We start from the raw sequence: 40,645 nt of genomic DNA, 5'->3' as shown, positions 1-40,645 counted from the left end.
AGCCCCGAATAGACGCGTCATCGTCAACGTGCGCCTCGCAGGGCAAAACCCGACATTTCTAATGAGCCCAAACCCGACATTACTAAAAAGCGCTGACATCAAAAAGTTAGATATTTTGTCTTATGTTAAATAGACAATGCGCTTCCAGAACCCGCTTCACCCCAATCCCTGTCACCCCATCTCCCGCGCTCGCTCCAACAAAAACGCCCGCTCCCGTGCGTTCTTCGCCAACGCCGCCGCGCGCTCGAACTCCGCGCGTGCTTCCTCCGTGCGTCCAAGCCGCGCCAGCAAATCCGCCCGCACGCTGGGCAGCCATTGGTAATGCTTCAACGCCGGCGCCTCACGCAACGCATCCACGATCGCCAGCGCTTCGGCGGCGCCATACGCCATGCTGACCGCCACCGCGCGATTGAGTTCGACCACCGGCGTCGGCGCGATCTTCACCAGCACGTCGTAGAGCGCGACGATCATCGTCCAGTCCGTCTCCGCGGCCGTCGGTGCGCGCGCATGACACGCCGCCAGCGCCGCCTGCAACGCATACACCCCACGGGCGCCGCCCAGCGCCTCTGCGTGCTTCAGCGCGGCCAGCCCGCGCCGGATCAACAACGGATCCCAGCGGCTGCGGTCCTGATCCGGCAACAGCACCGGACGGCCCTGGCCGTCGACGCGCGCCCGGGTCCGCGACGCCTGGATCTCCATCAACGCGACCAGTCCGTGAACCTCGCTCTCATCCGGCATCAGCCCGGCGAGTATCCGACCGAGCCGCAACGCGTCCTCGCACAGCGCCGGCCGCATCCAGTCGTCGCCGGCCGTAGCCGAGTAGCCTTCGTTGAAAATCAGATAGAGCACTTCGAGCACCGAACCGAGACGCTTCGCGCGCGCCTCGGCCTGCGGCATCTCGAACGGCACCCGTGCCGCCGACAACGTGCGTTTCGCCCGCACGATGCGCTGCGCGATCGTCGGCTCCGGCACGAGAAACGCCCGCGCGATCTCATCGGTCGTGAGGCCGCCGATCAATCGCAAGGTCAACGCCGCCCGGGCATCGACGGACAACACCGGATGACATGCCGTGAAAATGAGCCGCAGCAGATCGTCGCCAATGTCGTCTTCCTGGGCGGCAGCGAGCGCATCGACGAAATCGGGCGTGACGTACCCCTCGTGCGCCTCGAGATCGTGTCCATATTCCTCGTGCTTGCGTGCGTGCAACGCATGCTGCCGCAACCGGTCGAGCGCCTTGTTCTTTGCTGTCGTCATGAGCCATGCCCCCGGTTTTTCCGGCACGCCCGTCTCGCTCCAGTGCTCCAGCGCCGCGACGAACGCATCCTGCGCCAGTTCCTCGGCGAGCGCGACGTCGCGCACCACGCGCGCCACGCTCGCAATCACCTTCGCCGACTCGATGCGCCACACCGCATCGATGGCGCGCCTGGCCGTATCGTCCGCGACCGCGGGCCGCGTGTCCGGCCCGCTCACGCGGCTTCCGGGTTCATGTGCACCAGCTCCCAGATGTGTCCGTCGAGATCCTCGAAGCCGTGGCCATACATGAAGCCGTGATCCTGCGGCTCGCGCGGCGCCCGACCGCCCGCGGCAAGCGCCTTCGCCACCAGTTCGTCCACCTCTGCCTGGCTCTCGCATGACAGGCACACCAGCACCTCGGTGCTCTGGCTCGCGTCGACGATGGGCTTCTCCGTGAAAGTCTTGAAGAAGCTTTCCACGAGCAACATCGCGTAGATGTTTTCGCCGATCACGAGACACGCGGCGTCGTCGTTGGTGAAGGCCGCGTCGAAGCTCAAGCCGAGCGCCTTGAAGAAACTCATGGAGCGTCTGAGATCGCGGACCGGCAGGTTCACGAAAATCTGTTTGTGCATCGTGTGTGTCTCCAGGTTGAAATCGCGCGGCCGTTCAATCACCACGACGAACGGCGCGGGTCCGAATCGACATGAGGGCTATCGAGAAAATCTACCGGATGCGGGAAAACACCCGGTCAAAAGTAGCAAGGCCCGGTTTGGCGAACTTCGACGGTGCACCACGCCGCGGCAGGACATTCGGCAGCAATGGCGACGGCCTCCGCGCGTGTCTCGCAGTCGAGCAGAAAGAAACCGCCGATCATCTCCTTCGCTTCTGCAAACGGCCCGTCGACGACCCGGGTGTCGCCGTGCGCCGCCGACACCCGCGCCGCCTCCTTCTGCGAAGTCAGCGATTCGACGGCCCGCAATACGCCGCGCGCCTTGAGGCCGTCGGCGAACTGGACCATTTGCCGATAGGCTTCACGCCCCTCTTCCTGAGTCCGCTGACCACGTTGTTCGACCGGTTCGACGATGAGTAACAGATACGCCACGACGTCCTCCTGAAAATTTTTTAGCGGGATCCAAGTTAAACCGTCCAACGCGCATCGGCAAGACTGACGGGCCTGAGCGTTTCTTATGACGATTCATTGATTCATCATACGTTACAAGTCATTACGCGCTCTTACTCACTGTAACGAGGCTTTCCTAGTAGGATTCGATCCGAAGCACGTCTTACTAATGTTCGTGCGCGCACTGTGCCCGATGGGCTTTTCTGCTAGCGAACCTGCTGTACGCCTGGCAGCGCCTGGCGCAATTCCGGTGGTTCCGTCTGAATTCTTTGCTCGTGGTTCGACGAGCGAAGCGAACCTTTGCGTCCGTGTCTCCGGACGTCGACGTTCGAACCGATTAACGCCGCGCTAACGCCGCGCGAGACACCGCTTTGGCCGGATGGCTTCGTGCCTGTCCCTGCCTTTCCGTCAATAACTCCCGATGCCGCTGGCGTCGCCGGAAGCGCCCTGCTGCGCGTCCGGTTCCTGTGCTATGACACGATGATCAAGAATCCTTTCCTGCTTTCGACGCTCGCGCTGGCGCTCGCTGCCTGCGGCGGCGGTGGTGACGGCAATTCGCCTGCCTCGACCAGCGCAGCCGGCACGTCCGGCGCCGCCAGCGCCAGTGCTTCCGGCACGCAAGCGGCAAACGTCGCGCTCGCAAGCGATGCTGCCACGACCGCGCAAGCCGTCGCCAACGCGGCTGCCAATCTGCGTCTCACGTGTGCAACGCCGGCGGTGTCGTCGGCCTCGGGCGGCGGTGGCCAGATTACCGTCGATACACCGGGCTCGGACGGCTCGCGCATGTTCGCGATCAATTCGAAGTTCAAGGTGGCGATCACCACGCGCCCCGGCTCGGCCGATACGCTCAAGTGGACCATCGCCGACGCGCTCGGCAAGACGGTCGCCAGCGGCAGCTTCGCAGCGCCCGCCGCGGCCACGACGACCACCCTCACCTGCAGCTCGAACCTCGCCGGTTACTTCGCCGTGTCGGCAACGCTCGCCAACAGCGGCGGCCAGGTGCAGACCTCGGGCACGCGGCCGAACGGCATCGCGACCTTCGGCGTGATTTCGGACGTCTCCGGCGTGATTCCCGCCGTCACGTATGCGAAGCAGGAGCAGCATCGTTTCGGCATGCAGGGCTTCAACGACAACGGCACGATGCTGTCGGCGCTCGGCATCACTTCGACCATCGACGACCGTCAAATGAACGTGATGGAGCCGAACGGCCGCTACACGTTCAAGCCGACCGCCAACAACCTCGACCCGTTCTACACGTCGGGCAAGGTCATGCGCCTCGTGCGTCTCGATGGCCTGCCGGGCTGGGCCAGCATGCATGGCCTCAATCCGGACTACGGCTATATCCCGAACGACCTGGGCTATTACCGTGACTACATGACGCGCGTCGGCCAGGAAACCGAAGCGATCCGCGCGAAGTACTACCCGACGATGTCGGCGAACTACTACCAGGTCACGTGGGAACCGTATATCCAGTGGAAGGACACGGACAAGAACTTCGTCGCGCTGTATCAGCGCACGTACGAAGGGCTGCATGCCGGCGATCCGCACGCGGTCGTGATGGGCCCGGCCGAGCCGTTCCCTTCGCTGACGACCGATCGCCTGAAGCGTCTTGCGCCGCTGGGTCTCGCGCAGTATCTCGACGGCATCGCCACGCACGGTTACTACGACGCGGGCACGTCGCCTTCGCATCCGCCGGAGCGCCGTCACACGGAGCCGAATCCGGCCGACGCCGCCAACTCGCTGCTCAACGAGATGCGCAACCTGCGCGCGGAAATGGCGAAGGACTACAAGCCGAACATGAAGCTGTTCGTCACGGAAACCGGCATCAGCTATGACGTGGGTTCGAGCTACGGTCCGAACTATCCGACGCCGAACATCCTGTTCGCGCATGGCGCGGTGGTCGCGCGCACGCACCTCATCCTGCTGGGCGAAGGCGCGGATCAGACCTACGTGTTCTTCGGTCCGGATTTCCCGGGCGAGGCAGGTTACGGCACGTTCTTCGACCTCGATCATCCGCAGGCCGAGTTCGGCACGACCAACATCAGCCCGAAGCCGGCCGCGATGGAAGTCGCCACGATGACTCGCGTGCTCGACGGCACCACGACCCTCGGTCCGGTGAACAGCCTGCCGTCCGGCGTGTATGCGTACTCGTTCCAGCAGCTGAACAACGGCCGGGTCATTACCGCGCTTTGGACGCATAACAACTCGGTATGGCCGGCGTCCAACGGCAGCTTCAGCACCACGTACAGCACGAGCTACAAGCTCAACGTCGATGCCGCCGGCTCCAGCGGCACGGTGCAGCTGATCGACGCGATGGGCAACGTATCGAGCGTGCCGTATTCGAACGGCGCGGTCACGCTGACGCTCACCGAGTCGCCGCAATACGTCGTCTCGACCAATGCGACCGTCGCGAAGAGCAACTCGACCCGACCGCAAGGTTATACGGGCATGTAAGTCAGCCCTTGCGTGAACCCGGCGCAGGCCTGCCCTGCTCCGGGTTTTTTTCATGCGGCCGTCATCGCGACGGTTGACAAGTCCGCGCACGCCACACGATACTGCGACACATGCACGCCGCCCTCTCGCTCTCCATCGCTGCGATTAAAAACCGTATGAACGCCATTCGTGGCGGGTCTACGGAACAGCGTGTGCGCTAGCGAAAGAGCAAACACAAGGCAGCAATGAGTTCCGAAGGCCCCGCCGCAAGACGGGGCCTTCTTGTTTTTGCGTGCAAGGCTTCCGTCTCCGGCTCACTCACTGGAGAGCAGCATGGAAGAGTTGTCGCAAGGTTCTGCATGTCAGGGCGTCGGCCACGGTGTCGCGTCGGGCCGCATCGGCGCGGCTGGATCGTCCGGGACGCGCATCGTGGTCTTTGTCGAGGTTCATCCGCACCGGACCGCGTCATGGCGTCTGTCGCGCGACGCCGAATTGCGCGTCGTCGATGCATCCGTGTGGCTCACACGTCATCAGGATCCCTACGATTACTGGTTGAAGGCCGGCGACGTCGTGCGCCTGTCGCGCGGCGAGCGGGTCTGGCTATCGACGGAAAGCGCGCATGCGGTCGAGGTGTCGCTGACCTCGTATCGCGGCGTCATGCACGGACGCGCCGTGCGCTGGCTCGCGAAAGTCTGGCCGCGCATCGGGACGCGCCCGATGAACGCTTGATAAGGCGCGTGTTCGCCCAAACCGTTCAGGGTTCGACGCAACGGAAGTTCGCCGCGCTGTTGATGCTGCCCTTCCCCATATAGCGCGGATAGTTCGGATAACGGCATATCGGGCGCGTGCGGCCATTGGTGGCCGGCGCGATGTCGCTGCCGACGAGCGTTTCCGGGGCGACGCCGTTGCTCACCCATTCGTCCAGCGCGCCGAGTTCGTCCCACGCCGGAATGAACACGCCGTTGCCGTGCTGAAAGCCCGGGACCATGTAGAGCCGCATGAAGGATTCGACCGTATCGCGGCCGTAATGATCGATCAGGTCGCGGTAGAACGCGATCGTCTGGTTCGGGCTGATGACTTCGTCGGAGAGGCCGTGCATCGCAATCAGCTTGCCGCCGTGCGCGATAAATGCGGAGAAGTCCGGGTTCATCGCGCCGACCGTGTAAGCGAGCGTCGTCAGACGCTGTTTGAAGCGGCCCGGATTGTCGAGGTCGAATGCGAGCCCGCTGAAGGACAGATCGCGCGTAACAAAGTAGCGGATGTAGGCGTCGCCTTGCGCGAAGAGATAGCCGTTCGCGGCGAAGGTCGGCGGACTGAGCAGCGTCGGCGAATCGCCGAGGCCGAGCGCGCTCGTGAAATCGACGCCCTGGAACACGTTGTAGCCGGGATAGCGGACCACGCCATAGGCCAGCGCGTAAGGCAGCGTGAGTCCGTCGCGCAGCGTTTCGAGCGTGTCGATCTGCGCGTCGGACAGACAGCTGTCGCGCAAGGACGGACGCTGCCCATTCGTGCAGCGCAATGACGCGATGATCTGCGGCTCCAGTTTCCTGCACGCCTCGACATTGCTGACGATGCCATCCGCGGCGCCGTCGAGCTTGTCGCATTCGTGCACGACGGTTTCGAACACGCGCCGCTGCTGCGCCAGTCCGACAAAACCGTTCGGCGTCGCATATGACGACTGGCCGACTTTCACGCCCATCAGCCGCACGCCCGAGAAGTTGATCGCGGGCGCGTTGGCGATGACGCCGTCATAGTCGTTCGGAAAGCGCTCGATCACCGCGAAGCCTTCGCGGCCGCCGGTCGAGCCGCCCGCGAAATAGGTTTTTTCCGGCGTGCGGCCGTAGCCCATCTGGATCAGCGCGAGCGCCACGTCGCGGGTTTTCTTCAGATGCCCGAAGCCGAAGTTGACGATCGCCTCGTCGTTCATGGCGAAGTCCGCGCGCCCCGAGTTGCCCACGTGGCCCGAGTCCGAGCCGAAGGTCGCATAGCCGCGCGCGAGCGGCGTCGAATCGGGCGCGAACGGCATCGGCTCGGTGCCGGACACGATGGTCCCGTTGTAGCCGCCGCCGCCCATCTGCAACGCGCGGCCGTTCCAGCGGCTCGGCAGGTTCACTTCGAAGCGGATGTCCGGCGTCGTATCCTGCAGGGCCTTGATGAAGCCGGTGATGCGGCAGTATTCGCCGTTGCGGTTGCCCGGCGCCGCCGCCTTCACGACCCACGCCGAGACGATGGTCGCGCCGCGCGTCGGCAGACCGATGATCGATGCGGGCACGTGCTGGCCTTCGAGATCGTCGCAATGCTTGGTCACATAGGCCGCGGCATGCGCGTGGCCGAAGGCCGCGAGCATGATCGTCGCGAGGCAGGCGCGCAGGCGCCACGGAGCGGAACAGAGAGAGCGCAAAAGGCGGAACACGTCGTGGAGGGGTTGCGTCAAACGCCGCACACTATAAGAGAACAAATTGTCGCCGGCCATCGGGGACGGCGGGTCGTGACGGTGGCATCACCCGCGTGCCGATGCGTTGTGCCGGTCATGTGTTCATTCGCCATCCCATTTCCCCCGCAGGTCGCTGTCCTGCAGAAGCTGTAGCAAGGTTTCGGCCGGACGGCCCGGGTGTTTCGAGCCGAACACGATGAACTCCACTTCCGGCAGAACGGGAAGCTCGGTGCGGTTCATCGGCGGCGCCAGGCCGCGCGCCACGAGAAAGTGCGACCGCACGGTCAGTCCCAGTCCGCCGCGCGCGGCCGCAATGCATCCCGCGTGACTGCTGCTGGTGCAGACCATCTGCCAGCTCGCGCCGGTCATGGCGAGCGTATCGAGCACGAGGCCGCGCGTGACGCTCGGCTCCGCCACGAGGATCAGCGGCAGCGGCTGGCTCGTGTCCACTACGGTGCCGGTCTTCGCGAGCCATTCCAGCCGCCCGGAAAACAGCCGCGTGCCGCGCGGATCGCCGAGCCGACGTTTGCCGACGGCGAGATCCAGTTCACCGGCATCGACCATCTGATAGAGCCTGCCCGTCATGCCGATGGTGATTTCGAGTTCGACGTCCGGATGCGTGTCCCGGAACGCCGCGAGCACGCTGGGCAGCGGCCCGAGCGCCAGATCGTCCGACGAACCCAGCCGCACCCGCCCGCGCAGACGCGGCGAGCTGAACTGCGACTGCGCGTGCGCCATCGCCTCGAGAATGACGCGGGCGTGGATCAGCATGGCTTCGCCGTCGGCGGTGAGCGCCAGCGAATGCGTGTCCCGCACGAACAGACGCCGCCCCACACTCTCCTCCAGGCGCCGGATATGCTCCGAGACGCTCGACTGCCGCAGACCCAGTTGACGCCCGGCGTCGGTGAAGCTGTGCGACGCGGCCACGGTCGCGAAAGTTGTCAGCCAAACCGGATTGAGCATGCGCCATTGTGATCGCCAAATCCGATTGCAGTCAATGCGGCCAGCGGGCTTCCCGATGACGCCCCGATTCACTAACATGTCACAGTGCGCGCAGGAAGCGGCCTTTCGCCGCCCTTTCGATGCCGCGCCGTATCGGCCTCATCTCCCCACATGAACGAAGAGTCTTCGCACACGGCGCTTTTATGGATCGTCGCCGTGGGCTTTTTCATGCAGACGCTCGACACGACCATCGTGAACACGGCGCTGCCGTCGATCGCCCGCAGTCTTCATGCCGCGCCGCTCGCGATGCAGTCGATCGTGGTCGCCTACACGCTCACGATGGCGCTCCTGACGCCCGCATCCGGCTGGCTCGCGGACCGCTTTGGCACCCGTCTGGTCTATTCGGTATCGATTGCGCTGTTCGTGATCGGCTCGCTCACCTGCGCGAGCGCGCACACGCTCAATCAGCTCGTGCTGGCGCGCGTGCTGCAAGGAATCGGCGGCTCGATGCTGCTGCCTATCGGCCGCCTCGCCGTGCTGCGCGCGGTGTCGGGGGAAGCCTACGTGTCGGCGCTCGCGATGATTTCCGTCGCCGGCCAGATCGGCCCGATCCTCGGCCCGACGCTCGGCGGCTGGTTCGTCGAATCCTTCTCGTGGCACTGGATCTTCCTGATCAACGTGCCGATCGGCGCGCTCGGCATCTACGCCGTGCAGCGCTTTCTGCCTAACGACGCGGTCCACGACGTGCCGCCGTTCGATTTCGTCGGCTGTGGCTTGCTGTCGCTATGCATGGTGTCGTTCTCGCTGGCGCTGGATTCTCCTGTCGATACGCATCGCGGCGCCGTCTCGGCGGCCCTGTTCGCGCTCTCGGTCGTGTCGGCGCTGGCGTACATCCCGTATGCGCGCCGCAAGCGCAACCCGCTGTTTCATCTCGGGCTGTTCAGCGAGCGCAACTTCAGCGTCGGACTGGTCGGCAACCTGGTCTGCCGGATCGGCTCGGCCGCCGTGCCGTTCCTGCTGCCGCTGCTGATGCAACTCGAACTCGGCTACAGTCCGCTGCATTCGGGCCTGATGATGCTGCCCATCGCGATCGCCGGCACGATCAGCAAGCGCTGGATTCCCGGGCTCGTGAAGCGCTACGGCTACGACACCTTCCTGCTCGTCAACACGGCGCTGGTCGGCGCGTCCATCATGGCGTGCGCGCTGTTCTCGCCGTCCTTGCCGCTCGCCGTCGAAATCGCGATTCTCGCGCTGTTCGGCGCATGCAACTCGATGCAGTTCGCCGCGATGAACAGCGTCACGCTCAAAGGTTTGTCGAGCAAGGACGCGGGCAGTGGCAACAGCCTGTTCTCGATGGTGCAGATGCTGGCGATCGGCCTGGGCGTGTCGATCGGCGGCTCGCTCGTGCAGGTGTTCCAGGGACCATTTTCGACCTCGACCGGCTTCCGCCTGAGTTTCGCGTGCATGGGGATGGTCACGCTGCTGTCGTGCCTCGTGTTCCGCCGGCTTGAAGCGGCGCCGCGCGGCACGCCGCCCGCGCCGGTGCGGGCAGCGCCTGAGCGCCAGACAGGCTAAGCTGTCTGGCGCAGCGGATTATCCATTTTCGGGAGCACAACCTTGCAATACGGCAAATTCGGCAACACCGGCCTCACCGTCTCGCGTCTCACGCTCGGCACGATGACCTTCGGCCTGCAAACCGGCGAGGACGCGTCGCGCAGCATCATGGACCGCGCCGCCGAGGCCGGCGTCAATTTCATCGATACGGCGAATGTCTACCCGCTTGGCAGCGGCCACGATCTCGCGGGCCGCACCGAGGAGATCGTCGGACGCTGGCTGAAAGGACGGCGCGACGACTTCGTTCTCGCCACCAAGGCGGTCCATGAGATGGGCCCGCACGCATGGCAAAAAGGCGCGTCGCGCAAGCATCTGCTCGATGCCATCGACGCGTCGCTCAAGCGCCTGAACACCGATTACGTCGATCTCTACCAGTTGCACAACGACGACCGCGACACCCCGCTCGACGAGATGCTCGAAGCACTCGACACCATCGTGCGGCAAGGCAAGGCGCGCTATGTCGGGGTATCGAATTTCCTGGCCTACCGGCTCGCACGCGCGCTCGGCCGCGCGGATGTCAGGCAGTGCGCGCGGTTCGTGTCGGTGCAGCCGCGCTACAACCTGCTGTTCCGCCAGATCGAGCGGGAACTGCTGCCGCTCGCGACGGAGGAAGGTCTCGCCGTGATTCCGTACAACCCGCTCGCGGGCGGTCTCCTGACCGGCAAGCACAGTTACGGCGCGGGACCGGGTGAAGGCCGTTTCAGCGAGGCCGTCGGCAAGGCGGGCGCGATGTACACGCAGCGTTACTGGCACGAGCACGAATTCCACACCATCGAGACGATCAACGGGATCGTTGCGCCGACGGGACGCTCGCTCGCAAGCACGGCGCTCGCGTGGGTGCTGGCGAATCCTGCGGTGACGTCGGCGATCATCGGCGCGAGCCGGCCGGAGCAACTGACCGAAACGCTTGCCGCCGTCGATCAACCGCTCGATCCGGACATCAAGGCGAAACTCGATGAAGCGACGGCCGAGTATCGCTTTGGCGACGCGTTGCGCTGAAACGCGCGCGGCACGCGTTCACAGGCGCGCGGCGCGCGCCCGGTAGAAGCCTTCCAGCGAATACAGTGCGAGCGCGGCCCAGATCGCGCCGTAGCCGATCAACTGGTCGTGGCCAAAGAACTCCTGATAGATGACGACGCCGATCAGCAATTGCAGCGTCGGCGTGATGTACTGGATTAGGCCGAGCATCGACAGCGGAATGCGCCGCGCGCCGGCCGCGAACAGCAGCAAGGGCACGGCGGTGACGGGCCCCGCCGCAGCGAGCAACAGCTTCACGCCGGTCGATGCATGCCCGAAGCCGCTGCCGCCATGCGTGTTCAGAAAGAACAAATACACCAGCGCGACGGGACACAGCAGCATGGTTTCGAGCGTCAGTCCCTCCAGCGCGCCAAGCGAAGCGGTCTTGCGCAGCAGCCCATAGCCACCGAAGGTCAGCGCCAGCGCGAGGCTGATCCATGGCGGCGCGCCGTTCACCCAGGTAAGCCACACGACGCCGAGCGCGGCGACCGTCACGGCGATCCACTGCACGGGCCGCAGCCGCTCATGCAGGAACGCCATCCCGAACAGCACGTTGACGAGCGGATTGATGAAGTAGCCGAGGCTCGCCTGCACGATGCGCCCGTCGTTGACCGCCCAGATATAGATGCCCCAGTTCGCGGAGAGCAGGACGGCGCTGGCGGCGAAGCGCGCCAGCAGCCGCTTGTTGCGCAGCACCGGGCCGAGCCATCGCCACTGGCGACGCAGGGTCATCACGATCAGCAGGAAGAGCATCGACCACGCCATCCGGTGCGCCAGCATCTCGACCGCGCCGATGGAATGCAGCGCCTTGAAGTAAATCGGAAACAGCCCCCAGATGGCAAAGGCCGAGAATGCGTAGACGACGCCTGGATTCATGATTCGATGCTCTGCGCGGAAGCAGTGCGGACGGACGGTCGGTTTTTCGTTCGTGGGCCTGGCCGGCTTGCCGTCGGACGGAAAGCGATCCGCAAGGAAGTGAAGCCGGATTTTAGTCGACAAGTAAGCTTGCGCTCCAGCAGCAATTCGCGGGTTTGGTAAATCTTTCCGAACCCTTGGCGGTTTTGGCGCTCGAATCAACGCATTGGGGACGCACGCAGGCGCGCGACAGCATGGCTCGCTTCTTGCTCTCCGCTTGCCTTTCCATGCAACTCGGCGCCATCGCCCTGCCCTTTTGGTCACACGCTCGCGAATGAACAATCAAACGACTCACCAGAACTTCTTTCATATCCTGCTGTTCGTCGTCACGGTAGCGCTCGCCTGGGTATTGCTGCCGTTCTTCGGTGCCATCTTTTGGGGAGCGATTCTCGCGATTCTGTTCCAGCCGATGCAGCGTTATCTCGCTGCGCGCTTCGGCAAGCGTCGTAACCTCGCCGCGCTGACGACGCTCGCCGCAGCCATTTTGATCGTGATCATTCCGCTGGCCGTGGTGATGGTGACGCTGGTGCAGGAAATCGCGCTGGTCTATGCGCGCATCAAGAGCGGCGATCTCAACTTCGGGCTGTATTTCCAGCACGTGCTGCATGCGCTGCCGATGTCCGTGCAGCAGTTGCTCGGGCGCTACGGGCTCGACGATATCGTCGGCGTGCAGCACAAGCTCATGGACGGCGCGACCCAGATCAGCCAGTTCGCGGCTACCCAGGCGCTCTCGATTGGACAGAACACGTTCCAGTTCGTCGTGAGCTTCGGCGTGATGCTGTATCTGGTGTTCTTCCTGCTGCGCGACGGCGGTGAGATTGGCCGGCGCATTCGCCGTGCCATTCCACTCGATGCCGAGCCGAAACAGCATCTGATCGCCAAGTTTACGACCGTCGTGCGCGCGACCGTGAAGGGCAATATCGCGGTGGCGGCCGTGCAGGGCTTGCTGGGCGGGTCGATCTTCTGGATCCTGGGCATCAACGGCTCGCTACTGTGGGGCGTGCTGATGGCGTTTCTCTCGCTGTTGCCGGCGGTCGGCGCGGCAATGGTGTGGGCGCCGGCGGCGATCTATTTCTTCATGACCGGGCAAGTCGTCAAGGGATTGATTCTCGTGGTGTTCTGCGTCGTGGTGATCGGGCTCGTGGACAACGTGCTGCGGCCGATCCTGGTCGGCAAGGACACGAAGATGCCCGACTGGGTCGTGCTCATCTCCACGCTGGGCGGGATGGCGTTGTTCGGGATCAATGGCTTTGTCATCGGGCCGCTGGTAGCGGCGCTGTTCATGGCCAGCTGGGATCTGTTCTCGCAGGATGAGGCGGGGGCGTAGTTACCTGGGTGGCAGGCTGGAGGTCGCGTTGCGAAGGTCATCGGCGCGTGCGGTGTTGAGGGAAGCCGCGCACGCCAGTTGCCCGATGTCGTGAGCGTTGCCGGCTGCGCCGCCGGTGAGGGACGCGATCAGCCCGCATTGCGTCGCGCGGTAATGCCTGAAGGCGCGGTTTGCTTGCACGAGATTGTTTTGGGCTGACCGAACGTATCGATCGTCTTCATCCCATCGGGAAAGAGTTACGGCGGCATCACGCTCGGCGTGTTCCAGCTTCGACTCGCTTTCAGAGGCCTTCGCGGCGAGACAGTCACGCAGCCCTGCTTGCGAGAATTCACTGCACGCCAGGCGCGACTCGTGTTCGCTTTCGACCGCGGCGAGCGGCGCGCTTGAGATGAACGTCGACAAGATTGCCAAGGTCAGGGTCAGGGTCAGGGTCAGGGTGGAGACAGATATTTTTCTTTGCATTTTGTCGGGATATCGGCTGCATGAATCAAGGCCAGTTTCCGCTCGCAGAACTGGATCGCCGCGTCGGATTCATCCTGACGAAGAACGCGTGCGCCGTTCACCGGATTTTTCTGAATTCCACGCAAAAGGTCTCTGGCAAACCGCAAATAAAAAACCGGCTTTACTTGCGTAAAGCCGGCTCTCATCGAACAGTCACCCCGCCTGTCAGCGCCCCTCCGGCGCCACATACCTGCACTCGAACCGCTTCCTCACCGTCCCGTTCTCATCGACGCTTTCCAGATACACGTCGAACTGCCACAAGCGCGCCATGTGCTTGAGCACTTCGTCGCTGTCATTGGCCAGATGGCGGTTGTCCGTCATGAAGTGCCGCAGCGTCAGACTGCGGTCGCCCCGCGTGTTCACCGAATACACCTGGATATTCGGCTCGCGGTGATGAATGTCGTATTGCCTTGACAGCGCCTGCCGCACATACCGGTATCCACTGCCGTCGTGAATGGCCGAGACTTCGAGCGCATCGCGCATGTCGTCGTCGAGAATCGCGAACAGACGCATCTCGCGAATCAGATGCGGCGACAGATACTGCGCAATGAAGCTCTCGTCCTTGAAATTGCGCATCGCGTAGTGCAGCGATTCCAGCCAGTCGCTGCCGGCCAGTTCCGGGAACCACTCGCGGTCCTCGTCCGTCGGGTTTTCGCAGATGCGGCGAATGTCGCTCATCATCGAAAAACCCAGCGCGTATGGATTGATGCCGCTGTAGTAAGGCTTCGTCACCGGCGGCTGATACACGACGTTCGAATGCGAATGCAGGAACTCCATCATGAAGCCGTCCTCGAGACGGCCTTCGTTATAGAGGGTGTTGAGCAGCGTGTAGTGCCAGAACGTCGCCCAGCCTTCGTTCATGACCTGCGTCTGCCGCTGCGGATAAAAATACTGCCCCACCTTGCGAACGATGCGGATGACCTCCCGCTCCCACGGTTCCAGCAAGGGCGCGTTTTTCTCCGCGAAGTACAGCAGATTCTCCTGCGGCTCGGGCGGATAACGGCTTTCGTTTTCCTCGGCGGTTTGTGCTTTGCCCTTCGGCAGCGTGCGCCAGAGTTCGTTGACCTGCGACTGCGCATAAGCTTCGCGCTCACGCCGCATCGCGGCTTCCTTCGCCAGCGAAAGCTTCTGCGGACGCTTGTAGCGGTCCACGCCGTAGTTCATCAGCGCATGGCATGAATCCAGCAGTTCTTCCACCCGGTCCAGCCCGAAGCGCTCCTCGCATTCCGCGATGTAATTCTTCGCGTACACGAGATAGTCGATGATCGCGTGCGCATCCGTCCACAGACGGAACAGGTAATTGCCCTTGAAGAAGGAGTTGTGCCCGTACGCGGCATGCGCGATCACGAGCGCCTGCATCGTCATGGTGTTTTCTTCCATGAGATACGCGATGCAGGGATTCGAATTGATGACGATCTCGTACGCGAGGCCCATCTGCCCGCGCCGATAGCCTTTCTCGGTCGAGAGGAAGTGCTTGCCGAACGACCAGTGCCGATAGTTCACCGGCATGCCGACAGACGCATAGGCGTCCATCATCTGCTCGGAGCTGATGATTTCCAGCTGGATGGGATAGGTGTCGAGCCCGTAGCGATTGGCGACACGGGAGATTTCGGCGTCGTACTCTTCGATCAGCTCGACGCTCCAATCTGACGGGCACGGCAGCGGCCGCCGTTTCTCTGCAACATTCATCCTGCTTTCCTCGTGCGTCGCCGCGGACGCGTTGCGTTGCCAGGTGCCGGGACCGGCCGGGAATCCACACGATCGCAACACGATCGTCCGTGCCTTCCCGCCGAACCGCGCGACTCGATTCGCGTGATGCCGCAGACTACGCCGCGGCCTGCTGCTTCTCGAACAGCTCGCGGAATACCGGGTAGATGTCCGCGGCCGAATCCACCTTCTTCATGGCCAGCTCGGGCGCTCCGAGCGCGAGCTGGGCATATTCCAGCCAGAGATTCTGCTCCTCTGGCGCAACTTGAATATAGGCAAAATACCGGACCTTCGGCAGGATGTCATCGGCCAGCAGCTTGCGGCACTTGGGCGAGTCGTCGGTCCAGTTGTCGCCGTCGGAGGCTTGCGCCCCGTAGATGTTCCATTCGGATGGCGAATAGCGTTCGTCCATGATCTTCTTCATCAGTTCGAGCGCACTCGACACTACGGTGCCGCCGCTTTCGGTGGAGTGGAAGAAGGTGTCCTCATCCACTTCCTCGGCGCGCGTATGGTGCCGGATGAACACGACCTCGATCTTCTCGTAGTTCCGCTGGAGGAACAGATACAGCAGGATGAAGAAGCGCTTGGACAGGTCCTTGCGCTGCTCGTCCATCGAGCCGGACACGTCCATCAGGCAGAACATGACGGCCTTGCTCGACGGCGTCGGCTGCTTGACGCGGTTGATGTAGCGCAGATCGAAGGGATCGATGAACGGAATGCGCGTGATCCGGCCCTGCAGGATCACGATTTCCGCTTCGAGCCGCGCGATCTCTTCCGCGTCGCCCTTGTCTTCCTTCAATTGTTCGAGTTGGCGCTCCATCTCGCGCAACTGCGCCGAGAGCGGGAAGCCGAGCGCGATGCGACGGCCTAGCGCGCTGCGCAGCGAACGCACCACGTCGATGTTGTTCGGCGTGCCTTCCGCTGCCCAGCCCGCGCGCACGTTCTTCCACGTGGGCACGGCGAGCAACTGGGTCTTGACGAGGCGCGGCAGTTCGAGATCGTCGAAGAAGTACTGCATGAACTCTTCGCGCGACAACTCAAAGACGAAATCATCCTGCCCTTCGCCCTCGTTGCTGGCGCTCTTGCCGCCGCCGCCCGCGCCGCCCGGCGGACGGGGAATCTTGTCGCCGCGAATGTAGTCGGCGTTGCCCGGATGGACGTACTCGCGCTTGCCGCCCGGTCCATGACGGAACGACGGCTCGGAGATGTCCTTCTTGGGAATGGTGATGCTCTGGGTGCTTTGAATGTCCTTGATGCTGCGATCGCGCACCGCGTCGGACACCGCGCGGCGAATGTAACTCTTGACGCGTCGCAGAAAGCGCTCGCGATTGGCGATGCTCTTGTTCTTGCCGGCTAACCTGCGGTCGATGATTTGGTGCAGCACATCCAGTCTCCCGCGTAATGGGCGAGATGGCGAGGCGCTGCGGGAGCCTTCCAACGGTCGCAGCGTCTCTGACTCGCAAACTGTCCACTGAGCCGGCCAGCGCAAACTTCACGCCCGTACGGCCAGTGACATCATAACTCCCGCGCTGCGCGGGACCGGAACGGACGCAGGCGTCCGTTCCGGTCGATCGGTGCGTGCCCGCAAAACGCGCTGGCGCGCACCTTCCCACCTTACATCATGACGACTTGCGCACGCGCAGATACCAGTCGCACAAGAGGCGCACCTGCTTCGGCGTGTAACCCTTGGCGACCATGCGATTGACGAAGTCCTCATGCTTGCGCTGCTCTTCGGCCGAGCCTTTCGCATTGAACGAAATGACCGGCAGCAGTTCTTCCGTGTTGGAGAACATCTTCTTCTCGATCACGACGCGCAGCTTCTCGTAGCTGATCCACGCGGGATTCTTGCCGCCATTGGCCGCGCGCGCGCGCAAGACGAAGTTCACGATCTCGTTGCGGAAGTCCTTCGGGTTGCTGATGCCCGCCGGCTTTTCGATCTTCTCCAGTTCGGCATTGAGCGATGCGCGGTCGAAGCTCTCACCGGTGTCGTGGTCGCGGAACTCCTGGTCCTGAATCCAGAAGTCGGCATAGGTCACGTAACGATCGAAGATGTTCTGTCCATACTCCGAATAGGATTCGAGATACGCGGTCTGAATCTCCTTGCCGATGAACTCGGCGTAGCGCGAAGCCAGCACGTCCTTGATGAACGACAGGTACTTCTGCTCCGTTTCCGGCGGGAACTGCTCGCGCTCGATCTGCTGTTCGAGTACGTACATCAGGTGCACCGGATTGGCCGCGACCTCGGACGAATCGAAGTTGAAGACGCGTGACAGGATCTTGAACGCGAACCGGGTGGAGACGCCTGTCATGCCTTCGTCCACGCCCGCGTAATCGCGGTACTCCTGATACGACTTCGCCTTCGGATCCGTGTCCTTCAGGTTCTCGCCGTCATAGACCTGCATCTTCGAGAACAGGCTCGAATTCTCTGGCTCGTGCAGGCGCGTGAGCACGGCCATCTGCGACATCATCTTGAGCGTGCCCGGTGCGCAGACCGCCTCGGCGAGGGACGAATTGCGCAGGAGCTTCTCGTAGATCTTGATCTCTTCACCGTAGCGCAGGCAGTACGGCACCTTCACCACGAAGATACGATCGAGCAGTGCTTCGTTGTTCTTGTTGTTGCGGAACGCCTTCCATTCCGACTCGTTCGAGTGAGCGAGGATGACGCCGTCGAAAGGAATCGCGCCGAAGCCTTCCGTGCCCTTGAAGTTGCCTTCCTGGGTCGCGGTCAGCAACGGATGCAGCACTTTGATCGGCGCCTTGAACATTTCAACGAATTCGAGCAGGCCCTGATTGGCGAGACACAGGCCACCCGAGTAGCTGTACGCGTCGGCGTCGTCCTGCGAATAGGTTTCGAGCTTGCGGATGTCCACCTTGCCGACGAGCGACGAGATGTCCTGATTGTTCTCATCGCCCGGTTCGGTTTTGGCAATGCCGATCTGGCGAAGGATGGACGGATAGCGGCGCACGACGCGGAACTTGCGGATGTCGCCGTTGTACTCATGCAGGCGCTTGACGGCCCACGGCGACAGGATGCTCTTCAAGTAGCGGCGCGGGATGCCGTACTGCTCTTCGAGCACCGGGCCGTCCTCGTCGTAGTCGAACAGGCCCAGCGGCGATTCATTGACGGGCGAGCCCTTGATGGAATAGAACGGGACCCGTTCCATGAGCTGCTTCAGTCGTTCGGCGATTGACGACTTGCCGCCGCCCACCGGCCCCAGCAAATACAGGATCTGCTTCTTCTCTTCCAGACCCTGTGCCGCGTGCCGGAAGTACGACACGACGTTCTCGATCACTTCCTCCATGCCGTAGAACTCGCGGAACGCCGGGTACACCTTGATGACCTTGTTTGCAAACACACGCGATAAACGCGGATCGAGGCGAGTGTCGACCATTTCCGGTTCCCCGATGGCCGTCAACATGCGTTCGCCCGCTGTTGCATATGTGGCAGGATCATCTTTGCAGAGCGCGAGATATTCTTCGAGCGAGAACTCCTCCTCGCGTGTTTTTTCGAAGCGGGTCGCGAAACTGCTGTAGATATCCATGCTACCTCCTCGCCGAAGTCAGAAAGCTATGCCGTGCGCAACGCGCGTAATCGAAACGACATCGCCTGAAATCATCCTAAACCCTTTCGAATTTTTTTTCACGCACTTGCGTCGTTCATTTGCTTCGCAGAATTACTAGCTTGGTGAGTCATTTTCGTTCACCTACAATCATCATCCCAATGTCGCGCATGTGCCTATCCTCTTGCTCGACACGCACCCTGCCTGTTCGCTTCCCCGCGCTCTTTTGCACATCGTCACCGCGCCTCTCCGCCATCTTTTTTCAGCGGCGTCCTACTCGCGTTTCTTCACTTACGCGAACGCGGTGTGCACGGATGCAAAACCTGCAATGCCGGCGATAACCGTTCCGCATGCAGGGTGATTTCACGATGATGAAGCGCTTCATGCGAGCACCAGTTCGAGCTCGCCGATGCGGTCGATCGAACCATGCAGCATCGCCGGTCCATCCACGCGATACGCGCCCGTGTACGAGCCCGTCGTGATGGTCCAGAACGGTTCGACAGTCAAACCCATGCGCGAGCAATGGTTGACGAGCCAGAGCAGCAACTCGCGAGGATCGCCCGCCGGATTGCCGAGCGCCGCCGGCGCGATGGACATGCCGTCGAGCGTGAGTTCGATGCGCGGTGCAAGAAAGTCGAAGCCGGGTGCGACGACGTCGTAAGGCTCCATCGCCGAGACCACGAGCGCGCCGTTGTTCTGCGAATCGGCGAGCTGCGCGAGCGGGTCGAGATTGGGCCACTGGGTGAAGCGGCTGTCGACGACTTCGAGCGCCACCGCCACGCCGCCAATGGCGCCCATCACCTCCTCGCGCGCATAGGGTTCGCTGCGTGCTGGCAGCGAATAGGCGAAGCGGAAGGCGATCTCGAGTTCGACCAGCACGCGGAAGAACGATTCGAACGGCAGCCGCGCCGGTGATGCGTGCACCAGCGCGGCGTCGATGGGCGCACCGTTGGCCAGCGCGTCCGGCGCACGCGCGCCGATCTTCCAGGCACCGATGCGGGCCTCCGTCTCGCGCAGCATCTCGTGCTGGATGGCGTAGGCGGTGGGCGCGTCGGCGGGAATGTCGGCGGGCTCCAGAACCTCGATCAGCCGATGCTGGCGGCGGGCTTCCGCAAGCTTCGCAGCGAGTGTCGATCCGGTCATGTCGGTATCCTCGTTATGGGCGGTCAAGCATGCTCACCAGTGTACGGGTTACCGGTTCGACATGGCTGGCGCATGACACGATGCCCGAGGCGCCGGATCAGGCGAGCCTCAGAACGTCTCCCAGTCGCCGCCCGTATCGGCTGTGACCTTTGCCCGGGGCGCCGAGGCCGGCTTCGGTACCGCCTTCGTTGCAAGTTTTGGCGCGGGCGAAGTCACCATCCTGGTGCGCGGCGCGGCAGGCGTCGACTGAGCAGCAAGCGGCGCGCCCTCCGCCACTTGAAACACCGCGACGGCCTGTCGCAAGCGCCCGGCCTGATCTTCCAGCGATTGCGCCGCGGCCGCCGCCTCCTCGACGAGCGCCGCATTCTGCTGCGTCACCTCGTCCATCTGGGTGACCGCGCGCGACACCTGCTCGATGCCGCTCGATTGTTCCTGCGACGCCGCCGCGATCTCGCCCATGATGTCGGTCACGCGCTGCACCGCGCCGCTGATCTCGGCCATCGTGCGGCCGGCTTCGTCGACGAGCGCGGAGCCGGTCTGGACGCGCGCCACGGAGGTATCGATCAGTTCCTTGATTTCCTTCGCCGCCGCCGACGAGCGTTGCGCCAGACTGCGCACCTCGCCTGCCACGACCGCGAAGCCGCGTCCCTCCTCGCCGGCGCGCGCGGCTTCGACCGCCGCGTTCAGGGCCAGGATGTTGGTCTGGAACGCAATCCCTTCGATGATCGTGATGATGTCCGCGATCTTCGATGAGCTGCCGTTGATCTCGCGCATCGTGTCCACCACCTGGGTCACGACGGCGCTGCCCTTGCCCGCGATCGCCGACGCGTTCGCCGCGAGCGTGCTCGCCTGACGCGCGTTGTCGGCGTTCTGGCGGACGGTGCCGGTCAGCTCTTCCATGCTGGACGCGGTTTCCTGCAGCGCGGACGCCTGTTCCTCGGTGCGCGAGGACAGATCCGTATTGCCCGCCGCGATTTCCTGCGTGGCGGAGGCGATCGACTCGCTGCCCGAACGCACGCTGCGCACCGTGTCGAGCAGGCTGGCGCGCATTCTCGCGAGCCCTGCGAGCAGTTGCCCCATTTCATCGCGCGAGGTCACGACGACTTCACGTCGCAGATCGCCGGCGGCGATGGCGTCGAAGTGGCCGAGCGCGGCTTCCAGCGGCCGCGCGATCGCACGCCGCAGCGACACCCACGCGAACGCGGCCGCCGCGACGCCGAGCGCCAGCGCGCCCAGGCTCCACGCGCGGAACCACAGGAAGCGGTTTTGCGCGGCTTCGTAACTCTGCTTCGAGGACTCGGTGAGAAACGCGCGCAGGGCTTCATTGGCCGTCGCGAGTTCGTTGTAGGTGACCTGCATCGCCTTGGCGCTGGCGATGATGACGTCGTGATCGTTCGCCATGACGGCCGCCACGCCGCGGTCGACAATGCCTTGCAGCGCCAGACGCTTGTCCTGCGCGGCGTCGGCGAGCCGTTTTTCTCCCGGCGAGAGCGGCAGCGAGGTGTATTGCTTCCAATAGGCGTCGGCGCGGTCGCGCATCAGGCGCGATCGCTCGACCGTGGAGGCGACTTCCGGCGTGCCTGCCAGCAACGCGGCGCGATCGAAGACGAGGCGTTCACGCGCCGCGTACATTTCCGCGTTGCCGACGGCGATGGCGGCGGGCATCTGCACCGAATAAGTCGCGAGAAACGCGCCGTTCGAGTGGCTCATGCCGACGAGCCCCAGCGCGCCGATCGCGATGAGCAATGCGCCCAGAAACGCCATCGCGATGCCCAGGCGCGCCTTGATCGTCAAACCCTGTTTCATTGAGTGGTCCCCGTGCCGCCCGAAAGCGGGTTGCCCGGCCGCCTGACGGCGGGCGCGTGCGGGTGGCCGCTGCGCCCCGGGGAAAGCGCGTGCGGCCGATGCGCGCCCTCTTGACCGTTGATTGCCGGCTGCGCCGCCGGGGCGCAACCGTTCCAGACGTAAACGGCGTCAGGGCGCGGTCACTTGAGAGGATTGTGTCGTATGAAACAAAAATGGCGCGTAAAACGCGCCATTTTTCAGCAGATACTGAATAATTATGCGGAAATTTCACTGCGGTGTGGAATCGACGGCTGAGCACCTTCGCGCGTCACTGCAATTGCCGCGGCGCGTTGACCGAAGGCGATCGCGTCGCGCACCGCCGTGCCGCGCGCCAGCTCGGCCGCAAAACCGCCGATGAAGGTATCCCCCGCGGCAGTGGTGTCGATGGCCTCCACGCGGGGGGAAGCGAGATGGACGCCCGCTTCGTCCTCGCCATCCAGCAGCGCGAGCACGCCGTCGGAACCGAGCGTCACGATCACATTGCGCGCGCCCTTGGCTTTCAGCGTCTGCGCGGCGCGGCGCGCGTCTTCCGCGGAGTTGATCGCGACGCCCGACAGCGTCGCGGCCTCGTGTTCGTTCGGAATCAGATAGTCGATCAGCGGAAACCAGTCGGGCGGCAGCTTGCGGGCCGCGGGCGCCGGATTGAGGATGGTCGTGCGGCCGAGACGGCGACCGGCGGCAAGCGCGGCGCGCACGGTGTCGAGCGGCGTTTCGAGCTGGCACACGATGAGGTCCGCCGCGGCGATCAACTGCTCTTGCGCCTCGATGCTCGCCGGCGTCACGAGCGCATTGCTTCCGGCCACGATGACGATGGCGTTCTGGCTGGCGTCGTCGACGACGATCAGCGCCACGCCCGTCGATGCGCCGGCGCTCGTCGCGAGCGCGCTGCAATCGATGCCTTCCGCCTCGAGACTCTGCTTGAGGATCGCGCCGTTCGGATCGTCGCCGACGCAGCCGATCATCGCAACCTGCGCGCCCAGACGCGCGGCGGCAACCGCCTGGTTGCCGCCCTTGCCGCCTGCCACCTGCGCAAACGCGTGGCCGGCGAGCGTCTCGCCCGGCTTCGGCAGACGCGGCGCGCGCGCCACGAGGTCCATGTTGAGACTGCCGACCACGGTCACGCGCCCGGTCTTGTTCGTATCGCCTGCTTTGGCGCTTTCGCCCATCATGCTTCCCTGGTTGACCGGCGTGGCCGGCTGGATCAGGCCCGGACGCTGCGCGATTTCGGCACCACGGCCGTGGATTCGCGGCGCACCAGGCGCGGTGGCACCACGCGGCGGCGCGTCGTACCGGTGAGCTTGCCCGTGATGCGTTCGATCAGCGTCTGCGCGGCCATCTCGCCGAGCGCGCGAACCGATTGCCCGACCGTCGACAGCGCCGGGTAGGTGTAGCGCGACAGTTCGACATCATCGAAACCGATGATCGAGCAGTCCGTCGGCACGTTGATGTGACGCTCGGCCGCCGCCCGCAGCGCGCCGATGCCCATCATGTCGTTGCACGCGAAGATCGCGGTCGGCTTCATGCGGTCGAACAGCTGCGATGCGGCAGCATAACCGCCGGTCGCGGAAAAGTCGCTTTGCTGGATCGCGTGCGGCTCGATTTCGATGCCGCGCTCGGCCATCGCGCGGATGAAGCCGTGCAGACGCATGGCGGACACGGCGGTCTGCACGGGCCCGGTAATGCAGCCGATCTCCGAATGCCCGAGTTGCAGCAAGTGCCGGGTCGCGATATACGCGCCCTTTTCGTGATCGATCTGGACGAGGTCCGCTTGCACCCCCTCGATGTTGCGATCGACGATCACGAGCGGCTCGCGCGCGCCCGCGAGGCACTGCGCCAGCACCGAATCCTCGCCCGCCGAGGCGATCACCAGGCCGTCGATGCGCTTTTCCTGCAAGACGCGCAGATAGCTGCGCTGCTTCGCGGGGTCGTCGTCGGAGTTGCAGAAGAACACGCAATAGCCGTTCTTCGCGCAGCCGTCCTCCACGCCGCGTGCGAGTTCCGCGAAATACGGATTCGTCGCGTTCGGCACGAGCAGGCCGATGGTCGCCGTCGAACGCGCCTTCAGCGAGCGCGCCACCGCCGACGGCACGTAATCCAGCTCACGAATCGCCCGCTCCACCTTCGCCCGCACGTCGGCCGAAACCGGCCGTGAATTGTTCACTACGTGGGATACCGTCGTGAACGACACCCCGGCAATGGCTGCCACGTCTTTGATCGTCGCCATACATCGTCCTTCGCTTTGCTTTGGTCCAACTGCTCTCTTATTGGTCGTAAGGCGGGCGGCGCCGGCAGCTTCCGCTGCTCGCGCCGCACTGTTTCCCCGCGCCCTGCCTGCTTTCCGTCACTTCTCCGGCGCCCTTTCGCAGGTACGCGAACGTTTGTTCGCCGGAGTTTCAAGTCCCGACTCGAGCCGCTTCTCCACCCCGTGCGGAGCGCGAGCCGTCGCCGTCCTGCCCTTGCTGCCTGCCCTTGCTGTCTGCCTTTACCTGCCTCAAACGCGCTTGCGACGGCTGCGGTAAGTGTCGAGCACCACCGCCACCACGATCACCGCGCCCGTAATGATGCGCTTGGTCGGCTCGTTCGCGCCGATTTGCGCCAGTCCCGCCGCGAGCACCGAGATGATCAACACGCCGAAAAACGTGCTGATCACCGAGCCGCGCCCGCCCATCAGGCTCGTGCCGCCGATCACCACCGCCGCGATCACCTGCAGCTCCACGCCGGCGCCCGCGTTCGGATCGGCGGCTTCCAGACGCGAGATCTGGAACAGCGCCGCCAAGCCCGACAAGGCGCCCATCAGCGCGAACACGATCACCTTGTACGGCCGCGGATTGACGCCGGCGAGCCGCACGGCCTCTTCATTCGTGCCGATCCCTACGAGATATCGGCCAAAAACCGTCCGGGTCAAGACCAGATGCGCAATTATCATCACGACGACGGCAATCAGGAACGCCGGCGAGATGCCGAAGGCGATCGGATTCGACAGGAAATCGAACGCTTCGCCAATGTACGCCGTGCGCGAGTTCGTCATCTGATAGGCGAGTCCGCGCGCGCCTTCGAGCACGCCAAGCGACACGATGAACGACGGAATCCGCCATGCCACAGTCACGAGCCCGGTCACCGCGCCCGTCAGCGCGGCGGCCGCGAGCCCGATCAGCGCGGCCGGAAGCGCGGGCCAGTGCCACCTGAGCGCGGCCACGCTGACGACCGATGCGCCCAGCGCCAGCACCGAACCCACCGAGAGGTCGATGCTCGCGATGATCAGCACGAAGGTCATGCCGATCGACATCACGACCAGATCCGGAATCTGGTTGGCGATCGTGCTGAACGTGTCGTAGGTCAGGAAATGCGAGCTCAGCACGGAAAACAGCGCGATCATCGCGGCGAGCGCGCCCGCCAGACCCAGGTAATTCGACAGCCCGAGCCGCGTGCCGACGCCTTTCGCGCTCTTCGGTGCATCGGCTGGAAGGTTCGCTTCGCTCATTCAATGCTCCACGTTGTCTTCGGGCGCCTTCGCGTCGGGCGCGATCGGCTCCTGCAGCAGGGCCTCGCGCCGCGCGTAGCCGGAGAACGCCGCCGCCAGCAGCGCGTCCTGCGACCAGGTCGCGCGCTCGAACACGCCCGTCATGCGTCCCGCCGACATCACGCCGATCCGGTCGCAGATCAGCATCAGTTCGCGCAGATCGCTCGACACCACGACCAGCGTGCGGCCTTCGCGGGTCAGCGCGCCCATCAGGCCGTAGATATCGAACTTTGCGCCGACGTCGATGCCGCGCGTCGGTTCGTCGAACAGCAGCACCGGGCAGTCGCGCGCGAGCCAACGGCCGATCACGACCTTCTGCTGGTTGCCGCCCGACAACTCCGACACCGCCTGCGCCGGTCCCGAGGTGCGGATGCGCATCGCCTCGATCTGGCGTTGCGCGAGCGCGGCTTCCCGGCGCGTGTCGACCACGCCGTGACGCGCCACCGCACCGAGATTGCCCAGTGAAACGTTGGCGGCGATGGGCAGGCTCAACAGCAGCCCTTCGCCCTTGCGGTCCTCCGTGATCAGCGCGATGCCCGCCTTCACTGCATCCGACGGCGACTGCACGTTCACGCGCTGCAACGGCTGTCCGGCGCGCGCCACCGACACCTGGCCCGCGTCCGCGCGATCCGCGCCGTAGATGAGGCGCATCAGTTCCGTGCGGCCCGCGCCGATCAGACCGCTCACGCCAAAAATCTCGCCGGCGCGCACCTCGAAGGACACGTCGCGCACCACCGTGCCGCGTGTCATGCCCTCCACTTTCAGCGCGACATCGCCGATGCGGCGTTCGCCCAGATCGATGCGCTCGCCGATCTCGCGTCCGACCATCAGCGTGACGAGCCGGTCGCTGGTCAGGTCCGCCATCGGTCCGAGGTGCACGAGACGGCCGTCGCGCAGCACGGCGGCCCGCTCGGCGATGCGCCGCAATTCCTCCAGCCGGTGCGAGATATACACGAGCGCAACGCCGCGCGCCTTGAGCCGCTCGACCTGCTCGAACAGCAGATCGACTTCGCGCGCGGTGAGCATCGCGGTGGGTTCGTCGAGGATCAGCACGCGGCAATCGCCGATCAGATTGCGCGCGATCTCCACCATCTGCTGATGACCGATGCCCAGGCTGCCGACCAGCGTATCGGGATCGATGGCATCGAGCCCGACTTGCGCCATCGCGTGACGCGCGTCCTGCGCGAGCGTGCGCCGGTCGATCCAGCCGAAGCCGCCCTTGCGCGGCAAGCGGTTCAAGAACAGATTCTCGGCGACCGACAAAGTGGGCAGCAGGTTCAGCTCCTGCATCACCATGCGCACGCCGAGCGCTTCGGCGTCGGAACGGCTGCGCGGGGCGTAGGCCTGGCCCGCGAGGGTCATGGTGCCGGTGGTCGGGTCCGTCAGTCCGCCGATGATCTTCGACAGCGTGCTCTTGCCCGCACCGTTCTCGCCGGTCAGCGCGAGCACCTCGCCCGCGTTGAGCGACAGCGACACGTCCGCCAGCACCGGCTCGACATAAGTCTTGCCGATGCCCGTCACCGTCAGCACGTGCGCGTGGGTTGCGTCGCTTGCGTCGTTGGATGGGCTCATGACTGCTTCCAGGCTTCGCTGTGCATCTTCGCTTGAGGTCCCGCGCGGTTCGCGTGTCGCTCCTCAGGCACGCCGCGCGCAGTCTGACGGCAGGTTCGCCCGTAGCTTATCGGCACGGCGGCGGCAAACTTGAGGCCGGATGAACGCGAAACGGCGCTTTCAGCACCGTTTCGCCGCAGACGAAACCGCTTCACTTCGTCACGAGATCGACGGGCGTCTCCACCACCTGCGACAGTTCCGACTGCTTCTTGTGCTCGGCGATCGCCTTCAACGCAACGTCGATGCCGAACACCGCCTGCTTCGCGGCGTATTGGTCGGCGGTGGCGAGCACGCGGCCGTCCTTGAGCATCGGCTTGATCGCGCCGATATTGTCGAAGCCCACCACCTGCACCTTGCCGGCCTTGCCCGCCGCGCGGATCGCGGAGACCGCGCCGATCGCCATGTTGTCGTTGTCGGCGAGCAGCGCCTTGACGTTGGGGTTCGCATTCAGGATCTGCCCCGCGACGGCATTGCCCTTGTCGATCTCCCATTCGCCCGATTGCAGCGCGACGATCTTCATGCCGCCCGCATCCATCGCGTCCTTGAAGCCGGCGCTGCGCATCTGCGAGTTGGTCGTGGTCGTCACGCCTTCGATGATCGCGACTTCATCGCCCTTCTTGAGGCGTTGCGCCAGGTAGTCGCCGACCTTGCGCGCGCCCTTGCGGTTGTCCGGTCCGACGAAGGGCACGTTCAGGTCCTTCGACTTGAGCACGTCGGGGTCGAGCCGGTTGTCGATGTTGACCACGATGATGCCCGCATCCGTCGCCTTCTTGATGACCGGCACGAGCGCCTTCGAATCCGCCGGCGCGACGACGATCGCATTCACCTTGGAGACGATCATCTGCTCGATGATGCGGATTTGCGCGGCGGTGTCGGTCTCGTCCTTGATGCCGTTGGTAATGAGATCGAACTTGGCGGGATTGTGAGCCTGATAGTCCTTCGCGCCGTTTTCCATGGTCAGGAAGAACTCGTTGGCGAGCGACTTCATGACGAGCGCGACCTTCGGCTTGCTGGCCGCCTGCGCGAACGCTGAAGTGGAAGCAAACGGCAGGATGGAAAAGGCAGCGAGCGCGACGGCAGCCGACAAGACACGCCGGCGAAGGGTTCGGTTCATGCGGATCTCCAGTGCTTTTTTGTGGTTTGTCTGGTTTGTGCGTGAAGCAGCGAACGCGGCAGCGAACGCGAGCATGACGTCATGAACCGCGCACGGGACGTGAAAGGAGAATGTACGCGCCAGGCCCGATTCAACGCTCTCAGCGCCGGTTTCAACGTTTGCTCGCCGTCGATTCTCGTTGCAGAGGCGCGCGAGGTCAATCGGGCTTACGTGTAGAACATGCGTTCGTGCGCCGTGGTGCCGGCGTTGACCCGTAGTCAGACCAGCGGCCAGCCTTCAGAGGTCCTTGACCGACTGTCCCTCGACCTTTTCATCGATGATGTCGCGCGCGTAATCGATGCCCGCGCGCGTGGCATCGATCGGGCTCTCGAACGGCTCCTGGTCCGGCACGCCGAACATGACCGTGCGCCCGCTGTCGCCATGCGCGCTGCGCGCGATCGTCACGACGATGTCGAAGTGGCGCGGGCCGTCGTCCGGTTCATCACGGTCCTTCGCGCGGCGCAGGGCCTGCACCTTGATCTCGAAGCCCTTGTAATGGTCGGAAAGCGGCGTGGACATGATGCGTCTCCTTGGAGGGTGCGGTCGGCACGATCATACGTCGGCGGTTTTTCAGGCGCCTCACGGCTAAACACTTTGCGACGAAAGCCTTTATCGCGCTTGATGAAAGTCATCTGCAAGGTGGCAAGGCGCATGCCCGTCGGCTCGTCTGGCGCGTCTCCTGATTTCACCTTACGCCATACACCGTTCAAATTCGGTTTGCCATAATGCGCGGGCTGGAGCGTGTTTCAAAGAACGAGTCGTCGAAGAATAACCGTCAATCAGATCAGGGAGCATCTCATGACTATTCGAACCACCGCCGTCGCCGCCGTCCTCGCCGTGCTGAGCCTCACCTTCGGCGCCAATGCGGCCTTTGCTGCGAACAGCCAGCAGACCAAGATGGGCGACTGCAACAAGCAGGCGGGCGACAAGAAAGGCGACGACCGCAAGGCGTTCATGAAGAGCTGTCTGTCCGCCGCGCCCGCTGCGGCCTCCGCGCCGATGACGCAGCAGCAGAAGATGACCGCGTGCAACCAGCAGGCGTCCGGCAAGAAAGGCGACGACCGCAAGACGTTCATGAAGACCTGTCTCAGCAACAAGGGCTGAGCGAGCCGCCCCTGTTCCTCGCGCCGCGCTGCATGCGCGGCGATTCTCTCTTGCCAGCGTCTCACTTATTTACGCTCGATACGCGCTGTTATTGCACTGCACCCAAGTTGATGATTCGCACCGTCGTCTTTTTCTCATAAGATGGCGCGAGGCGGCCCCCTCACCCATACAAGCAGAAGCCATCGGCCGCCGCCGTTTCGAGCGGAGCGCAAGCCCCGCATGGAGGCTTTGGATGGCATGGAGACACAAGAACCGCTGGTTCCGGCGCTGGCTCGTGGCAATCACGTTCTGGTTCGTGCCGGTGCTGATCGTCGCGGTCAATGAAGTGCACGAAGAGATGGCCTACAACAGCGTCGATCTTCAAAAGGCCCTCTCCACCTGGGAACTGACCGACGCGCAACGCGCGGCCGGCGCCGCGGCCCGCTGCCACGGCGCCCCCGACGAGGCGCGCGCCGCCGGCTGCCCCGCCGACATCCTTGCCGCGAACGCCGGCAAGCATCAGGAAGCGCTCGATGAATACGCGCATCGCAAGGCCACACTGGCCGACTATCTATGGCATGCGTTTGTCGGCTACTGGATTGTTCCGGCCGCCTTTCTGCTCGTCCTTGGCGTGCTGATCGGCGGCATCAGGCGCGCGTTGCGCCGGCCTTCGAGCACGTCGGCAAAAGCTTCGGACACCGCTACGGCCGCGCCCGCAAGTGTTGCTCCCACGAAAGTAAAAACGACAACCCCGTCCTGAATACGGGTCGGGTACGGTCGTTGCTACTGCTTGATGCGGTCTTGTCGCAACATTGCGCGGCAACATCGCGAAATTAATGCTCGCTTGCGAGGCGTCATTCGGGCGAAAGCTCCGCCTTGCATTCCACTGGTCGAAACATCGTCCAGCCAGAGCTTACAGTCGCGATACGGCGAGCAATGTGCGTCATTTATGACGCTGGAACGGGGCAGGAAAGCGGATTCGTAGCGCGCGTCGCCGTCAGGCGACGCGCGAACCGAATGCTGCAAAGCCTGAAAACCCGCGTCCGGCAAGGTTTCGAGCCTGTGCACGGAGAACCGTGCCGGTTTGCGGCCGTGCTATAACTTGTGTGTTTCACCCTCCCGCTCTATGGGGTTTCCACATTTCACGATGGAGAACAATGATGCAAAGACGAAACTTCATGCTCAAGTCCACCGCTGTTCTGGCGCTGGGAGGCCTTGCGCTTGCCGGTTGCACGACCAACACCAACTCGGGCGCTGAACAGTCCGCAGGCGCAGCGGACCAGCGCCGCTCCATCGACGCCGATGTCGACAGCACCATCCAGCGTCTGTATGCGACCGTCGGCGGCTCGCGCGAGCTGGTCGCGAAGTCGCGCGGCGTGCTCGTGTTCCCGCAGGTCCTGCAGGCGGGCTTCATCGTTGGCGCCCAGTACGGCAAGGGTTCGCTGCGCGTGGGCGGCAGCAGCGTCGGCTACTACAGCACCACGTCCGGCTCGTTCGGCCTGCAAGCCGGCGCGCAATCGAAGGCGCTGATCTTCCTGTTCATGACGCAGGACGCGCTCGACAAATTCCGCAACTCGGACGGCTGGTCGGCAGGCGCGGATGCGTCCGTCGCACTCGTGAAGATGGGCGCGAACGGCGTGATCGACACCACCACGGCCACCGCGCCGGTCGAAGCCATCGTGCTGACCAACGCCGGCCTGATGGCCGATGTCTCGCTCCAGGGCACGAAGGTCTCGCGCCTGAAGTTCTAATCCCCTTCCATTGCGGACCGCAGCGGGGTCCGCATGGCAAAACCGCCGTGCCGCGCGACTTTCGGGTCGCGCCGCACGGCGGTTTTCTTATCTACGGACGAAACGGATCAGGTCGTGGTCGCGCGGTCGATGACCCTGAAGCGCGCCCGTTTCTGCGCGCGTACAACGGCCTTGTAGGCGTCGAGATACTGGCGCGCCATGCGATGCGACGTGAAGCGGTCCTCGAAGCGCTTGCGCACGCCTTCGCGCGACAGCGTATGCAGCCGGTTCACGGCGGCCACCGCGCCAATCTCATCCTCGACGATGAACCCCGACACTCCTTCATCGACCACTTCCGGCACCGCGCCGCGATTGAAGGCGATCACGGGCGTGCCGCAGGCCATCGCCTCGATCATCACGAGGCCGAACGGCTCCGGCCAATCGATGGGAAACAGCAACGCATGCGCGCCCGAGAGGAACTCGGCCTTCTGGCTATCGTTGATCTCGCCGACGAATTCCACGTAAGGCAATTTGAGCAGCGGCGCGATCTCACGTTCGAAGTATTCGTGATCGGCAAAGTCCACTTTCGCGGCGATCTTGATGGGCACGCCGCAGCGGCCCGCGATGCGAATCGCCGTATCGACCCGTTTCTCCGGCGAAATGCGACCCAGGAAAGCGAGATATTTCTGCTCGACGGGTTGCGGCGTGTACAGGTTTTCCGGCAGCCCGTGATAAACCGTCGACACCCATTTGGCTTGCGGCAGCGGGTGGCGCTGGGCATCGGAAATCGAGACGACCGGTGCGGTGTCGAAGGTATCGAAGACGGGCTGCTGTTCGGGCAGATCCAGACGGCCGTGCATCGTGGTGACGAACGGCGTCTCCTGCCGCTTGAACAGCGAAAACGAGTAGTAATCCATGTGAAAGTGCAGCACGTCGAACTCTTCAGCCCGGCGGCGCACCAGTTCCAGCAGGAGCATGTGCGGCGCGATGCGGTCGCGGATCGCCGGGTCGAGCCGCAGCGCGCGCGGCCAGACCGCTTCCAGGCGGGCGCTGGTCTGGGAATCGCCGGTGGCGAATAGCGTGACCTCGTGACCGAGTTCCACGAGCGCCTCGGTGAGATACGACACGACACGTTCCGTGCCCCCATAGAGCTTCGGCGGCACCGATTCGGTCAGCGGGGCGATCTGGGCAATTCTCATCGTTCTCGTCTCCATGAGCATATCAACGGCAGCACACGCGTGGCGCGAACCGTCGCCTGCGGCATCGAGTATGACAGCCGGCTGACAGCCCGGCCACGAGGTTTGCCCTTACATCAGTTCAATGCCCTGTCATCGAGATGCCGCGTGCGGGAAGGTCCACGCGTTATCCGCATTATCGAAGGAGAAAGGCGGCCGCCCGGCGCATGCTTGCACTTTCATCGCTCTGTTACAGGGCCGAAACAATCGTTTCGGCCCGCCGTTACGACTTGGAGACGCCGCGCAGGTGGGTCAGGAAATTGTCGCGCCAGACGCCGAGATCGTGTTTGCGCAATGCGTTCATGTTGGCTTCGTAACGCTGCTGGCGTTCCGCGAGAGGCATGGTCAGCGCCCGCGCGATCGCCTCGCTCGTGCCGACGATATCGTGTGGATTCACCAGCACCGCGCCGGTCATCTCGTCCGCTGCGCCGGCGAATTGCGACAGCACGAGCACGCCGGGATCGTCCGGGTTCTGCGCGGCGACATACTCCTTCGCGACCAGGTTCATGCCGTCGCGCAAGGGCGTCACCAGCCCGACCTGCGATTCCCGGAACAGCGACATCAGCTTCCACCGGTCATAGCGCTGGTTCAGGTAGCGGATCGGCGTGTAATCGAGGCCCGAATAACGCCCGTTGATGCGCCCTGCTTCGTATTCGAGGTTCTGGCGGATCTGCTGATAGCTCTCGACGTCGGAGCGCGTGGGCGGCGCGATCTGCACGAGCGTCACGTTGCCGCGCCACTCCGGCGACTTCTCCAGGAAATGCTCGAAGGCGCGGAAGCGCTCGACCAGTCCCTTCGAGTAATCGAGCCGGTCCACGCTCATGATGAGCTTGCGGCCTTCGAGGCTCTGCTTCAGGTCCATGACGTCCTGGCGCGCCTCGCCGCGCTCGGCCTGCTCGGCGATCTCATCGGGGAACACGCCGATGCGGTACACGTTCGTCTTCAGCTTGCGGCCAAAGGCTTCGACGTGGCCGTCGGCGGTGGCCGTGCCATGGGCATGGCGCACGATGTAATCGTGGAACGCCACGCGGTCGCCTTCGGTCTGGAAGCCCACGACGTCATAGCAGCACAGCGACTTGACGAGTTCCTCGTGCGGCGGAATGTTCAACAGGATCTGCGGCGACGGAAACGGAATATGCAGGAAGAAACCCATGCGATTCTTGACGCCCTCCGAACGCAGGGCCTCCGCGAACGGGATCATGTGATAGTCGTGGACCCAGATGACGTCGTCGGGTTCGAGCAGCTTGATCAGCTTGTGCCCGAGCCAGGCGTTGACGCGCCGGTAGCCGGCGTATTCGTCTCGGTCGTAGACGGCAAGATCGTTGCGATAGTGGAAGACCGGCCACAGCATCGCATTCGAAAAACCGCGGTAGTACTGGTCGTAGTCCTTCTTCGTCAGGCCCACGGTGGCGAAGGTCACGGCGCCGTCCTGTTCGAGCTTGGGACCCTGATTCGCCACGGTCTCGCTCACGACGTCCCCGCTCCAGCCAAACCAGACGCCGCCGCTGTCCTTCAGCGCGCCGAAGACGCCGACAGCGAGCCCGCCCGCGGAGCCCTTGGTTTCGGTCGGCGTGGCGACCCGGTTGGATACGACGACGAGACGACTCATAGCTTTGCCTTTTCCTCTTTGAACATGTTGGTTTGTTTTTCGACTGTGAATCGCCTGCGGGGTTTCCACGCGCGGCGAGTGATCCGTCAGGCGCCTTCATTCTTCACGTCTTTTCGCCCCGCGTCGGTGCGGTAGACGCCGCCGAACGCGCATGCGGGTCCGGTCCGCTCGCCTCGCCGCGGCTTGCGACCGGATCGGCGGCGGTATTGGCCGTATTGGCCGCGCCGGCAGCGTTGTCCGGCACCGTGCCCGGACGCTGGAGCGGCGGCGCGAAATCGACGTGGCTTTCCTTGTCCGTCGAAAGGTCCGCCCGCGCGCGTGGCAGGTAGTTCGGATACGCCGCCTGCACAAAATTCACCAATCCCTCGCGCACGCGGCAGCGCAAATCCCAGTTCAGCGCGGAATCGAACGAACTGACGAGCACGCGCAGTTGCAGCGCGCGATCCGTCGCGTCGGTGACCTGCAAGACCTGTACGCGACCGTCCCATTCCGGCGCATGCGCGAGAATGCGCTCCAGCTCCTCGCGCAGCGGTGCGAGCGGCATGCGGTAGTCCACGTAGAGAAACACCGTGCCGATGATCTGCGAGCTGTTGCGGGTCCAGTTCGTGAACGGATTTTCGATGAACCACTGCAACGGCACGATCAGCCGGCGCTGATCCCAGATGCGGATCGACACATAGGTGCCGGTGATTTCCTCGACCCGCCCCCATTCGCCCTGGATGACGACGACGTCGTCGAGGCGGATCGGCTGCGACAGCGCGATCTGCAAGCCCGCGATCAGATTACCGAGCACCGGCCGCGCGGCGATACCGGCGACCAGTCCCGCGACGCCCGCCGACGCCAGCAGGCTCGCGCCGATCTGGCGCACGCTCGGGAACGCCATCAGCGCCCCGCCGAAGCCGATGATGACGATCACCACCATCACCGAGCGCGCGAGCACGCGCGCCTGGGTGTGAATGCGGCGGGCATCGAGATTGTCGTGGGTGTCGAGCGGGTGCGCCTGCACGATCGCCTCGCCGACCGCCCCCGCGGTGCGCGCTGCAAGGAACGTGAGCGCGACGATCAGCGCGACGGTTTCGACATCGCGCAGGACGCCGATGAACGGCAGCGTGTCGGGCGCCTCGAAGATCATGAAGCCGATCCCGAGGATGATGAGCAGGACTCGCGCGGGTTTGTCGATGTAGCGCAGCACGACGCTCATCAGCGGATAGGGCCGCGCGATGCGGGTCAGGATGCGCGCGCCGGCCCGATGCACGCCCAGCGCGAACAGCACGGCAATGACGGCGACGATCAGCGCGCCCGGCCAAGTGCCGAGCGGCCGTTCGGCCAGGTCGAGGAAATGATCGAAAGAAAGCATGAAGGTCGCGGGATCAGCCTCGGGTTGAATACAGGGCGAGGTGGATACGGCGGCGCGCATCGCGCGGACGCGATGCCACAAACCATGGGTGCGGAAGCCGCACCGTGTTCAGCGAAACTTGCCGGCCGGCGGTCAATTACGGGACAGCAAGCGGGACGCCAGCCCCCTTCCTGCCCGTCCGGGCTTGACCGCTCAGCCCGCCATCAGCGTTCGGCCTTGCAGGGAAACGCCTTGCCGAGACCGAGCGACACCATGGTCGTGGCGTTGAAATCGGCCTTGTCCGGATTGCCGGCGATGTACTTGCGCACCGCATCCGTCAGTTGCTGGGGTTTCACGTCCGCCGGCAGGCAGAAGTACTGGCCGACCTGCGGCCCGGAGGTTCCGCCGATGGCCTCGATCGTGTTGTAGACACCGTCCGCCGCGCCTTCGATATAGGCCGCGCAGGCGGTGCGCGAGTTGGGGTCCGTCTTGGTGCACAGCTTGTTCAGGTCGTTGCCGGTGAACGCGAACGCGCACAGAGGGGTCGCGAGTGCACAGGCGATGACGATTTCCCGCAGCATGATCTTCCTTTTATGTTGAGCGGCGGCTTGGGTCCGGACAACGGCGGAGCACCGGGGCGGCCGCGCCTGACCGCCGGGTGCGCCCGTGTCCATGCAGCGCTGCGCTATTTTGCACCGTTTGCGCCGCCTGGAGCAGCACCGCTGCCTTGCTGCATCGAATCGAGGCGCGCCTGCAAACCCTCGGCGACGTCCTTCGCCTCGTACTTGCGGGCAAAGTCGACGGCCGTCATGCCGATCTGGTTCTTGACGCGCAGGTCCGCGCCTTCGTCGAGCAGCAGCTTGCAGGTCGAAAGATGCCCGCCCCGCGCGGCCATCATCAGCGGCGTCGTGCCGTTCGGCGAGCCCGCGTCGATATAGGCCGAATGGTCCAGCAGAATCTTCACGATGTCGTCATGGCCGTTGGTCGCGGCATAGTGCAGCGGCGTCCAGCCTTTCTTGTTCACTTCGGCATCCTTGGCGATCAACGCATTCACGAAGGTCGCGTCGCCGTTGAGGGCTGCGAGCATCATCGCGTTTTCGCCGGCGGGATCCGTCTTTTCCAGATCGGTCTTCGGATTCTCCGCAAGCAGTCGGCCGACCTTGTCGGACTTCTCACGCGCCGCGATCACGAGCAGCGGCGTGCCGGTGTTGTCCACCGTGTTCGGATCCGCGCCCTGCGCGAGCTGCTTCTTGACCGCCGAAATGTCGTCGAACTTGACGGCCTTGATGAGCGAATCCACCGACGCCGCCCAGACCGGCTGGGCGACGGCACAGCCGGCGACGAGCGCCGCGGCGACCAGCCGGCGCAGCGCCGAGCCCTTCGTTTGCTTCGTGCCCGTGGCGAAAACGTTTGACGTGCCTGTCGTGGAAAAAGCGGAAATCATCGACGAATTGTTCATGGTTGCCTTCGGATTGCCTTGAAACGGGTTGCAGTGCACGCGGTGCGGCCGGCCTCAGCCTGCCCGCGCGATCTTGAAAAGACGGAAGAAGTTGTCCGTGGTGGCCTGCGCCAGCGCTTCTTCCGGCTGCTCGCGTAGTTGCGCGACAAATCGTCCGACATGGCTTACGTACGCAGGTTCATTCGGCTTGCCGCGATACGGCACCGGCGCGAGATAAGGCGAATCGGTTTCGATCAGCAGGCGTTCCAGCGGCACGCGGCGCGCCACGTCCTGCACGTCCTTCGCGCTCTTGAATGTGACGATGCCGGACAGCGAAATATGAAAGTTCTGCGCAAGCGCCTTTTCGGCCACGTCCCACGGCTCGGTGAAACAATGCATTACGCCGCCCGGCACGCCGGCGCGCTCCTCTTCCATGATGCGCAGCGTGTCGTCGGAGGATGCGCGCGTGTGGATGATGAGCGGCTTGCCCGTCTTGTGCGCCGCGCGGATGTGGGTGCGGAAGCGTTCGCGCTGCCACTCCATGTCGGCCAGGCTGCGGCCTTCGAGACGGTAGTAGTCGAGCCCGGTTTCGCCGATCGCGCAGACCTTGGGATGCCGCGCCAGCTCGACGAGTTCGTCCACGCTCGGCTCGCGCATGTCCTCGTGATCCGGATGCACGCCGACCGACGCATACACGTTCTCGTAGCGTTCGGCGATGGCGAGCACCGAAGGCAGCGTTTCCAGATCGACTGACACGCACAACGCATGCGTGACCGAATGCGCGCGCATGTTGTCGAGCACGTCGGGCAGGCGGTCGGCGAGTCCTTCGAAGTTGATGTGACAGTGTGAATCGACAAACATGCGCGGCTCCTCAGTGCGTGTGCGGTGCGGCGGCGCGTGGCGCGTCGAGGCGCAGGCCGAGGATCACGAGATCGCGCTCGACGCCGTCCAGCACCGCGACGCGCGGCAGCGCGCCCCAGGTCTCGAAGCCGAAGCCGGCAAACAGTTTGACGCTGGCTTCGTTATGCCCGAAGACGAAACCGAGGACGGTATCGACCTTCATCGACGGCGCGCGTTCGAGCGCCTCGCGCAGCAGCGCACGGCCGAGACCCTTGCCGCGGGCGCGCTCGTGCAGATAAATGCTCACCTCGACGGTGCGCGCATACGCCGGGCGGCCATAGAAGTCCGAGAAGCTCAGCCATGCGATGACCTCGCCGCCCTCCTCGACGACCCACAGCGGGCGCGCTTGCGGCGAATGCGCGTAAAACCACGCGTGACGGCTTTCGAGCGTGACCGGCTCGAGATCGGCGGTGACCTGGCGCGAGGCGATCGTCGAATTGTAGATGGCGACGATGGCGGGCAGATCGTCGAAGGTGGCGTCGCGGTACTGGAGCGTCATGGTGAATTCAAAAAGGCCTTGGGCACTGCATCAGCCGACGTAGATGCCGCGATAGCCGAGGAACAGTTCCTCGAACACGAGGCGCGCGTTGAGCGGGTGATTTTCCACGGCGCGCTGCCGCGTGACGGTTTTCATGTAGCGGGCGAGCGCGGCGGCATCCGCGCCCTGTGCACAACGCGCGAGCGACTTGGCCGCGCCCGGGAAATAGCGTGGCCGGCCCGCCGTCCGTTGCGCGAGCAAGTCGTAGAGCCAGCGCTGCAACCAGCCGAGCACGAGCGGCACCGGCAGCTTCTGCAGGTTCTCGCCGCAGGCGAAGGCGTCGCAGTTCGGTCCGGCGGCGAGCTGGGCGAGCGTGAAGTCGCGCAACGCGCGGTTCTCGTCGTTCGCCAGCGCCAGCGCCGCCAGCGGCGCGCCGCCGGCCTGCGCGAGCAGGCCCGCTGCGTCGTCGATACCTTGCGCCGCGAGCCACTCTTTCGCCTGCGCCGGCTCGGGCACGCTCATCGGCCATTGACGGCAGCGGCTCACGATGGTCGGCAGCAGCCGGTCCATGCGCGCGGACACCAGCAGGAACACGACGCCCGACGGCGGTTCTTCGAGCGTCTTCAACAGCGCATTGGCAGCGGCGACATTCAATGCCTCGGCGGGATACAGCACCACGACACGCATGCCGCCCCGATGCGAGCCGAGGGCGCAGAAGTTCAGCAGCGCCCGCACCTGCTCGATCTTGATCTCCTTGCTGGGCGCGCGCGTTTTCTTGCCTTCGTCGCCGTCGGCTTTGTCGGCGGGGGTGTCGGCGGCGTCGGCGGAGGCGGCAGCTGCAAGTCCCGCGAGCGCTTCCGGCAGCACCACGCGATAGTCCGGATGGTTGCCCTGCGAAAACCACAGGCACGCCGGGCAGTGGCCGCAGGGTTCGCCGTTTGCCGCGGCGGCCTCGCACAACAGCCCTTGCGCCAGATGCTGCGCGAACTGCAATTTGCCGATGCCTGCCTCGCCATGCAGCAGCAACGCGTGCGGCCAGTGCGCGCGCAGTTGCTGGAGGCGTTGCCAGTCATCGGTCTGCCAGGGGTAGATCATTGTTTTTATCGTAGTAAATCAGAAGCTTGCGATCGTTTGTTCAAGTTCTTTGCGAATATCTTCAATCGTCCGGGTGGCATCGACGACGGCAAAGCGCTGCGGCGACTCCGCGGCCCGGCGCAGATACTCACCCCGGGTGCGTGCAAAGAAGGTCTCCGACTCGCGCTCGAACTTGTCCGGCGCGCGCGCCGCCGAGCGGCGCTCGTTTGCGGTTTCGGTCGGCACGTCGAACAGCACGGTCAGGTCTGGCTGAAAACCGCCCTGCACCCAGCGTTCCAGCGCTTCGAGCTTGTCGCGCGGCAGGCCGCGGCCACCGCCCTGATACGCAAAAGTGGCATCCGTAAAGCGGTCCGACAGCACCCAGTCGCCGCGCGACAGCGCCGGTTCGATCACCTGCGCCAGGTGTTCCCGGCGCGCCGCGAACATCAGCAGCGCTTCGGTTTCGAGATCCATAGGCTGGTCCAGCAGGATGCCGCGAAGCGTCTCGCCGAGCGGCGTGCCGCCCGGCTCGCGCGTCATCACGACTGCATGGCCCGACGGCGCGAGCTTCGCCGCGAGTTGCTGACGGAACCAGTCGAGATGCGTGGTCTTGCCCGCGCCGTCGATGCCTTCGAACGTAATGAACTTGCCGCGCACCATTCATTGACCCCGGATGTATTTGTCGACGGCCTTGTTGTGGTCGCCGAGCGTGTCGGAAAAGATGCTGCTGCCGTCGCCGCGCGAGACGAAATACAGCGCGGTGCTGGCGGCGGGGTTCAGCGTGGCGGTCAACGCGGCCACGCCGGGCAGCGCGATCGGCGTCGGCGGCAGGCCCATGCGCGTGTAGGTATTGTACGGAGTGTCCGTCTGCAGGTCTTTCTTCCTGAGCTTGCCGCCATAGGCCGGGCCCAGACCGTAGATCACGGTGGGGTCGGTCTGCAGCGGCATGCCGATGCGCAGCCGGTTCGCGAACACCGCCGCGACCAGCGGCCGGTCCGGTGCGCGACCCGTCTCCTTTTCGACAATCGACGCCATGATGAGCGCGTCATAAGGCGTCTTGTAAGGCAGATTCGGCGCGCGCGCGTTCCACGCTTCGGTGAGACGCGCCTGCATCAGCCGGTAGGCGCGCTGGTAGACGGCGAGGTCGCTCGTGTTCTTGTCGAAGAGATAGGTGTCGGGAAAGAACAGCCCTTCAGCCGACGCCCGGTCCACCTCCGCGGCGCCGATCGCGCGCAGCAGGTCCGTGTCGCTCATGCCGGCCGTGTCGTGCTTGAGCGCGGGATTGCCGTCCAGTTCGGCGCGCATCTTCTGCAGCGTCCAGCCTTCGATGACCGTGGCCACGTACTCGTTGACGTCGCCGCGCGCGATCTTCTGCAGCACCTCATAAGGCGTGACGCCGCTCTTGAATGCGTAATTGCCGGACTTGAGCTGCGCGGACAGGCCCAGCACGCGCGTCATCAGCACGAACAATTCCGGCTCGACCGGCACGCCGCCGCGGTTCAACTGATTGCTCACGCTGCGCAGACTGCTGTGCGGCTTGATGGTGACGTCGAGGTCGGGTGTCGCTAGCGTCATGGGGCGTTGCGCCCACCAGACCACGCCACCCGCGACGGCCGCCGCGACCAGCGCGGCGAGCACGATGGCCACGACGCATTTCTTCAAGAGGGACATGCGGAACACGCTTGGG

General features: G+C 64.3%; 38 protein-coding genes. 9 read left to right on the top strand and 29 right to left on the bottom strand.

Annotation, left to right across the window (positions count from 1 at the left end; all coding sequences use genetic code 11):
- Positions 1-171 precede the first annotated feature (171 nt).
- The 3 genes from QCE63_RS08375 to QCE63_RS08365 all read right to left on the bottom strand — a co-directional run bounded on the left by QCE63_RS08375 (position 172) and on the right by QCE63_RS08365 (position 2,335).
- Entirely contained in the window at positions 172-1,470 is a 1,299-nt protein-coding gene (locus tag QCE63_RS08375; RefSeq protein ID WP_309832280.1) for an RNA polymerase sigma factor, read from the bottom strand.
- On the bottom strand, positions 1,467-1,865 hold the full coding sequence (locus tag QCE63_RS08370) for a VOC family protein (RefSeq protein WP_309832279.1): 399 nt from the start codon (positions 1,863-1,865) through the stop codon (positions 1,467-1,469). Before QCE63_RS08370 ends, QCE63_RS08375 begins: the two co-directional genes overlap by 4 nt.
- Before the next feature lie 116 nt (positions 1,866-1,981).
- A complete protein-coding gene (locus QCE63_RS08365) occupies positions 1,982-2,335 on the bottom strand; it encodes a YciI family protein (protein ID WP_309832278.1) in 354 nt (117 codons plus the stop codon).
- Positions 2,336-2,833: 498 nt separating this feature from the next.
- Between QCE63_RS08365 and QCE63_RS08360 the strand changes: the two genes are divergently transcribed.
- Positions 2,834-4,807: a hypothetical protein gene (locus QCE63_RS08360; protein ID WP_309832277.1), complete on the top strand. Its 1,974-nt coding sequence runs from the start codon at positions 2,834-2,836 to the stop codon at positions 4,805-4,807.
- A gap of 312 nt (positions 4,808-5,119) precedes the next feature.
- Positions 5,120-5,515 (top strand): DUF2917 domain-containing protein, encoded by a 396-nt coding sequence (locus QCE63_RS08355; protein WP_309832276.1) that lies wholly within the window; start codon positions 5,120-5,122, stop codon positions 5,513-5,515.
- A 25-nt stretch (positions 5,516-5,540) separates the two neighbouring features.
- On the opposite strand, the gene QCE63_RS08350 is transcribed toward QCE63_RS08355, so the two are convergent.
- Positions 5,541-7,199 carry a tannase/feruloyl esterase family alpha/beta hydrolase gene (locus tag QCE63_RS08350; RefSeq protein ID WP_309833736.1) on the bottom strand — a complete coding sequence of 553 codons (1,659 nt, stop codon included), beginning with the start codon at positions 7,197-7,199 and terminating at the stop codon, positions 5,541-5,543.
- Positions 7,200-7,322: 123 nt separating this feature from the next.
- Entirely contained in the window at positions 7,323-8,183 is an 861-nt protein-coding gene (locus tag QCE63_RS08345) for a LysR family transcriptional regulator (protein WP_309832275.1), read from the bottom strand.
- Between the two features lie 150 nt (positions 8,184-8,333).
- Here QCE63_RS08345 and QCE63_RS08340 point away from each other — a divergent pair, with 150 nt between their 5' ends.
- Positions 8,334-9,737 carry a DHA2 family efflux MFS transporter permease subunit gene (locus tag QCE63_RS08340; protein WP_404990092.1) on the top strand — a complete coding sequence of 468 codons (1,404 nt, stop codon included), beginning with the start codon at positions 8,334-8,336 and terminating at the stop codon, positions 9,735-9,737.
- 42 nt (positions 9,738-9,779) lie between these two features.
- A complete protein-coding gene (locus tag QCE63_RS08335; RefSeq protein ID WP_309832273.1) occupies positions 9,780-10,775 on the top strand; it encodes an aldo/keto reductase in 996 nt (331 codons plus the stop codon).
- 18 nt (positions 10,776-10,793) lie between these two features.
- Here the strand turns inward: QCE63_RS08335 and rarD are convergent, their stop codons facing one another.
- On the bottom strand, positions 10,794-11,669 hold the full coding sequence (rarD, locus tag QCE63_RS08330) for an EamA family transporter RarD (RefSeq protein WP_309832272.1): 876 nt from the start codon (positions 11,667-11,669) through the stop codon (positions 10,794-10,796).
- Between the two features lie 313 nt (positions 11,670-11,982).
- On the opposite strand from rarD, the gene QCE63_RS08325 reads away from it, so the two are divergent.
- Positions 11,983-13,035, top strand: a complete 1,053-nt coding sequence (locus QCE63_RS08325) for an AI-2E family transporter (RefSeq protein WP_309832271.1) — start codon at positions 11,983-11,985, stop codon at positions 13,033-13,035.
- On the opposite strand, the gene QCE63_RS08320 is transcribed toward QCE63_RS08325, so the two are convergent.
- The 13 genes from QCE63_RS08320 to QCE63_RS08260 all read right to left on the bottom strand — a co-directional run bounded on the left by QCE63_RS08320 (position 13,036) and on the right by QCE63_RS08260 (position 28,594).
- On the bottom strand, positions 13,036-13,497 hold the full coding sequence (locus QCE63_RS08320; protein ID WP_309832270.1) for a lysozyme inhibitor LprI family protein: 462 nt from the start codon (positions 13,495-13,497) through the stop codon (positions 13,036-13,038).
- Positions 13,467-13,682, bottom strand: coding sequence for a hypothetical protein (locus QCE63_RS08315; RefSeq protein WP_309832269.1), 216 nt, complete (start codon positions 13,680-13,682; stop codon positions 13,467-13,469). Before QCE63_RS08315 ends, QCE63_RS08320 begins: the two co-directional genes overlap by 31 nt.
- Positions 13,683-13,701: 19 nt before the next feature.
- On the bottom strand, positions 13,702-15,225 hold the full coding sequence (locus tag QCE63_RS08310) for a SpoVR family protein (RefSeq protein ID WP_404990091.1): 1,524 nt from the start codon (positions 15,223-15,225) through the stop codon (positions 13,702-13,704).
- 136 nt (positions 15,226-15,361) lie between these two features.
- Positions 15,362-16,627, bottom strand: coding sequence for a YeaH/YhbH family protein (locus QCE63_RS08305; protein ID WP_309832268.1), 1,266 nt, complete (start codon positions 16,625-16,627; stop codon positions 15,362-15,364).
- 235 nt (positions 16,628-16,862) lie between these two features.
- On the bottom strand, positions 16,863-18,785 hold the full coding sequence (locus QCE63_RS08300; protein ID WP_309832267.1) for a PrkA family serine protein kinase: 1,923 nt from the start codon (positions 18,783-18,785) through the stop codon (positions 16,863-16,865).
- A gap of 399 nt (positions 18,786-19,184) precedes the next feature.
- A complete protein-coding gene (locus tag QCE63_RS08295) occupies positions 19,185-19,946 on the bottom strand; it encodes a hydratase (RefSeq protein ID WP_309832266.1) in 762 nt (253 codons plus the stop codon).
- A 108-nt stretch (positions 19,947-20,054) separates the two neighbouring features.
- The gene (locus QCE63_RS08290) at positions 20,055-21,752 is read right to left on the bottom strand and encodes a methyl-accepting chemotaxis protein (RefSeq protein WP_309832265.1); all 1,698 of its coding nucleotides are present in this window, start codon (positions 21,750-21,752) and stop codon (positions 20,055-20,057) included.
- 254 nt (positions 21,753-22,006) lie between these two features.
- Positions 22,007-22,957, bottom strand: coding sequence for a ribokinase (gene rbsK / locus QCE63_RS08285; RefSeq protein ID WP_309833734.1), 951 nt, complete (start codon positions 22,955-22,957; stop codon positions 22,007-22,009).
- Positions 22,958-22,992: 35 nt separating this feature from the next.
- Positions 22,993-24,015 (bottom strand): LacI family DNA-binding transcriptional regulator, encoded by a 1,023-nt coding sequence (locus tag QCE63_RS08280; protein WP_309832264.1) that lies wholly within the window; start codon positions 24,013-24,015, stop codon positions 22,993-22,995.
- A gap of 267 nt (positions 24,016-24,282) precedes the next feature.
- Positions 24,283-25,272: an ABC transporter permease gene (locus QCE63_RS08275; protein ID WP_309832263.1), complete on the bottom strand. Its 990-nt coding sequence runs from the start codon at positions 25,270-25,272 to the stop codon at positions 24,283-24,285.
- Positions 25,273-26,883 (bottom strand): sugar ABC transporter ATP-binding protein, encoded by a 1,611-nt coding sequence (locus QCE63_RS08270; RefSeq protein WP_309832262.1) that lies wholly within the window; start codon positions 26,881-26,883, stop codon positions 25,273-25,275.
- A gap of 190 nt (positions 26,884-27,073) precedes the next feature.
- Complete coding sequence (locus tag QCE63_RS08265; protein WP_309832261.1) at positions 27,074-28,036, bottom strand: sugar ABC transporter substrate-binding protein; 963 nt, start codon at positions 28,034-28,036, stop codon at positions 27,074-27,076.
- A gap of 276 nt (positions 28,037-28,312) precedes the next feature.
- Entirely contained in the window at positions 28,313-28,594 is a 282-nt protein-coding gene (locus QCE63_RS08260; protein WP_309832260.1) for a hypothetical protein, read from the bottom strand.
- 279 nt (positions 28,595-28,873) lie between these two features.
- On the opposite strand from QCE63_RS08260, the gene QCE63_RS08255 reads away from it, so the two are divergent.
- From QCE63_RS08255 to QCE63_RS08245, 3 genes are all read left to right on the top strand, one after another.
- A complete protein-coding gene (locus tag QCE63_RS08255) occupies positions 28,874-29,179 on the top strand; it encodes a PsiF family protein (protein WP_309832259.1) in 306 nt (101 codons plus the stop codon).
- A gap of 232 nt (positions 29,180-29,411) precedes the next feature.
- Entirely contained in the window at positions 29,412-29,918 is a 507-nt protein-coding gene (locus tag QCE63_RS08250; protein WP_309832258.1) for a hypothetical protein, read from the top strand.
- 400 nt (positions 29,919-30,318) lie between these two features.
- Positions 30,319-30,909 carry a YSC84-related protein gene (locus tag QCE63_RS08245; RefSeq protein ID WP_309833733.1) on the top strand — a complete coding sequence of 197 codons (591 nt, stop codon included), beginning with the start codon at positions 30,319-30,321 and terminating at the stop codon, positions 30,907-30,909.
- Between the two features lie 107 nt (positions 30,910-31,016).
- Here QCE63_RS08245 and QCE63_RS08240 read toward each other — a convergent pair whose 3' ends face one another.
- The 5 genes from QCE63_RS08240 to QCE63_RS08220 form a co-directional block, all read right to left on the bottom strand.
- The gene (locus QCE63_RS08240; RefSeq protein ID WP_309832257.1) at positions 31,017-32,087 is read right to left on the bottom strand and encodes a glycosyltransferase family 4 protein; all 1,071 of its coding nucleotides are present in this window, start codon (positions 32,085-32,087) and stop codon (positions 31,017-31,019) included.
- A gap of 259 nt (positions 32,088-32,346) precedes the next feature.
- Positions 32,347-33,732 (bottom strand): alpha,alpha-trehalose-phosphate synthase (UDP-forming), encoded by a 1,386-nt coding sequence (otsA, locus tag QCE63_RS08235; protein ID WP_309832256.1) that lies wholly within the window; start codon positions 33,730-33,732, stop codon positions 32,347-32,349.
- Between the two features lie 103 nt (positions 33,733-33,835).
- Positions 33,836-35,089 carry a mechanosensitive ion channel domain-containing protein gene (locus tag QCE63_RS08230; RefSeq protein WP_309832255.1) on the bottom strand — a complete coding sequence of 418 codons (1,254 nt, stop codon included), beginning with the start codon at positions 35,087-35,089 and terminating at the stop codon, positions 33,836-33,838.
- A 203-nt stretch (positions 35,090-35,292) separates the two neighbouring features.
- Positions 35,293-35,649, bottom strand: a complete 357-nt coding sequence (locus QCE63_RS08225; RefSeq protein ID WP_309808262.1) for a Rap1a/Tai family immunity protein — start codon at positions 35,647-35,649, stop codon at positions 35,293-35,295.
- A gap of 104 nt (positions 35,650-35,753) precedes the next feature.
- Positions 35,754-36,428 (bottom strand): ankyrin repeat domain-containing protein, encoded by a 675-nt coding sequence (locus QCE63_RS08220; protein ID WP_309833732.1) that lies wholly within the window; start codon positions 36,426-36,428, stop codon positions 35,754-35,756.
- On the opposite strand from QCE63_RS08220, the gene QCE63_RS08215 reads away from it, so the two are divergent.
- Positions 36,355-36,549, top strand: coding sequence for a hypothetical protein (locus QCE63_RS08215; protein WP_309833825.1), 195 nt, complete (start codon positions 36,355-36,357; stop codon positions 36,547-36,549). The genes QCE63_RS08220 and QCE63_RS08215 overlap by 74 nt on opposite strands.
- Positions 36,550-36,581: 32 nt before the next feature.
- Here the strand turns inward: QCE63_RS08215 and QCE63_RS08210 are convergent, their stop codons facing one another.
- From QCE63_RS08210 to mltG, 5 genes are read right to left on the bottom strand one after another with little or no spacing between them, the layout of a single operon-like run.
- The gene (locus tag QCE63_RS08210) at positions 36,582-37,367 is read right to left on the bottom strand and encodes a TatD family hydrolase (protein ID WP_309832254.1); all 786 of its coding nucleotides are present in this window, start codon (positions 37,365-37,367) and stop codon (positions 36,582-36,584) included.
- A gap of 10 nt (positions 37,368-37,377) precedes the next feature.
- Positions 37,378-37,905, bottom strand: coding sequence for an N-acetyltransferase family protein (locus tag QCE63_RS08205; protein WP_309832253.1), 528 nt, complete (start codon positions 37,903-37,905; stop codon positions 37,378-37,380).
- Between the two features lie 30 nt (positions 37,906-37,935).
- Positions 37,936-38,979, bottom strand: a complete 1,044-nt coding sequence (locus QCE63_RS08200) for a DNA polymerase III subunit delta' (protein WP_309832252.1) — start codon at positions 38,977-38,979, stop codon at positions 37,936-37,938.
- 18 nt (positions 38,980-38,997) lie between these two features.
- Positions 38,998-39,618, bottom strand: coding sequence for a dTMP kinase (gene tmk / locus QCE63_RS08195; RefSeq protein WP_309832251.1), 621 nt, complete (start codon positions 39,616-39,618; stop codon positions 38,998-39,000).
- Positions 39,619-40,629: an endolytic transglycosylase MltG gene (gene mltG / locus QCE63_RS08190; RefSeq protein WP_309832250.1), complete on the bottom strand. Its 1,011-nt coding sequence runs from the start codon at positions 40,627-40,629 to the stop codon at positions 39,619-39,621.
- Positions 40,630-40,645: the final 16 nt, after the last annotated feature.

The sequence above is a fragment of the Caballeronia sp. LZ065 genome, assembly GCF_031450975.1.
Classification (GTDB): Bacteria; Pseudomonadota; Gammaproteobacteria; order Burkholderiales; family Burkholderiaceae; genus Caballeronia.
Note: the sequence above shows the minus strand (reverse complement) of the source record. Positions and strands in the feature narration are given on the sequence as shown.

What these genes read in the sequence shown, in the direction of transcription:
- QCE63_RS08370 (WP_309832279.1), bottom strand. Translation starts at nt 1,865, where the DNA reads ATGCACAAACAGATTTTCGTGAACCTGCCGGTCCGCGATCTCAGACGC.
- QCE63_RS08360 (WP_309832277.1), top strand. Translation starts at nt 2,834, where the DNA reads ATGATCAAGAATCCTTTCCTGCTTTCGACGCTCGCGCTGGCGCTCGCT.
- QCE63_RS08355 (WP_309832276.1), top strand. Translation starts at nt 5,120, where the DNA reads ATGGAAGAGTTGTCGCAAGGTTCTGCATGTCAGGGCGTCGGCCACGGT.
- QCE63_RS08345 (WP_309832275.1), bottom strand. Translation starts at nt 8,183, where the DNA reads ATGCTCAATCCGGTTTGGCTGACAACTTTCGCGACCGTGGCCGCGTCG.
- QCE63_RS08340 (WP_404990092.1), top strand. Translation starts at nt 8,334, where the DNA reads ATGAACGAAGAGTCTTCGCACACGGCGCTTTTATGGATCGTCGCCGTG.
- rarD (WP_309832272.1), bottom strand. Translation starts at nt 11,669, where the DNA reads ATGAATCCAGGCGTCGTCTACGCATTCTCGGCCTTTGCCATCTGGGGG.
- QCE63_RS08325 (WP_309832271.1), top strand. Translation starts at nt 11,983, where the DNA reads ATGAACAATCAAACGACTCACCAGAACTTCTTTCATATCCTGCTGTTC.
- QCE63_RS08320 (WP_309832270.1), bottom strand. Translation starts at nt 13,497, where the DNA reads ATGCAAAGAAAAATATCTGTCTCCACCCTGACCCTGACCCTGACCCTG.
- QCE63_RS08315 (WP_309832269.1), bottom strand. Translation starts at nt 13,682, where the DNA reads ATGAGAGCCGGCTTTACGCAAGTAAAGCCGGTTTTTTATTTGCGGTTT.
- QCE63_RS08310 (WP_404990091.1), bottom strand. Translation starts at nt 15,225, where the DNA reads ATGAATGTTGCAGAGAAACGGCGGCCGCTGCCGTGCCCGTCAGATTGG.
- QCE63_RS08300 (WP_309832267.1), bottom strand. Translation starts at nt 18,785, where the DNA reads ATGGATATCTACAGCAGTTTCGCGACCCGCTTCGAAAAAACACGCGAG.
- QCE63_RS08295 (WP_309832266.1), bottom strand. Translation starts at nt 19,946, where the DNA reads ATGACCGGATCGACACTCGCTGCGAAGCTTGCGGAAGCCCGCCGCCAG.
- QCE63_RS08290 (WP_309832265.1), bottom strand. Translation starts at nt 21,752, where the DNA reads ATGAAACAGGGTTTGACGATCAAGGCGCGCCTGGGCATCGCGATGGCG.
- rbsK (WP_309833734.1), bottom strand. Translation starts at nt 22,957, where the DNA reads ATGGGCGAAAGCGCCAAAGCAGGCGATACGAACAAGACCGGGCGCGTG.
- QCE63_RS08280 (WP_309832264.1), bottom strand. Translation starts at nt 24,015, where the DNA reads ATGGCGACGATCAAAGACGTGGCAGCCATTGCCGGGGTGTCGTTCACG.
- QCE63_RS08275 (WP_309832263.1), bottom strand. Translation starts at nt 25,272, where the DNA reads ATGAGCGAAGCGAACCTTCCAGCCGATGCACCGAAGAGCGCGAAAGGC.
- QCE63_RS08270 (WP_309832262.1), bottom strand. Translation starts at nt 26,883, where the DNA reads ATGAGCCCATCCAACGACGCAAGCGACGCAACCCACGCGCACGTGCTG.
- QCE63_RS08265 (WP_309832261.1), bottom strand. Translation starts at nt 28,036, where the DNA reads ATGAACCGAACCCTTCGCCGGCGTGTCTTGTCGGCTGCCGTCGCGCTC.
- QCE63_RS08260 (WP_309832260.1), bottom strand. Translation starts at nt 28,594, where the DNA reads ATGTCCACGCCGCTTTCCGACCATTACAAGGGCTTCGAGATCAAGGTG.
- QCE63_RS08255 (WP_309832259.1), top strand. Translation starts at nt 28,874, where the DNA reads ATGACTATTCGAACCACCGCCGTCGCCGCCGTCCTCGCCGTGCTGAGC.
- QCE63_RS08250 (WP_309832258.1), top strand. Translation starts at nt 29,412, where the DNA reads ATGGCATGGAGACACAAGAACCGCTGGTTCCGGCGCTGGCTCGTGGCA.
- QCE63_RS08245 (WP_309833733.1), top strand. Translation starts at nt 30,319, where the DNA reads ATGCAAAGACGAAACTTCATGCTCAAGTCCACCGCTGTTCTGGCGCTG.
- QCE63_RS08240 (WP_309832257.1), bottom strand. Translation starts at nt 32,087, where the DNA reads ATGAGAATTGCCCAGATCGCCCCGCTGACCGAATCGGTGCCGCCGAAG.
- otsA (WP_309832256.1), bottom strand. Translation starts at nt 33,732, where the DNA reads ATGAGTCGTCTCGTCGTCGTATCCAACCGGGTCGCCACGCCGACCGAA.
- QCE63_RS08230 (WP_309832255.1), bottom strand. Translation starts at nt 35,089, where the DNA reads ATGCTTTCTTTCGATCATTTCCTCGACCTGGCCGAACGGCCGCTCGGC.
- QCE63_RS08225 (WP_309808262.1), bottom strand. Translation starts at nt 35,649, where the DNA reads ATGCTGCGGGAAATCGTCATCGCCTGTGCACTCGCGACCCCTCTGTGC.
- QCE63_RS08215 (WP_309833825.1), top strand. Translation starts at nt 36,355, where the DNA reads ATGAGCGAATCCACCGACGCCGCCCAGACCGGCTGGGCGACGGCACAG.
- QCE63_RS08210 (WP_309832254.1), bottom strand. Translation starts at nt 37,367, where the DNA reads ATGTTTGTCGATTCACACTGTCACATCAACTTCGAAGGACTCGCCGAC.
- QCE63_RS08205 (WP_309832253.1), bottom strand. Translation starts at nt 37,905, where the DNA reads ATGACGCTCCAGTACCGCGACGCCACCTTCGACGATCTGCCCGCCATC.
- QCE63_RS08200 (WP_309832252.1), bottom strand. Translation starts at nt 38,979, where the DNA reads ATGATCTACCCCTGGCAGACCGATGACTGGCAACGCCTCCAGCAACTG.
- tmk (WP_309832251.1), bottom strand. Translation starts at nt 39,618, where the DNA reads ATGGTGCGCGGCAAGTTCATTACGTTCGAAGGCATCGACGGCGCGGGC.
- mltG (WP_309832250.1), bottom strand. Translation starts at nt 40,629, where the DNA reads ATGTCCCTCTTGAAGAAATGCGTCGTGGCCATCGTGCTCGCCGCGCTG.